Genomic DNA, 56,051 nt, shown 5'->3' with positions numbered 1-56,051 from the left:
TCCGGTGACCTCGTCGGGCACTGCCGTGAAATCGTATTGCTGCACTCCCCAGCGGACGAGCGGTCCGGGAACCGCGTTCAGCGCGAGATCCGAAGCTGCACTGGATGGATGGGACGCACGTGCGCGGCGCTCGTCCATCGACTCCTTGATCCGTTGGGCTCGCTCACGGAGGTCGCCGACATCTGGGAACAGTCCGACACCCGCATTGCGGAAGTGGTTGCGCGCCGTGGGTGTACCAGCTTTGGCGATGGTCACCTCAGCTCCCAATTCGGGCGGCACCGAGCCGTCTCGTTCGGTGAGGAAGTTCGCCATCGCCACCGAGATCGCGGTCATCGCTCCGACTGTGACGGACACCCCGTTGCCGCGGAAATCTGCACTGTCCCGTACCACCATGCGGACCAGTCGGTGAGGTCCGGGAGGGATGTTGGAGCGCACCTTGGGACGGCTTGCCGCTTGCGGCGCAACAACTCCCGATTTGGTATCCGCCTGCAGTTGCAACTGCGCTTTGTGCCCCGCTCGGCCGTCGCGGAACAACGAGACAAGCTGACCTGGCAGGCGCAGGGCGGCGCGGCCCAGAATCTCGGCTGATCCACTGCGTCGCTCGTCCGTCTTCTGCTTTGCGGGCGGTTGCGGCGAGAACAGCTGGCGAGCAATCGCCGACGCCCGTTTGCCGTCGGCCAAGGAATGAGCGACCTGCAGAACTGCGATCAGCGCCGGGCCGCTACAACGCGGCGCGCCGGTGACGCCGTGAAACAGGTGCAGCGTCCACGGCGACTCGCGTGGGTCGACGTGGTTTTCAAGTAGCTTCTCGATGCCGTGAATGCACGAGAGCCACGAGTTTTCGGGCAGCTCATGCACTCTCACCAACGAGGAATCGACCGGCATTGGCTCCCAGAGCGGATAGTCGAGGTGCCACGGTGATTCGCGTATCCGAACATTGAGATCCGGGATGAGCGACGCGCTTTCCACCACCGAGCGTCGTAGCTCGTCCATGGACTGGCTCTGCCCGTCGAAGCAGTAAAGCAGCAGCTGATCGTTGGGGATCTTCTCCGAAATCCAGAAGGTTTGGGCGTCGGTGGGCGTCATCCGTAACACCGGGAGACGGTACCACCGGCTCGTCAGCCCTTTTCTGCAGCAGCTTTCAGCTGGGACAGGCCCTTCTCGAAATCCTTTCCGACAAGCTTGTCCATGCTGAAGATGAAACCGAAGATCTTGAAGAACAGATTCTTCTTTCCGGTCATCTTCCACGTCACCTGAACTTCACCGGAATTCGGCGAGATGAGAAACGTGGTGACGTTCTGCGCCTTGAACGGCTTGAGGAAGGCCAGGTCCAAAACTACTCGTTCATTCGGGACGGATTCGGTGATCACCATCGAACCGGAGCCCGCCTTCTTGTTTCCCGCCCAGGCGTACGAAGCCCCGACGCCCGCGTCAGGACCCGCGTACGTGCGCTGCATCGCCGGGTCGAGACCTTCCCACGGCGACCACTGAGTCCACTGATGGAAATCGTTGATCAATGCAAAGACGACCGATGCTTCTGCCTTGACGATCGTCGTACGTTCTACCAGGAATTCGTCGGAATTCTGCGAAGCCATCGTCGATCTCCAATTCTCGGGCGTGACAAGTGTTCGGAATTATCCACGGTCGACGAGATCGGGGCGAGTCGACACTCAGTCCCGCAGGCACAGGCAGAAATAGTGACCGACCGGGTCGCGGTAGACGCGGAAAGTCTGATGCTCCGGGATGCCGGTCACCCGCTGCGCACCCAGGCCGATCACCCAAGCCTCCGCCGGGTCGAGAGAATCCACGAGCAGATCCAGATGGATCCCGACGCCGGACGTCGGCCAGTTCACCGGAACAAAATCCGGAGCGAGCTGAAACGCGAGTCGCTCCCCGCCGGGCCCTTCGATCACGTGCCAATCATCCTCGTCGCGAACACTTTTCCACTCGAGGACCTGGACGTAGAAGTTGGCCAATGCAGCCGGATCCGGGCAGTCCAGGACTGTGTAGTCCATACCGATGTTCGGGCGCGTCACTGTGCCTTCTTCTCCTGAACTTTCTTACGCACGAACAACAACGGAAGAACCAGCGTCGCAACTGCGGTTACCAGCCACACGACGACGGTTCCCAGAATCCACGTCGAGACACCGGAAATCGACAGATTGGAGAAGAGCGACGCCACCAACAGAGCGACGAATGTCGACACCAATCCGATTCCGCCGAGAAATGCCGGTGCATGTCGCTTTGCCACCGTCGCGATGAACGGTGCCAGGACCGACTGCGCAATCGCAAAGATCACGACGGCAACGATGAATCCGGATGTAGGCGCCGAGAAGCCCGAAAGAATCAACGACGCAACAAGAAGCCCGACAGCGGCAGAACCCAGGAAGATCGCGGCGCGAATCAGGAAGCTGATCATTTGTTGATCCTATATGTCGGATATCGAGGACAACAGATATTCACAATCCCAGAGATTGCTGCACCTCTTGCAAAGTACGGGCAGAGGATCGGAGCCCCGAAGCCTCCTTTTCTGAAAGCGGTACCTCGAGGACTCGACCGGCACCCGCGCGACCGACCATCGTGGGTAGCGACAGGCAAACGTGCTCGAGTCCGTGGACGCCGGTCTGCAAAGTCGATACCGGCAGCACCCGTTGTTCGTCCCGCAACACGACTTCTACGATGAACGCGCTCGACAATCCGATGGCGAGGTTGGTGGCACCCTTACCCTCGATGATCTCGTAAGCACTCTCGACCACCGACTTCGCGACATTCGCCCGTAGGTCCGGGCCGAGTATGCCGCCCGACGGTCCCACGAACGAGGTTGCCGGCACTCCACCGATGGTCGCGCTCGACCAGAGCGGAATCTCGGAGTCCCCGTGCTCGCCGACGATGAAGGCGTGGACGTTCTCGACCGCGACTCCGAGTTCGGTGGCCATCAGGAATCGCAATCGGGCCGTGTCCAGCACCGTTCCCGATCCGAAGATTCGGCCCCCGTACGACGGTCCCGCGGCCTGGATCGCTGCGTAGGTCGCCACGTCGACCGGGTTGGTGACGAAGAGAAGAACCGCGTCCGGCGACACCGCCAACAGTTGTTCGGTCAGTGTCTGCGCGATCTTGACGTTCACCGCGGCAAGTTCGAGACGCGACTGACCGGGATGCTGTTTGGCGCCCGCGGTGACGACGACCAAGTCGGATCCCGCGGTGACCGAGATGTCGTCGCCTCCCTCGACCGTGCACGGCGGTGTGAACTGGGTGCCGTGGTTGAGATCGAGAACTTCGGCCCGGACCTTTGCGCTGTTGGTGTCGTAGAGGGCGAGCGCGTCGGCCGATCCGCGTATCAGGCACGCATACGCAATTGCGGTGCCGACGCTTCCCGCACCGACCACGGACACTTTTCGTCTGGATGAACGATTCGGCGTCGTCATGGGTAAATGGTGCTCGCTCTATAACGATTTCGCAGCACAACGGATTGCCAGTCTCTTCTCAGGGTTTGGATGCAGACCTCTCAGAATCGACGTGGATGATCGCTGACATGGCTGAGGTAACCGTTCTTGCAGTTGGCGGCACCGGCGAATCCCACGTCGGCGACCACGGCGCGCGTGTGCTCGGACTCCTCAGCGCCGTCACCGACAAACTCGACAGTCGATTCGATTCTCGTTGGGTCGCTTATCCTGCGTCGTATGGTCCGGTCGCCGACGGCGGCCTGAGCTTTCGGCACAGCACCGCGATGGGTGTGAAGGCCCTCACCGCCGAAATCGCGCAGACAGACGGCCCCGTGATGCTGATCGGATACTCACAGGGATGCACCGTGATCCGCTCGGCTCTTCCGACGCTGAACGGCGCCAACATCATCGGAGTCGGACTGATCTCCGATCCTCAACAACCGGCCGGCGTGATCGAAGGTTGTGAGGGACACGGAGTTGCCGGCGACGGACCCGAAGTCCAGCCGTGGATTCCGGTCAAGTGGATCGGGCACCCACAGGACATGATCTGTAATGCCAGCGACGACAGCTACATTCGCGACATCGCAGACTTGACGCGCTGGATGTCCTTCTCCCAGGCGCGGGTGTGGGTACGCAAGGTGTGGGAACTCCTTCGTAGCAATGCCTTCCAGAATGCGCAGAAGACTCGTTTCAGCCCCAAGCAGTGGCGTACCGATCTACGACGCATTCGCACCGCGTTCCTCGAAGTGCTCGGCTATCTGCCGACGAAGTTGAACCTGAACCGCTTTCAGCTGAAGAACCCTCGCGGCGGTAGGCACATCAGCTACGCGATCGAACCTCTCGACGCCAGTGGACTGACCGGGTGTGAGCTTCTGGCGTCGTGGATGAAGGTCCAAGCGAGCGGAGTCGAGCAGCGCATTCACGCGGCCTGACCTTTACCGTTAGTTTACCTAACGAACCCCGTTGAGCCATTCGACGCCTCTACGTTCCTTTCATGCAACTGAGCAGAATATTGTCGTGCGCCGCCGTGACCGTCGCACTCCCCCTCGTCGCGCTGGCGACCCCGGCCTCGGCATCGCCAACCGGCAGTCTCGACTGGTCCGGTTCGTTCGGTAGTTCAGCGCCCCAGCCGGTTTCGACGTTCGACGTCCAAGCCCACCGCGGCGGACTCGGCCTGTACACGGAGAGCAGCCTGGCTGCGTTCGCCAATGCCCTCGAAATGGGCGTCAGCACACTGGAACTCGATACCCAGATCACCGAGGACGGAATCGCTGTCGTCACACACGATCGGAAGATCTCGAACAAGAAATGCCTCGACACCGAGCCGGCCACTACCGGCGACCCGGAGTTCCCGTACGTCGGCAAATTCGTCAACACGCTGAGCCTGCAGCAGATCAAGACCATGGACTGCGGCACTCTCCCCCTTGCCGGATACCCTGAGCAGCAGAATGTTCCGGGAGCGAAAATGCAGACGCTCGAAGAAGTGCTCGCCCTGGTGAAGTCGTACAACGCACCCGGAATCAAGCTCAACATCGAGACCAAGGTGGAAGCGGGAGCACCTCACGAGACCGCCCCGCGTGAGCAGTTCGTCTCTGTTGTTCTCGACACGATCCGGGCAGCCGGATTGTTGGACAGCGTCACCATTCAGAGCTTCGACTGGGGCTCACTCATGCTCACCCGTCAACTCGCACCGAATCTCCCCGTTGTTGCGCTCACTAACGGCGACTTTCTCCAGGTAGGCAAGGACGGAGCGTCACCGTGGCTCGGCGGCCTGGACATCGATGATTTCGGTGGCGACGGCATCGCGGCGGTAGCAACCTTCGGTGCCTCCGCCTACTCCCCCGTCCAAGGAACTCCGCAGGGTGGAAAGGTCGGGGATCCCGGTTTCACCCTCTATCCGACAGCCGACATGATCGCGAGCGCACATGCGCGTGGCGTGAAGGTCATCCCGTGGACCGTCGATGATCCCGCCACCATGCACGCCCTCATCGACCTCGGGGTCGACGGAATCATCACCGATTACCCCGACCGTCTCCGCACCGTCCTGACCGAGCGCGGTATGCCGCTACCTGCGCCTGCGGTCAAGAAGTAGCCTCCACCGCGCGCCGAAGCAGGTACCTAAACAGGTACTACGGCCGATGTCCCCGGGGTCCCGTCGGCCGCATCCTGGACAGGTACTTGCTCGGGTGATCGGAGGTGAATTCTGATGATGTCTTTGAAAGATCAGTTGGACAACTGCGAATACCTACTTGCCGACGCGGAAATGGCGGGTGACTGGAATGCTGTTCGGCGATTCAGGGAATACCGACTGAGGCTCGTTCGACAACTCTGCAGGCAAAGGGCTGCCGGTCTCTGCGCCTAGAGGCCCGACCTCAGCCGTATCTGAACTGAGTCCCTCTGGGCGGTTACGATCCGCCGTCGCCCGAGTCACAGTCGGGTGCTCTCACCAATTGAGCTACAGAAGGTATGGACCGCAGCGCTTTTCGACTGCGGTCTTTTGCCTCCCGAACCATACGGACCCGCCAGTCGTCCGCGCTACTGATTTTCGACTCGACGATCTAGGCCGACCACCGCTGCGAGTTCGGTTCCGCGTCCCCGCGGGGACGTCTCCGTAGAGGCCACGCCGAATCACCGCTGACCAGCGGTCGATGGGATGATGACCTGCGTGTCCATGTCCCCACCGCTGCCCGTCAAGAACGGGGTAGGCCCGACGCGCCTACGCATCCCGCCCTCTGGGCCGTGGGCGACAATCGCCGAGTACGTCGTGGCCAAGTTCGACCATCTGGACGCCGAAAACCTGTATCGGCGGTTCGACGACGGCGAGTTCGTGGGAATCGACGGCACCTCGATCCGCCGGAGCACAGAACTCAGCGCGCACCGGTTCGTCTGGTACTACCGCGAGTTACCGGCAGAGGATCCGGTGCCGTTCCACGAGGAGATCCTGCACACCGACGACGACCTCGTCGTCATCGACAAACCACATTTTCTCCCGACCACCCCCAGCGGGCGCTACCTGCGCGAGTCGGCGCTCGTCCGCCTACGGGTCCGCCTCGACAACCCCGATCTGACCCCGATCCATCGGCTCGACCGCGGCACCGCGGGCGTGGTGATGTTCTCGGCTCGCCCCGCGACGCGCGGCGCGTACCAGTCTTTGTTCGAGAAGCGTCAGGTCACGAAGGTCTACGAGGCGGTGTCGGCGCGACCGCCCCGGTGGGGCCAGGATGCATCGGGGTTCGCCGAATCCGACGGTCCCCTCGTCTACCGCAACCACATCGAAGCTCGACGCGGCGAGTTGCGGGTCCTCGTCGACGACAGCCGTGAACCTAACTCCGAGACCATGATCGAGGCGCGAGGGACGGGCGTGAGTGCCTCCGGACGTGCTGTGCTGCACACGGTTCTACGTCCACACTCCGGACGGATGCACCAGTTGCGGGTGCATTTGGCAGCTCTCGGCGCAGGGATCCTGGGCGACCGGCGATACCCCGACCTGCTTCCCGACGCCCCGGACGATCATTCCCTCCCACTCCAATTGCTCGCGAGGGAACTCGAATTCACCGACCCGTTGTCGGGGAGAGCGCGGCGGTTTGTCACACGTCGGACGCTCAGCGAGATGCCAGTGGGGTGAGGACCAGAAGCCGCAGGGCGATTATGCAGCCGCGAGGGTAGTTATCGCTGCGGCTGCACAATCGCCCTGCGGCTGTACGGCGGATTAGACGTTGAAGCGGAACTCCACCACATCGCCGTCGGCCATGACGTATTCCTTGCCCTCCATGCGGACCTTGCCGGCAGCCTTGGCCGCGGCCATGGAACCCGCCTCGATGAGGTCGTCGAAGGACACGATTTCAGCCTTGATGAAGCCACGCTCGAAGTCGGTGTGAATGACGCCCGCAGCCTGGGGCGCGGTGTCACCCTTGTGGATGGTCCAGGCGCGAGCTTCCTTCGGACCAGCCGTCAGGTAGGTCTGCAGCCCGAGGGTGTGGAAGCCGGTGCGCGCGAGGGCGTGCAGGCCGGGCTCGGTCTGACCGATCGAGTCGAGCATTTCCTGGCGATCTTCCTCGTCCAGCTCGAGGAGTTCCTGCTCGACCTTCGCGTCGAGGAACACGGCGTCGGCCGGGGCGACGGAAGCGCGCAATTCCGCAACCTTCGCTGCGTCGGTGAGCACCGACTCGTCGGCGTTGAAGACGTACAGGAAAGGCTTGGTGGTGAGCAGGCTCAGCTCGCGCAGCAACGAGAAGTCGAGCTTGTCCTTGACGCTGAAGAGCGTCGTGCCCTCGTTGAGGAATGCCTGAGCCTTGAGTGCCTCGTCGTGGGCCGGCTTGAGCTCCTTGTTCTTGCGAGCTTCCTTGTCCAGACGCGGGAGAGCCTTCTCGAGAGTCTGCATGTCGGCGATCACGAGCTCGGTCTCGATGACCTCGATGTCCGAGGCCGGGTCGACCTTGCCGTCGACGTGGATGACGTCGTCGTCGGCGAAGACGCGCACTACCTGGCAGATGGCGTCAGCTTCACGGATGTTGGCCAGGAACTTGTTACCCAGGCCTGCGCCCTCGGATGCACCCTTGACGATTCCGGCGATGTCGACGAACGACACGGTCGCGGGGAGGATGCGCTCGGAGCCGAAGATCTCGGCGAGCTTCTGCAGCCGCGGATCGGGCAGCTCGACCAGGCCGACGTTGGGTTCGATGGTCGCGAACGGGTAGTTCGCTGCCAACACGTCGTTGTTGGTCAGTGCATTGAAAAGGGTGGACTTGCCGACGTTGGGCAGTCCGACGATTCCGAGGGTAAGGCTCACGGTCTGTGGATTCTACGGCCTCGCGGCGACGTGACGGGTACTCGCCCCACCGTCACGTCGCGGCAGGTGATCAGTTGTAGGTATACGAATCGACGGACGACACGATCGCAACCAGGAAGATGACGTAGAACGCGATGAACAGCACCCAGCAGATGACGGCTATGAGGAGCGAAATCTGCCCGAGCTTCTTCACCCGCTCGGACGCGTACTGCGCGCCCTGGTGATCGCCCATCGCCCACTTCGGGTAGATGTCGTGCAGGTGGTTGAACGCGGCGAACGCGATAGGCCAGAAGAAGATGATCGACGCGACGGCCCATCCCGCGTTGGACTTCGGCGGACCGTACTGGGGCGCCGCGTACGTGGGAGCGGCGCTGTACTGCTGGGTCGCGCTGTACTGCTGACCGGTCGGATACTGCTGTCCGGCTGAGTACTGCGGGTCGGTCGGGTACTGCTGGCCCGGATACTCCTGGCCTGCTGAATACTCCTGGCCTGCTGAATACTCCTGGCCTGCTGAATATTGCTGCCCGGCTGAATACTGCTGGCCCGACGGATATTGCTGCTCCTTCGGATCCTGCGGGTCGGTCGGATATTGCGGTTCGGTCATCATTCCCCCAAAGAGTCGGATTCGGTTCTCTAACGCAGAACCTAGTGGAGACTTACCGCTGCCGTGTCACAGTGAGCGCCTACGCTCTCGAGGTGACTCGGATGCTGATCGTGCTCTTGATATGGATGGTGGGTCTCGGCTCTGCTGCCCTCGCAATTTTCGTCTCGCCCGGATGGTGGGTGATCGCTGTCGTCACTCTCGCGCTGGCGGCCATGGGCACCTACGACCTCACTCAGAGGTCCCACAGCATCCTCCGTAACTATCCGGTCTTGGGGCACGCGCGATTCCTGCTCGAGAAGATTCGACCGGAGATCCAACAATACTTCGTCGAATCATCCACCGACGGAATGCCATTCGATCGGGAAACGCGAGATCTGGTTTACGAGCGCGCCAAGGGGACACTGGCGGAAGAGCCCTTCGGAACCGAGCGTGACGTCAATGCGATCGGCTATGAGTTCATGACGCATTCGATTCGAGCACGGACTGCCCCCGACACGGTTCCGCGAGTTCGCCTCGGCGGACGCGATTGCACGAAGCCGTACGACATCGCTCTCCTGAACGTCTCCGCGATGAGCTTTGGATCGTTGTCCGCCAACGCAATCGAGGCCCTCAATGCCGGCGCCGCGAAAGGCGGCTTCGCCCACGACACCGGAGAGGGCGCGATCAGTCCGTATCACCGCAAACACGGTGGCGATCTGGTCTGGGAAATCGCCTCGGGATACTTCGGATGCCGAACCGAGGACGGCCGATTCGATCCTGACCGTTTTGCCGAGCGCGCCGGCTCCGATCAAGTGAAAGCAATTTCGGTCAAGCTCTCACAAGGTGCCAAACCCGGCTTGGGTGGCGTGCTTCCCGGAGTCAAGGTCTCCCCCGAAATCGCCGAAACCCGAGGGGTACCCGTCGGCCAGACCGTGATCTCACCACCCTCGCACACCGCGTTCAACTCCCCGGTCGAACTGGTCGATTTCATCGCGACCCTGCGAAAACTGTCGGGAGGCAAGCCGGTCGGGATGAAACTGTGTGTCGGCTCGCGTCGTGAATTCCTCGGCATCTGCAAAGCGATGATCGAGCGCGGCATCACGCCCGACTTCATCATCGTCGACGGTTCCGAAGGCGGCACCGGCGCAGGTCCGGTGGAGTTCGAGGACCACATGGGCATGCCGTTGACCGAGGGCCTGATGCTGGTGCACAACGCCTTGGTGGGAACTGGTCTGCGCCCCCTCGTGAAAGTCGGCGCCTCCGGAAAGGTGGCGAGCGGTTCCGACATCGTCAAACGCATCATCCAGGGCGCAGACTTCACGATGGCGGCTCGCGCAATGATGTTCGCAGTGGGCTGCATTCAGGCCCAGATGTGCCACACCAACCGCTGCCCGGTCGGCGTTGCCACTCAGGATCCGGCACGCACCCGCGCACTCGACATCCCCGACAAGAGCGAGCGCGTCTACCGCTTCCAGAAGGCAACTGTCGCCAGCGCTCAACAGATGATCGCGTCGATGGGCATCGATTCCTTCGACCAACTGCAACCGGGAATGCTCAACCGCCGCGTCGACGGTCTCACCACCCGAACCTATGCCGACCTGTTCGACTGGCTGATGCCGGGAGAACTGCTCGAGTCCCCGCCGCAGAGCTGGCTCACCGATTGGATCGACGCCGACGCTCACCGATTCTGACGCCGGTCGACTCCCGCGCCTCAGATCGCGCGGATTCGCCCTTCTGGTCCTACAGTGACAGATGGTCCGCTGTGACGGCGGCCACACGTGCACTAGTGGACGGAGTTCGACGATGAGCTTGACGACTGCGCCGGAACCAAATGTCGAGTACCTGAAAACCGATCCTGACCTGCCACCTGTCGGTGTCATCGACAAAACACCAATTTCCACGACTGCGCGCGTCGTCTTTCTCGTTCTCGGACTGGTCGGCGCGGGCGCCTGGTACATGATCGCGATTGTCCGCGGTGAACACATCAGTGCCGTGTGGTTCGTGTTGGCCGCAATCTGTACCTATCTGATTGCCTACCGTTTCTATGCCCGGTTGATCGAACGCAAAATCGTCAAACCCCGCGACGACGTCGCCACTCCCGCCGAGATCATGGAGAACGGCGCCGACTACATGCCGACCGATCGTCGGGTGCTGTTCGGTCACCACTTCGCGGCAATCGCCGGTGCCGGTCCACTGGTCGGGCCTGTCTTGGCCGCGCAGATGGGATATCTGCCGGGAACGATCTGGATCATCGTCGGCGTCGTGTTCGCCGGGGCGGTGCAGGACTTCATGGTCCTGTGGATCTCGTCCAAGCGACGCGGGCGCAGCCTCGGTCAGATGGCCCGCGAGGAACTCGGCCTCGTCGGCGGTGTCGCCGCATTGATCGGTGTGTTCGTCATCATGATCATCCTTATCGCGGTGCTGGGCCTCGTCGTCGTCAATGCGCTCGCCGAGTCCCCGTGGGGCGTCTTCTCGATCGCGATGACCATCCCCATCGCCCTGTTCATGGGCGTGTACCTGCGGTATCTACGCCCGGGCAAGGTCTCCGAGGTCTCCCTGATCGGCGTCGTCCTCCTCCTGCTGGCCATCGTCTCCGGTGGTTGGGTTGCCGATACCGGTTGGGGTGCAGACTGGTTCACGCTCTCCAAGGTCACCATCGCGTGGCTGATGATCGCGTACGGATTTGCCGCTTCGGTGCTGCCGGTGTGGCTGCTCCTGGCGCCGCGTGACTATTTGTCGACGTTCATGAAGGTCGGCACCATCGCACTGCTGGCCATCGGAATTCTGGTCGCACGACCCGCGCTGAACATGCCGGCGGTGACGCCGTTCGCCTCCAACGGCGAAGGCCCGGCCTTTGCCGGTTCGCTGTTCCCGTTCCTGTTCATCACCATTGCCTGTGGCGCTCTCTCGGGATTCCACGCGCTGATCGCCTCGGGCACGACACCGAAGCTGCTCGAAAAAGAAAGCCAGACCAAGATGATCGGGTACGGCGGCATGCTGACCGAATCATTTGTCGCGATCATGGCTCTGGTCACCGCCTGCATCCTCGATCAGCACCTGTACTTCGCACTCAACGCTCCCGCGGCGCTGACCGGCGGTACACCCGAAACCGCAGCCGAATACGTCAACAACCTGCCCCTCGGCACCGCACCCATCACACCGGACGTTCTGACCCAGGCAGCCGAGGCCGTCGGCGAAGAATCGATCATCTCGAGAACCGGCGGTGCCCCGACGCTCGCATTCGGCATGTCCGAAGTGCTCAGCGACGTGTTCGGCGGCGACTCGCTGAAATCGTTCTGGTACCACTTCGCGATCATGTTCGAGGCTCTCTTCATCCTCACCACGATCGATGCCGGCACCCGCGTCGCTCGGTTCATGCTCTCCGACTCGCTCGGCAACTTCGGCGGTCCGGCAAAGAAGTTCAAGGACCCGTCGTGGCGCATCGGCGCGTGGCTGTGCTCGCTGATCGTGGTCGCTGCGTGGGGCGCGATTCTGCTCATGGGTGTCACCGATCCGCTCGGCGGCATCAACACCCTCTTCCCGCTCTTCGGCATCGCCAACCAGCTACTCGCCGCGATCGCACTGACGGTGGTCATGACGATCGTCATGAAGAAGGGCCTGTTCAAATGGGCCTGGATTCCCGGCGTGCCGCTGGTCTGGGACCTGGTCGTGACCATGACCGCGTCGTACCAGAAGATCTTCTCCGACAACCCCGCGATCGGTTACTGGGCTCAGCACAACGTGTTCAAGGATGCGAAGGCTGCCGGTGAGACGGCGCACGGTTCCGCGAAGACGCCGGAGGCCATCGATGCCGTCATCCGCAACACCTTCATCCAGGGCACGTTGTCGATCGTCTTCGCGTCACTGGTGATTGTCGTCGTCATCGCCGGGATCATCGTATGCGCCAAGGCAATCCGAGCCGGCGGCTTGCCGACCACCGAGTCCCCGGAAGAACCGTCGAAGATCTTCGGTCCCGCCAGTTTCATTCCGACGCCCGCCGAGAAGGAAATCCAGAAGGAATGGGACGAGCTGATCAAAGCCGGGAAGGTCCGCGCGCCCGGAGCCGCGCACGGAGGTAGGCACTGACCATGACGACGGCGACTATGACGGCAAAACTCACCACAGCGTTCCGCGGAACGCTGTGGTGGGTTCGCTCGGTGATGGGTGATCTCGACTATCAGCGCTACGTCGAGCACACCCGACGCCACCACGCCGACTCACCGGTGATCAGCGAACGAGAGTTCTGGCGACGCCGACACGCAGCAGCCGACGCCAATCCAGGCGCCCGCTGCTGCTGAATCCGGTCAGGGGCAGGTGGCCTTCGCGAGGTCGTAAATGTGGCCAGCCTGCTCGTCGGTGGGCTTGTTGCCGTTGTTCTCGGCCAGGTCGGTGATCGTGGCCTTGACCTTCGCCTCGTCCGTGCCGTTGGCGACCTCGGTGCACGTGGTCGTCAAGATCTCCTCGATGTCTGCGTCGTCGCGGTTCTCCGACAACGGTGCGTACGCCCCACGGAACGTGGCGACGAACAGCGCCGTCTTGCCCTGATCGATGGCGTTGCCGGCTGACTGCTTCGCGGTCTCGAGCGCCTGTTGCCCGCTCGTGACTGCCTCGCTGATCTTGTTCTGTGCGTTGTCCTGATCCTCGGTGCTACACGCGGTGAGCCCGAGAACGACGATTGCTGCTGCCCCGACTGCTGCTGCGATTCTCATGACAGAAATGTTAGTCCGAGCGGCATGCTTCAAAACACAGTATTGCAGCGCAACACACGAGTTATCACAAGCAGTCGTTACGATCAGCTCAGCTAGATCACCGGATTCTCACATCGGCGAGGAGAACCCTGCGCCGACGGAAAGGACGATCAGTGGGCGAGCAAGACAAGGGGACGTCCGCAGGGGTGCGAAAGCGCGACCGCGGCGAGATCATCGGGCAAGGGGGTATGTGGCTCGCGAAGTGGTCGTTGGTGTTGGCGTCGATTTCGCTGGGTGCCTGGATTTTCGGTTGGCTTATCGAAAAGCTGTGGGTCATCGTCCTGCCGGTGGCTCTGGCGATCGTTGTTGCGACAGTCATGTGGCCACCGACGCGCGGCATGATCAAGCGCGGTATGCCACCGGCGGCGGCAGCCGGAATCACCCTGGTGCTCTCGATCGGAATCCTGGCCGGAGTGATCGCAGGCATCGTTCCGTCAGTGGTCAGCCAGGCCCCCGAGCTCGCGAACAAGACCACCGAGGGCATCAACCAGGTTCAGGACTGGCTCCAGGGTCCGCCGTTGAATCTCAAGGACGACCAGATCGACAACGCTGTCCACGCCGTCATCACCAAGGTGCAGGAAAGTGGAACTGCTATCGCTTCAGGCGTTTTCAGCGGTGTGAGCACGGCAAGCTCGTTGTTGGTCACGCTCGGTTTGGTCCTGATTCTCGCGTTCTTCTTCATCAAGGACGGACCGAGGTTCATCCCGTGGCTGCACGCTGTCGGCGGCGGCCGTGCCGGTAGGCACCTCGAAGAGGTCCTCACTCGCATGTGGGACACGCTCGGCGGGTTCATCAGGACTCAAGCGCTGGTGAGCTTGATCGACGCGATCTTCATCGGTGCCGGATTGCTGATCCTCGGCGTCCCGTTGGCACCGGTGCTGGCAATTCTCACGTTCATCGGTGGCTTCATCCCGATCGTCGGTGCGTTTGTCGCCGGCGCCCTGGCCGTCTTGGTTGCCCTGGTGGCCAACGGTCTCACCACCGCCATCATCGTGCTCATCATCATCCTGGCGGTTCAGCAGATCGAAGGAAACGTCCTTCAGCCTGTCCTGCAGAGCAAGTCGATGAAACTCCACGCCGTCATCGTGCTGCTTGCCGTTGCCGCCGGTAGCTCGCTGTACGGCATCGTCGGCGCCTTCCTCGCAGTACCGGTCGCCGCCGTGGCTGCGGTGGTCATCCGGTACATCGGCGAGCAGATCGACGAACGCGCAAGTGACAACGAGCCGATGCCGGCCGGCGACGCCTCGGACGTCCTCGAAGAGCAGGATGACGAAGCCGAGTCAGAGGTAGAGAACGAAAAGGCCTGATCAGCCCGCGATCACCTTCACCGAGGAGCCTGCACGTCCCCGAATGACGTGCAGGCGACTCGGGATTCGCTGCCGCATCTCGTCGACGTGGCTGACGATTCCCACCACGCGTCCACCATCACGGAGCTCGTCCAGCACAGCCATCACCGAGTCCAGGGTGTCCGCGTCGAGCGTTCCGAATCCTTCGTCGATGAACATCGTGTCGAGAACGATTCCACCGGACTCCGCGGCAACTACATCGGCGAGTCCGAGCGCCAAAGACAATGATGCCAAGAACGATTCACCGCCGGAGAGCGTCTTCGCCGAGCGCACGACGCCCGTGAAGTCGTCACGGATGTCGAGTCCCAGACCGCCGCGGCGACCCCGAGTTCCGGCCTCGTCACTGTGGACGAATTCGTATCGTCCCCCGGACATCCGCTGCAGCCGAACCGATGCCGACACGGCAATCTCTTCCAGCCGCGAGGCAAGTACGTAGGCGCGCAGCGACATCTTGCGACTGTTCTGCCCTTTGCCGGCGATCACGTCGGCGAGGGCAGCGAGTTCGTCGTGCAGTTCACGCTCGGGCGCAACCGCCTCGTATGCCTTCTCGAGTTGTCCGCTGAACCGTTCGAGATCCGACACACGGTTCTCGGCCAGGGATGCGGCTGCAACAGCCGAGTTCACAAACTCTGCGCACTGCAGAGCGCGCTGGCGAGGACCGTCGACGTCGACGGTATCGACCTCGCTTACCGCGACGACGTCAGGATCGTCGAGGACGGTCCGAGCGGCCACCTCGAGGTCACGCGCTTTGGCGAGTTCGGTTTCGATCGCCGCGATTCGGGCAGGCGCTCGGACGCCCTCGATCGCAGCGTCAACCGAATCGAATCCGGCAGTGGCCGCCGCATCGGCCAGCTTGGTCGACAATTCTGCCGATCGCACCTGCGCACGGACGGCGTCGTCCCGCGCTTCGGACGCGGACGTGGCAGCGGACGCCAGCCCTTCGAACCGCGAGCGCCGAGCCGCGATGGACGAATCGTCTCCCACCGCAGCAACGATCGCCGCCCGAATCTGCGTGACCGTGGCCGACAGAGCCGAGACGCGCTCGGTCAGTGCCGCCAATTCGGCCGTCAGAGAAGCGGATTCCTGTTGCAGCTCGCCGTCACGCTCGTTGAGTTGCGCGAGCCTTTCGGCCAGCGCTTCTACCTGCCCGGAAGCCCGCGTTGCCTCGTCGACCGAGTTCTGCGCCGCAGCGCGAAGCCTGTCGAGTTCTTCGACATCACCGTCGCCGCCGCGCGCGATCACCCGATCGATGTCACGGTCGACGGTTCCCTGACGGTCGACGACTTTGCTCAGAGCTTTCTCGGCTGCGCGCTCGGCTGCCGACGCGGCCTCGAGATCGGGCTCAGTGACCGTGACGACGTCCGACTGCGCCAACGCCGGGTGTTCACGCGAACCACACACCTGGCATGCATCACCGGGTGCGAGTGAACTCGCCAACTCCGCTGCCATGCCCTCGATACGCTTCTGCACAAGATCGAGCCAGCGCCCACGAGCACCCTGGTGCGCGTCACGTGCATCCAAAACCTGCACACGAATCTTCTCGGCTTGCGCACGCAGAGAAACGATTTCATGTGCCGCTGTCGCAGCATCCGAGGCCTTCGCAAATGCAGCCTCGAGGCCGGGAAGAGTGGCATGCGCGCGTTGCGCTTCGTCCAGTCGTTGGCCGGCCGCGCGCGCCAGCTCTGGCAGTTGATTCCGTTCACGCACAATGGCATCTACGCGCTCGGACAGGGAGTTTCGCCGAACTCCGAGTTTCTCGATCTCGGCTTCTGTCGCATCGGCACTGCGAGCGTCCTCCGCCATCGCGTCCAGCCGAACGATCTCGTCACGCCACGTCCTGATCCGATCTACGACGCGTTGGCGCTCATCGCCGGTGGGCGGCCACACTTCCGGCTCGAAAATGTCCGGCCCGTCGAGTGCGGTGTAGGTCGACATCGCGGTGTTCATCGAATCGAGCGATGCGGCAAGAGCCACGCGGGCAGCTTCTACGTCGCCGGCGATGGTCGCCACCGGCAGTGCGCGCTTGGCAGTCTCGAGTTCGGCGGCGATCGCAGATCGGTGCGCGGCGCCGGTGTTGAATGCCGCGAGTTCAGCGGTCGCACGATTGCGGCGAGCTAGCAGCTCTGCGGTTCGCTGCGCTGCCGTGAGCACCCGATTAGCCTCGGCTGCTGCGTCTTTGGCAGTCACCATCTCGGCGAGACTTGCATCGCGGGTGTCCTGAGCCTCGGCCAGAAGTTTGCGCGACCATTCCAGTGGGTGCGCTTCGGCTCCGACCTCGAGTCCCGCCGCGGTCTCGACCTTGGCAAGCAGCAGCCGCACGGACTGCTCCCTGGCCGCGAGCGCGGTGGCACTCGCCTTCCGTTTGGCGTCGAACCATGCCTCCACGGAAACGAAACGTTTGGTGTCGAACAGGCGCTCGAGCAGCTTGCCTCGCTCGTCACTTTCGGCACGCAGGAATTTGGCGAACTCACCCTGTGGGAGCAGCACAACCTGGAAGAACTGATCAGCGCTCATTCCCATGAGACGGTTGATCTCGTCACCGATGTCAGGGATGCGCGAGAGATTTTCGCCGCGGCCGTCCAACCATGTCAGCGTGGCCTTGGCATTCTCGGTGATCGAACCGGTCCCGCGCTTCTTCGGCCGCGAATACTCCGGACTGCGAACAAGTTTGATTCTGCGACCACTGATGGTCGCCTCCAGTTCCACGCGCGGCACCGAACCGGCGGGCGCGTGATCGGACAGCAATCGCTTGCCCTCGTTGCGCGCACCCGGCACCCGCCCGTACAGGGCAAACGCAACCGCGTCGAGGATCGTGGTCTTACCTGCCCCGGTGTCACCGTGAAGGAGGAACAACCCGTCTGCACCCAAACGGTCGAAGTCGACCTCGACCGTGTCGGCAAATGGCCCGAACGAGCTGACTTCGAGTTTGTGCAGTCTCACGCGGTTTCACCCAGTTCGACCGTGGACTCCTCGGCGCGCGCGGCAGCGCTGAGCGCTTCGGCCATCAACGTGACCTCACGCTCGGACGGGTCACTACGCACTGCAGAGACAAAGCCGCGGGCGATCTCCATGTCGGTTCGACCCCGCACCGCGTCGCGGTACTTGAGATCCGATTGTCCTTCCGGCCTTTGCCATTCGAGATGAACGGCAAAGGGGAAACGGGTCTGGAGCTGCCTCATTGCATCGACGGGACGGACCGGGTCGGTGAGCAATGCGGAGACGTAGCACTGCTCGGAATCGGCATACCTCGACTCGGTGAGAAGCTCCTCGAGCGTTCCAGCCACCTGGCTCAGCCCTCGAATCACCGGGAGATCGAGCCGCTGCACCGATGACAGACCGGTTGCGTCGAGCTCGATCAGGAGCGCAGCCTTGCGGTGGCTGCGTTCACCGAACGAATACGGCAACGGTGAACCCGAGTATCGAACACTCTCCGAGAGCATCTGCGGAGAATGCAGGTGCCCGAGGGCGACGTAGTCGACGCCGTCGAACTCGCCCACTGCGACGGTCTCCACTCCGCCGACCGAAATGGAGCGTTCCGATTCCGAGGCCTCACCGCCCACGACAAAGGCATGAGCGAGCAATACCGATCGAGTCGACGGGTCGACCGCCGTTCGCTCGGCGAGATCTCGCCGAACACGCGACATGGCCGCTCCGAGGATGTCGGAATGAGTACGAGCCCGGGGCACGTCCAACTCGACGCGCGTGATCTCCGGCTCGAGATACGGAATCCCGTAAAACGCGACAGGCCCGAACTGATCGCTCAGCATCACCGGAGTACCGATCTGGCCGACGCGGGTGATCAAGTGCAATCCACCGGCAGCGGCAAAGGATGCCCCGGCCCCGAGCCGCACCGCGGAATCGTGATTACCGGACGTCGCGACGATGACCGCCCCGGCCGCCCGGATTGCCTCGAAGCCTCGATTACACACGGTGACCGCATCAGAACTGGGAATCGAACGGTCGTAGATGTCCCCCGGCACGACCACGACGTCGACGCCGTGTTCGCGGACGGAATCTGCGATGGAACCGAGCACACTCGCCTGATCGGCCAACAGATCGACGCCGTGAAAGGTGCGACCTATGTGCCAATCGGAGGTGTGCAGAATCTTCATGAATCCGACGGTAGAGCAGCCCACCGACACCACCGATCTCCCACGCTGACGGTTTCGACGGTGTGCCCCAACCCACGAGCGTCCGGTGACCCTGCACACAATCCGTCCGGTTCGTTTGACGAAGAACCCGAAACCATCGCGCCATCGCGTCGATAAATGCGCCAGCCACGACCCGCACAAACACGGCCGACAACGCAAGAACCGCTAATGTCGTTATGTGTCTGCAACCCAACGTGCTCGTTCCGGGGTACCGCTGGACAAGCGATCGCTCATCGTGACCGTCCCCGGCCTGCCCTGGTGGGGAGTGATCCTGCTTGCTGCCGGTGTCACCGCCGTCGGCGTACTGATCGATGCCACCGGAGGTGGCGGCGAGCTCACCGCGGTGTTCTCGACGTTCTACTTCCTGGGCTGTCTCTTTGCCGTGGTTGCCGCTTCGAACAAGGCATTGTTCACCGCGATGGCCCAACCGCCCCTGCTGCTCTTCGCCGCGGTGCCGATCGGGCACACGCTCATCGGTAAGGACAACAGCACCGCATTGCGCGACATCGCGATCAACATCGCGTACCCGTTGGTCAACCGCTTTCCGATCATGTTGGCTGCAACCGTGGTCGTGCTGATCATCGGCGGCTTCCGATACTTCCTGCTCAATCAGCGCCCCACCGGGCCCGCGCGCTCGACCCGCTCCCGCCGTTCGGCAACGTCTGCGTCTGCCACTCGTGACGCCTCCTCGGCGTCTGCCACTCGAGACACCTCCTCGGCGTCTGCCACTCGAGACCCCGCGCCCGAGACCGGGCGTCGTCGCCGAGTGACCGACGCACCCGTCTCCGAGCCCCCTCGTCGCCGCGCCCCCGAGGTGGACGAACAGCCCGCTTACCGAAGCACCCCGAGGCGCGAGCCGATCCAGGACGAGCGCCCGCTGCCGCCCCGGAGAAGCCCACTGCCACCCAGGGTCGATCGCACGCATCAACCGCCTACGCGTCGCCCTCAGCCGGACAGCAGACCGACAGCAGACGACGACTACCCGTCGTACGTTCGGCGCCGAGCGCCCGAGCCCACCCCGGCGCCCAGGCGTGAGGAGCGGATGGAGCCCTTCTTCGCTTCGGGTGACGACGTATCGCCGCCGCTGCCCCCTCGCCGCCGCCCGCCGGGAGTCGATCTTCCGGCCTATCCGCCGCCGCGAGTTCGGTACCGCGATCGCGACGAGCCCTGAAATACAGCTGCACCTTGAATCAAAAAATGCGGGGCGCCTTCCATCTGGAAGGTGCCCCGCATTTTTGTCGTTCTACGACGTGCGCGCTGCACGCAATTCACGGGGAAGGGCGAACACCAGAGTCTCGTTGGCTGTGGTGACGGGCTGAACGTCGTTGTAACCGTGCTCGGCAAGAAGTTCGATCACACCGCGCACCAGCACCTCGGGCACCGAAGCACCCGACGTGATGCCGACGGTCTGGACACCCTCGAGCCACGCGAGATCGACCTCACGGGCGTAGTCGACCAGGTACGACGCGGCAGCGCCCGCACCGAGTGCGACCTCGACCAGGCGAACCGAGTTGGACGAGTTCCGCGAACCCACCACGATCACGAGATCGCACTCGGGAGCCATCGCCTTGACCGCGACCTGACGGTTCTGCGTGGCGTAGCAAATGTCGTCGGACGGCGGGTCCTGCAGATTCGGGAAACGCTCACGCAGGCGTGCGACGGTCTGCATCGTCTCGTCGACGCTCAGAGTGGTCTGGGAAAGCCAGATGACCTTCGACTCGTCGCGAACCGTAACCGCGTCGACCGAATCCGGGCCGTCGACGATGGTGACGTGATCGGGAGCCTCACCTGCGGTGCCCTCGACCTCCTCGTGGCCTTCGTGGCCGATGAGCAGGATGTCGTAGTCGTCGCGAGCGAATCGCTTTGCTTCCTGGTGCACCTTCGTGACCAGGGGGCACGTGGCGTCGATCGTGCGCAAGTTCCGCTCGGCGGCCGAGTCGTGGACGGCCGGCGACACACCGTGCGCCGAAAACACGAGCAACGATCCCTCGGGAACCTCGTCGGTTTCGTCGACGAAGATCACGCCCTGATCTTCGAGCGTCTCGACGACGTGGCGATTGTGGACGATCTCCTTGCGCACGTAGATGGGTGCGCCGTGCTTCTCGAGCGCCTTCTCGACGGTCTCGACAGCGCGGTCGACGCCGGCGCAGTAGCCGCGAGGCTCGGCGAGGAGCACGCGCTTGGCGCTGCCCTTGCGGGTGGACGGCGAATCAGCCGAGTGCGCGATACCGAGATTGAGAGGAACAGCCGAAGACATGCGACCAGCCTACTGGCACCTCGAACGTGAGACACTCCGGCAAACATGAACACCTAGTTTCACGCGCCGATCGAGGGGTGCGAAGTGAACGAGTACGGCCGTCACAGGCAAGTCGGCTACCGATTGTCGGTGCTTTGCGGCAAGCTGTGGGAATGATCCGACCACCGTTCGTGGCGCGCGTTGCCGCGGGACTCGCCGTCACCGCGATGGAAGAGGCAAAGAAGTTGCCCACCACCGCCGTCGCCCTGCCGATGACCGCCGTGAGCCAGATGCTGCAGACAAGCATGCGTGTGCAGCAGTCGATCACCTCGTTGGCAATCAAGGGCGATCAGGCATTTGCCCTGATCAACTGGTCTTCCGAAGACGAACAGCCCGAGTGGGCAGTGTTCGACGAGGATTCCGACGCGCCCGCTGACTCGGCGTCTTCCACCGGATCGACCTCGGCTGACACCCCGACCAACGCCGGACGCTTCGCGCTCTACTCGCTCGAGCCGACCGCCCCCATCGAGGAGCCCACGGCCGGCGCCGAGTCCGAATCCACCGCAGTTACGTCGGACAAGCCTGCCGAAGAGCCCGAGATCGTCACCGAACTCGACTACCCCAACCTCACACTCGCACAGCTCCGTGCGCGCATCCGGACGCTCAGCATCGACGAGCTGACCGCTGTCCTGGACTACGAGAATGCGACGCTCGCCCGCGCACCGTTCCAGACCATGCTCGCGAACCGCATCACCACAGCCAAGGCAAAGTGACTTCCGCAACGCCCCCCGCTTCATCGCAGCGTTCGTCCGGCGCCAGTAGCGCTGAGCAGCCGTGGCCGGTCCGCACGGTTTCCGCGAAGGTTGCCGGCTGGATCGATCGGCTCGGCAGTATCTGGGTCGAAGGTCAGATCACCCAGATCAATGCACGCCCCGGCACCCGCACGGCATTTCTCGTACTGCGCGATCCGTCGGCAGACATGTCGCTTTCGATCACGTGCTCACCACAGTTGCTGCACAATTCGCCGGTGCCGTTGACCGAAGGCTCGCGTGTCGTGATGTTCGGCAAGCTCTCGTTCTACACCGGACGAGGAACTGTGTCGTTGCGTGTCACCGAGATTCGCGCCGTGGGGATCGGGGAGCTGCTGGCGCGCATCGAGAGACTGCGCGCTTTGCTCGCCGCCGAGGGCTTGTTCGATCCGAGACTCAAACGGCCGCTTCCGTTTCTGCCCGGCACGATCGGCTTGATCACCGGCCGGGCCAGCGCTGCCGAAAAGGACGTCGTCTCGGTCGCCCATCGTCGTTGGCCCGCAGTGGCCATCGCGGTGCGCAACACTGCCGTGCAGGGCCCGACCGCTGTTCCTCAGATCATCGAAGCGCTCGAGGAACTCGACGCCAATCCGGTAGTCGACGTCATCATCCTCGCTCGCGGCGGCGGTAGCGTCGAAGATCTTCTGCCGTTCTCCGACGAGGCGCTGTGCCGCGCCATCGTGGCCTGTACGACGCCGATCGTCAGTGCCATCGGCCACGAGCCGGACAGTCCGCTCAGTGACCACGTCGCCGACCTGCGCGCAGCCACGCCCACTGACGCGGCCAAACGCGTCGTACCTGACGCGGTTGCGGAAGCTGCCCTGGTTTCGGATCTGCGTGACCGCAGCGCTGCGGCACTGCGCAGCTGGGTCAAGCGTGAGTCTCATCTGATCGAGCAGTTGCGTACTCGACCGGTCATGGCCTCACCGCTGTTGGCGGTGGATCGCCGCGCCGAAGAGGTCGAAAGGCTCCAAGCCGCGGGACGACGCGACGTAACTCGGCTGATCGACTCGGAGTCCCGAACTATCGAGCATCTGCGTGCCCGGCTCACCACTCTGGGCCCTGCCGCGACGTTGGCCCGCGGGTACGCCGTCGTGCAACGTGTTGTCCCCGACGGTGATCCGGAGGTTCTGCGCTCGGTCGAGGATGCACCACCCGGAACCCAGATTCGCGTTCGACTTGCAGACGGCGCCGTTCGCGCCGCAGTGATGGGAAGAGAAAAATGAGCAACGCCACCGACACCGACACCGACATCAACGAACTCGGCTACGAAGCCGCCCGCGACGAACTGGTGAGCGTCGTGAAGATTCTCGAACAGGGTGGCCTGGACCTCGACGCATCTCTCTCGCTGTGGGAGCGCGGCGAGGCGTTGGCCAAGCGCTGTGAGGAGCATTTGGCCGGCGCCAGGGCCCGCGTCGAAAAGGCTCTGGCCGAAGCGGACGAGTAAGGCCCGCTCCGACCGCAAAACCCTAAGGGGTGATCGGCTGCGCCGCGCCGACCTTCTCGGCAAGAGTTCGGAACTCTTCCGGCGTCGCCGCGCCCGTCAGCAACAGGCGAACATCTCCGACGTCCGTGACCCAGATCGACTCGACGCCTTCGCCGCCGAAGACATTCCACGTATCGGCACCGACGGTTTCGACTCCGGTCGCGAATCGCTGTCCACCGGCAACGTGTGACACCAACGGGAATTCCTCGGCGTTGCTCTGCGTCAGCTGAATGTAGCGACCGCTGGTCGTGATGAATCCCACAGTGCTCGAATCACCGCCGCCATCGCCGGAAATGATCTTGCGACTGCCGGAGTTCGGGGTCCACCCGTCCGGAACACCGGGATTACGGATGGGAAATCCGAGTTCCTTCGCGTCGTAGTTCAGAGCTGCGTCCACGTCGACGCTCGGGATCGGCCCCTGCGTCGGGCCTCCAGGACTGAACGTGCACTGGCTGGCGATGCCCGCAATGATGATGCAGAACAGCACCAACGGTACGAGAGACCAGACCATGTCTTTGTTGTCTTCGAGAATGCGGGGTTTCTTCGATGCCACACCCCCAGTATCCAGGTACTCCGCTCTGGATACGATTCCCGGTCCCCCTCCAGCGCGACAAAACGTCCGTGCAGCGACCCGACAGCGCACGTAGCCGCTCCCATCTGGGACAATGACGCCTGAAGAAACCACTGCGTCGACACACCCCGTCGACCGCGACCGCGCCAGGAGGCACCGCACATGACGGCCAGCAGCACTCATCGTGAGACCCCGGACCGTAACCTCGCACTCGAACTGGTCCGAGTCACCGAAGCCGGTGCTATGGCTGCCGGCCGCTGGGTAGGCCGCGGCGACAAGGAAGGCGGCGACGGAGCAGCCGTCGACGCAATGCGTCAGCTCGTCTCCTCCGTCTCGATGCGCGGCATCGTTGTCATCGGCGAAGGCGAGAAGGACGAAGCGCCGATGCTGTTCAACGGCGAAGAGGTCGGAAACGGCGACGGTCCCGACTGTGACTTCGCCGTCGACCCGGTCGACGGCACCACGTTGATGTCCAAGGGCATGCCCAACGCCATCTCCGTTCTGGCTGTTGCCGAGCGCGGCGCGATGTTCGATCCCTCGGCCGTGTTCTACATGGAGAAGATCGCCGTCGGACCGGATGCTGCAGATGTCATCGACATCAGCGCGCCGATCGCCGAGAACATCAAGCGCGTCGCCAAGGTCAAGAAGGCGTCGGTTTCCGACATCACCATTTGCATCCTGGACCGCCCGCGTCACAACCAGCTGATCCAGGACGTGCGCGACACCGGTGCTCGTATCCGGCTGATCTCCGACGGTGACGTTGCCGGCGCTATCGCCGCAGCGCGTCCGGAGTCCGGCACCGACATGCTCGTGGGTATCGGCGGAACGCCCGAGGGCATCATCGCCGCAGCAGCCATGCGCTGCATGGGCGGATCGCTGCAGGGCAAGCTTGCGCCCACCGACGACGAAGAGCGTCAGAAGGCCATCGACGCCGGTCACGATCTCGATCGGATCCTGTCCACCGAAGATCTCGTCTCGGGCGAGAACGTCTTCTTCTGCGCCACCGGTGTCACCGACGGTGACCTCCTGCGCGGCGTCCGCTACTACGGCGGCGGCGCCAGCACGCAGTCCATCGTGATGCGCAGCAAGTCCGGCACCGTTCGCATGATCGACGCGTACCACCGTCTCGAGAAGCTCCGTGAGTACAGCTCGGTCGACTTCGACGGCGAAGAGGGCGCGGTTCCCCCGACGTTCTGATGGCCTCCGCCCCGTGAGTGGTTAAGGAGTCCCTGCACTCCTTAACCACTCACGGGGGACGTAGTCACCTACCCGCTCTCCAAAAGTGGCAATGTGGAGCCATGACGGAGAGCAACGATCAACAGTTCCGAATCGAACACGACACCATGGGCGAAGTTCGGGTGCCCATCGACGCACTGTGGCGAGCACAGACCCAGCGGGCGGTCGAGAACTTCCCGATCAGCGGGCGCCCCCTCGAGCGCACCCAGATCCGCGCAATGGGCTTGCTGAAAGCAGCGTGCGCGCAGGTCAACAAAGACCTCGGACTGCTCGACGCGGACAAGGCCGACGCAATCATCGCCGCCGCGAACGAGATCGCCGAAGGCAAGCACGACGATCAGTTCCCCATCGACGTCTTCCAGACCGGCTCGGGAACCAGTTCGAACATGAACGCCAACGAGGTCATCGCGTCCATCGCGAAAGCCGCCGGCGTGGACGTCCATCCCAACGACCACGTCAACATGTCGCAGTCCTCGAACGACACGTTCCCCACAGCCACGCACGTCGCCGCCACCGAAGCGGCGGTCACCGATCTGGTTCCGGCACTGGAACATCTGCATGCTGCGCTTGCCGCCAAGGCGACCGAGTGGAAGACCGTCGTCAAGTCCGGACGCACCCACCTGATGGACGCTGTGCCGGTCACGCTCGGTCAGGAGTTCGGCGGCTACGCGCGTCAGATCGAGGCCGGCATCGAGCGCGTCAACGCAACACTCCCCCGCCTCGGCGAGCTGCCGATCGGCGGAACGGCAGTCGGTACCGGTCTCAATGCTCCGGACGGATTCGGCCCCAAAGTTGTTGCCGAGCTGGTCAAGTCGACAGGTGTCGACGCGCTGACTCCGGCGAAGAACAGTTTCGAAGCGCAAGCTGCGCGCGACGGACTGGTCGAGGCGTCGGGCGCGCTGCGCACCATCGCCGTCTCGCTGACGAAGATTGCCAACGACATTCGGTGGATGGGATCGGGTCCGCTGACCGGGCTCGGCGAGATCGCACTACCCGACCTGCAGCCGGGTAGCTCGATCATGCCCGGCAAGGTGAACCCTGTCCTGCCGGAGGCAACCACACAGGTTGCGGCTCAGGTGATCGGAAACGACGCCGCCATCGCATGGGGCGGCGCTGCCGGAGCTTTCGAACTCAACGTCTACATCCCGGTCATGGCCCGCAACTTGCTGGAGTCGTTCACCTTGCTGGCCAACGTCTCTCGACTGTTCGCGGACAAGTGCGTGAGCGGATTGGTCGCGCACGAGGATCACCTCAAGACACTCGCCGAATCGTCGCCGTCGATCGTGACGCCGCTCAACTCGGCGATCGGTTACGAGGAAGCCGCAGCAGTGGCGAAGCAGGCACTCAAGGAGAAGAAGACGATCCGGCAGGTCGTCATCGAGCGCGGACTCGTGCCGGACAAGCTGAGCGAGGAAGAACTCGACAAGCGTCTCGACGTTCTGGCGATGGCGAAGGTCAAGGACTGAAAATGGTCCCACGGGTGGCGGTTTCCGAAGTGGAAACCGCCACTCTTTTGCTCTACACCGTGGTGGTTGCCCGCCACTCGTCGGTACGCTCAGGGCTCGCCTCGGCCAACGCCTTCAGCGTCGCTTCACGATCGAAGTCCTTGCCGTACACCGGGGTTCCCGGCTGCTGGCGCCAGGAGTCCTCGATCGTTCCGGCATCGACGGGATCGAAGCCCAACTGATTGATCAGATCGAACACGGCCTGCTTGTTCACGTCGTCGTCGCCGGCGATGGGTAGCGCAATGCGCCCCTCAGCACCTTCGGGAAGTCCCTTCTCGAGGAGATGCTTCCACCAGATTCCGTTGAATGCCTTGAACACCGGCACACCCAGGTGCTCCTGCACCCATGCGCTTTCGGTCTGCCCGCCCTCGATGGCGGAGATCAAGCCGTCACGCTGTTGCGGGTAGTAGTTGTTGGTCTCGATAACCGGGGCACCGGCGACTGCGCCGCTGAGGATCCCCGCCGGTAGATCGACCACGTTTTTCTGAGGAATGCTCACGATGACCAGTTCGGCACCCTCGGCGGCTTCGGTGCTGCGGACCGCCTTCGCGCCCGTCTCGGCTTCCAACTCGGCAAGTGTGTCCGGTGTGCGCGAGTTCGAGACGCGTACGTCGTGTCCGAGCGCAGCGAGCCTGCGTGTGAGCGTGCCACCGATCTGACCGGCTCCGATGATTCCGATACGCATGATCCTGCTCCTTCGTCGTGTGCAGGGGTGATTGCACCACCGCTGCATTCGTCAACGACGACAACGCACCGGGTCATTCCGTACCGACCATTTCAACTCCCGTTGATTCAATCTGTTGACGGGTCGGTCGAGAGCCTGATCCGAACGCTCACCGGATCGGTCTGCAACCCGCGGAATGCAGACGCAGTCAGTGCTGATCTGACCTTCCCCGATGCGAATGTCTTCACCCGCGCCGGCACGTCGTCGTCCGGCATGATCTGAGCCTGACCGTCCACCCACTCGCCGCGACGACGGATCCGAACCTCCGGCGTCGCAGAGATGTTGGCTCCCCACCCCGTGCCGATGCCGTGCTGCGCGATGACCCACGCCTCGTCGCCGTCGTAGGTGATCGCGACGGGTACTCGGCGGGTCAGACCGGTTCGGCGTCCGACCGTCTCGATCTCGGTCATCAACGAAGGCATCAGACCGATCCGGTTCAATCCGGTGACCAGCGGATTGGCGAAGTACTTCCCGACTGCGACTTCGATTCTTCTTTTTCGTGCAACGGACGTCGGAACCGGCATGTCGTTTTCCTCTCCTCCGGAGCTGGCACTCCCTGCAGCAGCTCTATACCGCACGATATAACCACTGATCGCAGAGTTTTGCCAGCAACTATCTCCGTCAATGCACGCTACCTGCATACAACACTTGACTGTGTCTACCGGTTACATCTAGTCTCAGATTCGTTCCTATACCGATCGACATACTGGGAGGCAGAGATGAACGCACCTCGAGACGCCTCGTTGCCATGACCGGCCCGCAGACGCGCTGTCCGATTGCCGCCGCGCGTCGCAAGTGGGGCGTACCGAAGGAATCAGTGACACCGAATCAATCGAGCAGCACCGCGATTGCATACGATGGCGGAATGGCCGACTCCGATTCCCGCACTCTGATGCTGGTCGGCGCCATCAACGCCTTCCGCGAACACGGGATCGCCACAACCTCGCTCACCGAGATCGTCGAACGATCCGGCGCACCCCGCGGGTCGGTGTACCACTACTTCCCCGAAGGCAAAGGGCAGTTGGCCGGCGAAGCCGTCGCGTACTTCGGCCGCGGCGTGAGCGCTGCCATCAGTTCGATGATCGCGCAGTCTTCCCCACCCGAGATCATCGACGCGGTTGTCACCATTTTCCGAAACAGCTTGGTAGAGAGCGATTTCACCTCCTCCTGTCCTGTCGCAGCCGCGGCGGTGGAGGGCGCGTCGACGCCGGCGGCGCTGACGGCTGCGGGCGAATCCTTCACCTCGTGGGAATCGCTTCTCACATCGTTCTTCTGGCAGCAGGGACAGCCGTCCGAGACTGCAGCACAGTGGGCAACCGTCGTCATCGCGTCGATCGAAGGCGCAACCCTGATGGCAAAAGCTCAACACACCACGGCGCCTCTCGATCGCATCGGCGCTCACCTCAAGGCCCTGGTCTCAGCCCCGAGCTGACGAACCCTACTTCCAACCGCTGCTGCCGTTCGCGCAGGAGCAGAGATGGCGTACAAACATGTCTCACACACTTGCACCGGCGCCCTCGGCGCCCATGATGACAAAATCCCGTCGCTTCACTGCGCTGATCTTCATCTGCCTTGCCGAACTCCTTGTCGTGCTGGACAACACGGTGGTCAACGTGGCGCTGCCGACGATGAGCGTCGACCTGTTCGCCAGCGTGAGCGACCTGCAATGGATCGTCGACGCGTATACGTTGACCTTCGCCGGGTTCCTCCTGACATTCGGCCACCTGGGTGACCGCTTCGGACGCCGCCGAGTGATGATCATCGGCCTGATCGGCGTCGGTGCGATGTCGCTCGTCGGCGCTTTGGCTTCCAACCTCGAACAGGTAATCATGGCGCGAGCTGCCATGGGTGTCTTTGCCGCAGCGGTCTTTCCGGCTACTTTGGCCATGATCACGAACATCTTCACCGACGCCAGAGAACGAGCCATCGCCATCGCTGCCTGGACCGCAATGGCCGGCTTTGCGATTGCCATCGGTCCGACGGCAGGCGGTTGGCTGCTCGAGCACTTCTCCTGGCACTCGGTGTTCTGGATGAACGTTCCGGCCGCTTTGTTGGTCATCGTCGGCGTGCTGCTGGTTGTTCCGGAGTCGAAGGCGTTCCACGTCGGCCGATTTGACTTCGTCGGAACAATTCTTTCGCTCCTCGGCATCGTCGTTCTGGTGTGGACCATCATCGACGCACCGCACCGCGGATGGGTGTCGATGTTCAGCATCACGGGATACCTTTCTGCGACAGTGCTGTTGGCCGCATTCGTCTTCTGGGAACTACGCACCGATGCGCCGATCCTGAACATGAATCTCTTCCGGATCCGACGTTTCTCGTTCCCCGCCTTGGCCATTGCGGTCAGCTACTTCAGCATGTTCGGATTCTTGTTCTTGATCACGCAGTACTTCCAGGGTGTTCGGGAGTACTCGCCGCTCGAATTCGGCATCCACTCTTTGCCTTTCGCCGCCGCCGTTGCCGTGGGCGCCCCGGTCGCCACCTTGGCGGCACAGAAACTCGGCACAACCGCAGTGATGGTGTTCGGCCTCCTCGTCCTCAGCGGCGGCATGTTCCTCGCGGGCCAGACGACCGTCAACACCCCCTATCTCGGACCCGTCGTGATCTCGATGGTGCTCATGGGTCTCGGCCTCGCGATTGTCCAGGGCCCGGCGACCGACTCCATCATGTCCTCGGTCCCCCTCGACGAAGCGGGCGCAGGATCGGCAGTCAACGACACGACGCGTGAACTCGGCGGGACACTGGGCGTCGCCGTCATCGGCTCGATCGTCGCGTCGTACTACACATCCAAGGTGGCCCCGATCGTCGACGCCATCCCTGACGCCGTGATGTCCGCCCAGGAAAAGGGCTTCGCTCGCGAGTCGGTGCTCAGCGTCATCGAGATCCGCTCCCGCGACATCAGCCCGCTCTTCGAGCAACAGAAGGAAAGTCTGATCCTCACGATGAAGACCGCGTGCCTGGAAGGCTTCGCCATCGCGTCGTACTTCACGGTCGGAGCAGCACTGATCACCGCTTTGCTGGTCGCGGTGTTGCTCCCCTGGAAACCCGTCACAGAAGGTTCGATCCTCAGCAGCCTGACAACAAAGGCTCCGAAGTAGACATACGGTTTTCCGATTTGTCCCACTATCAGCCGACGATTCCCGATACTGGATTGACCGAGTGGTACCGACGACGCCCCGTTAGGGAGAATCTCGTGTCCATCACCAGTAGAAACAGCTCTCGTCTGTCGGCTGCGACGGTTCCGGTCGTACTGACAATCGCACTGCTCGCCGGGTGCTCGTCCGATTCCGACACGACCTCGGCGCCCGGACCGGTCGTCAGCGACGCCAGCCCTGGCCTCGATGCCGGGGTACCGATCCCGGACGGACAGATTGACGACGCCGTCGGAAAGCTCGACGGCCTCGCGAACGATCTCATGGAGAGTTCCGGTGTTCCCGGTATGGCGGTGGCCGTAGTACATGGCGGCAAGACTGTGTACGCAAAGGGATTCGGGGTTCGTGAGTTGGGGAAGAGCGCCACCGTCGATGCCGACACCGTGTTCCAACTGGCGTCGGTGTCGAAATCGGTGGGGGCCACGGTGGTCGCCCACGAGGTCGGAATCGGGACCGTCGACTGGGACACTCCGGTGATCTCGAAACTGCCGGGCTTCGCGCTTGCCGACCCGTGGGTGACCGACCACCTCACGATCTCCGATCTCTACACACATCGGTCTGGACTACCGGACCACGCCGGCGACGGACTCGAGGACCTGGGCTACGACCGGGCCCAGGTGCTCGAGAAGCTTCGCCAACTACCGCTCAATCCGTTCCGAATCACTTACGAGTACACGAACTTCGGCGTCACTGCCGGCGCGGAGGCCGTTGCTGCTGCGGCAGGCACCGATTGGGAGACGCTGTCACAGAACACGATCTACGGTCCGCTCGGGATGACGTCGACGTCTTCACGGTTCTCCGATTACCAGGCCCGAGAAAATCGAACAGTCGGCCACATCCTCGAGGACGGGAAGTACTCGGTAGGACCGGTCCGGGACGCTGACGCTCAATCCCCCGCCGGCGGTGTCAGCTCCTCGGTGAACGACATGGCCAAGTGGTTGGACATGGTGCTGGCCGGCGGTCGGTATCAGGGGCAGCAGGTCGTTGAGACGGATGCGCTCGTGCCCGCGGTCAACCCGGAGATCGTCTCGCGGCACGCGCAGGAAATCGGTGAGCGCTCCGGCTTCTACGGCTACGGGTTCAACGTTTCCGACAGCGCCGCCGGCCGCGTCACAGCCAGTCACTCCGGAGCCTTCCTGCTCGGGGCCGGGACGAATTTCGTGACGATTCCTTCCGCTGACGTCGGCATCGTCGTTCTCACCAACGGCACTCCCACCGGTGTCGCGGAGACCCTGACCGCCGAGTTCGCCGATCTGGTGCAGTTCGGAAAGATCACTCGTGAGTGGCGCCCACTGTACGAAGCGTCGTTTACCTCGCAGACCGATCCTGAGGGCGAACTCGCGGGGAAGACACCACCGTCCTCCCCTGCTCCAGCCCCGCCGACAAACCAAGTGACCGGCGACTACGGCAACGCGTACTGGGGTCCCGCGCTCGTGACGCAGCAGAACGGTGCGCTGACCTTGACCATGGGACCCGCGGCCGTGACATACCCGCTGACCCACTGGGACGGAAACACCTTCACGTTCCCCCTCAGCGGCGAGAACGCACCGGCCGGGACGGTCTCGAAGGCCATCTTCGACGGAAACTCGCTAACCTTGGAGTACTTCGATCATGATCACCTCGGTACCTTCATCCGGGAAACACCGCCCGAATAAATCAGCCAAGGACACCCCATGAGTAGTTCGACAGCCACGGTGAACGCAATGTTCGCGGCCCTCACCGATTTCGACGTGGACACCGCAGCCGAATTGATGACAGACGACATCGTCTGGCAGAACGTCTCGCTCCCCACACTGCGAGGCAAGAAGACCGTCGTGCGAGCGCTCCGTCTGGTCACCAAGCCTTCACTGAAATTCGAGGCGGAGATGCACCATATCGTCGGCGACGAGTCCACGGTGCTCACCGAACGCACCGACATCCTGACCGTCGGGCCGCTGCGCATCGAATTCTGGGTGTGCGGAACCTTCGAACTGCGCGACGGCAAGATCTCCGTCTGGCGAGACTATTTCAGTCTGCGAGACGTCGCGTGGGGTGTGGTGACCGCGGTCGGCCGCGCAGTAGTCGGGAACGGGTCACGAAGTAGGCTTGCTCCGGCCTAAAAAATCTGCCGAAAGCGAGCGAACCTTCCATGCCCGAGAACACCACGCCTGACTCCTTCGATGCCGGCTTGGCTGTGCGAACCGAAGTCATGGGCGCCGATTTTGTCGACGCTGCCTTCGAGCGCACCCGCGGCACCGACAGCGAAGAACTGCAGAACTTCGTCACAGCCAACGTCTGGGGTTCGGTGTGGACGCGCCCGCGGCTGGACCGTCGCAGTCGCAGTCTGATCAATCTGGGGATGCTGATCGCGCTGCGCGCCGAGAACGAACTCAAAGGCCACGTACGCGGGGCACTACGAAACGGCTTGACGCGCACCGAGATCGTCGAAACCGTGATCCACGCGAGCGCGTACTGCGGCGCACCGGCCGGGCTCGCAGCGATGCGTGTGGTGCAAGAGGTTCTCGACATCGAACTGGGACCGCTGCACGACTGAACGACTACAAACCTGAACTCCCCGTGCAGACCGAAGTCCGCACGGGGAGATTACTTCTCAGGAAGTAGGGCCGAACTCCTCGAGCATCTCGGTCACCAACTCGGCGATCGGCGAACGCTCACTGCGAGTGAGTGTGATGTGCGCAAAAAGCGGGTGCCCCTTGAGCTTTTCGATGACGGCCGCAACTCCGTCGTGCCTGCCTACTCGCAGATTGTCACGCTGCGCGACGTCGTGCGTGAGAACCACTCGCGACCCGGTTCCCAGACGAGAAAGCACTGTCAGCAGAACATTTCGTTCGAGGGACTGCGCTTCGTCGACGATCACGAACGAATCGTGTAGCGACCGACCGCGAATGTGCGTCAGCGGCAACACTTCCAGCATTCCGCGGGCGAGAACCTCCTCGAGGACCTCGGGCGAGGCCAACCCGTCGAGAGTGTCGAAGACGGCCTGAGCCCACGGGCCCATCTTCTCGGCCTCACTACCGGGAAGGTAGCCGAGTTCTTGTCCGCCAACGGCATACAGCGGACGGAAGACGACAACCTTCCGCTGAGTGCGGCGCTCGAGAACGGCTTCCAAACCTGCCGTCAGAGCCAAGGCCGACTTACCGGTGCCTGCCTTACCTCCGAGAGAGATGATGCCGATACTCTCGTCCATGAGGAGATCGAGCGCAATGCGCTGCTCGGCGGAGCGGCCGTGCAATCCGAACGCCTCGCGCTCACCGCGCACCAACTGGATGCGCTTGTCCGGAGTCACCCGTCCGAGCGCGCTCGACGAACCACCCAACAGGCGAAGACCCGTGTGACACGGCAGATCTCGCGCCTCGTCGAGGTCCAGGAACCCCTCGTTGAACAGTTCGTCGATGTCCGTCGAGGCGACGTCCAGTTCGGTCATGCCCGTCCATCCGGAGGGCACGACGTCGTGAGCGTGATACTCGTCGGCGGGTAGCCCCACCGCGCCTGCCTTCACACGAAGCGGGATGTCCTTGCTGACCAGGACTACGTCCTTGCCCTCTGCCGCAAGGTTCAAGGCGCACGCCAGAATCCTCGAATCGTTACTGTCCGTGCGGAATCCGACGGGCAAGACCGCAGGGTCGGTGTGATTGAGTTCGACCTGCAGTGTCCCGTTCTCGGTGCCGATCGGCACCGGACGGTCCAGTCGGCTGTATTCGATCCGGAGATCGTCGAGCATGCGGAGCGATTCTCGGGCGAACCATCCCAGTTCGTGGTGGTGTCGTTTGCCTTCCAGTTCGCTGATCACGACCAGTGGCAGTACCACGTGGTGTTCGGCGAATCGAGTGACAGCCCATGGATCGGACAGTAGTACCGAGGTATCCAAGACGTACGTGCGAAGTGCATCTCCCGAATGATTCCCGGCTGATAGATCAGCCCGGGCCGAGTGGGCAGAGACGGAGCGTGATGCAGTCACGTTGGGCTCCTAGGTCTGCGCGGCACCCGCGCAAACTCAGCTCGCTGGGCCGGACGGCTCTGGTGTCAGGTGACGCAGTGTCAGCTGAAACAAGGGCCGGGCGCCGGCCCTCTCGTACTGAGTGTTTCAGTCACGATCAGAACCTCCCGCACAAGTAACTTCTGGTTACTCGTTACTGCCGACGGTACTGCGGATCGGACACTCGCGCCACGGAACGAGCCGCACATCTGGTGAACGCCAGGTAACAAAATGCCACACGTGTGATTCGGAGTCACTCAGGACTCGATCAGACCCCACTTGGCGGCGCGCACCGCTGCCTGAACCCGCGAATTTGTTCCGGTCTTGACGAAGATGTTCTCGAGATGGGTGGCGACAGTGCGTCGGCTGACGAACAGCTCTTCGGCGATCTCGACATTGCCCGCGCCCTTGGCCACCAATTGCAGAACCTGAATCTCCCGTGGGCTCAGGTGGACGCGATCGAGCGCCACCTGGTCCCCCACTACGCGAGAGCAGGCCGCGCTGGACGCCGCCACCACCTCTCGCACGCGATCGACGACGCCGGAATCCGCGAAGCTCATGTGCAGCAATCCGGTCACCTCACGGCCGGAAAACCCCAACGCGACCGACGCACCCTCGGCGTACCCGGACGGCCGTAGAACATCGGTGACCATCTCGACCTGCTCGAACCGTGGCACGTCCTGCCAGAACACCGGCACACCCGATGCCTCGCGAATGATGCCGAAGAGATTTCGATCGGCCACGAAGTCGTCGAGCAGGAACTCGAGCACCCTGGCGTTGTATCCGGAACTCGCCAGAGCCCGATGCCGCCCGGTCGACGGGTCTCGGTAGGTGACCGCGGCAGCCGAGTACTCGAGTCCACGCACGCGAAGTTCTTCGGCGCACAGACCGAGAATGCCGTACGCCCCCGCCGCCGGCGATCGCGGCGCGAACATGTCAGGTCCAGCGCCGCGATCAGGCAGTACAGACGTCATTGCACCAATCTAGTCAATTGTGTGAGCTAGGCCACCACCAGCGAATCGGCAGGCTTCTTGTCGGCCCACGGACGAGCTGCCTCGAAGTTCGCAGCCGTCCGTAGGACCAGTGCATCCTGACGGTGGCGTGCGGCGATCTGCAGCCCCACCGGTCGGCCGTCGGCGGTGAATCCGGCAGGCACGGTGATCGCCGGGTTGTTGAGCATGTTGTACGGGTAAGTGAAGAGCCAATCGAGCAACTGCTCACGCAGCGACGCACCTTCGAGCCACGACGGTGCGAACTGGCTGAGCGGGAACGTGGCCGACGCCAAGGTCGGCGAGACCAGTACGTCGTAGTCGTTCATGAACGTGGTCCACGTGTCCCACATGACGCCGCGGAATGCATCGGCCCGCCCGACGTCGACACCGGTGAGCCGCTCGGCCTCGTGCATGATCTCGATGAGATTGTCGTCGACCTCACCTCGTAGGTTCTCCCAGTCGAGCAGGTCGTACTCCGAAGCGAAACCGGGAACCCAGATGCCGTTCCACATCGATTCCGACGGATTTCCCCACTCCGGCGTTGCCTCGGTGATCTGGGCACCCAGTTCCTCGAATGCCGACAACGCGTCGTGGCACACGGCCAGTACTTCCGGATCAACATGTCCGAGGCCGAGATTCGTCGACCACGCAACACGAAGTCCCTTCACGTCACCCTTCGCCGCTTCGACGTACGAGGTCTCGGCACGCTCGATCGAGAGCGGATCCGCATTGTGCGGCCCGGCCATGACGTCGAGCATGAGCGCGTTGTCGGCAACCGTCCTGGTGATCGGACCGTGGTACGCCCAGTTGTAGAACCGGCCGGCCAGGATGGTCTGCGGGATGACACCGGTGGTCGGCTTGAGCCCGACAACCCCGCAGAGAGCCGAGGGGATTCGCACCGATCCGGCGCCGTCACTGCCCTCGGCGAGTGGCCCGAGGCCGGCAGCCACAGCAGCCGACGCACCGCCACTGGACCCGCCCGCGCTGTTGCCGAGCTTCCACGGGTTGTGCGTCGGCCCGTACAGGTGGTTGTCCGTGCCACCGTAGTAGCCGCTTTCGGGAGTGTTCGTCTTTCCCAGGAACAGTCCGCCCGCGCCGCGCAGCCTGTCCACGACGACGGCATTTCCCGTCGCGATGTTGTCGGCCATCGGCTTCATCCCGAACGTGGTCGGCAGCCCGTCCACTGCCGTCAGATCCTTGATCGTGAACGGAACACCGTGCAGCGGGCCGAGCTTCTCGCCCGATTCCTGCTGCCGTGAGAGTTCGGCCGCGTCGCGCGTGACCTGCTCGCGATCGAACTGCACTATCGCGTTGATCGACGGGTTGACGGCGTCGACGCGCTGGATCATCGCTTCGGCAATCTCGTTGGGCGAGAGACTGTTCGACGCGACCTCCGCCGCCATCTCGGTAGCGGAGAGCCAATGCAGATTCTGTTCGGTCATGGGATTTCCTTCGCCGGAGGGGTGATGTTCTCAGGCTAGGAAGCGCCGAACCCCGCCACCATCGGTCATGTGACCGATGCCACAAGTCCGTGAACCACGACCCGCAAATACCAGCGGCCCGGCCCCTCGAAAGGGGCCGGGCCGTCGGTGAAGAAATTCCTAGACGTTCTTGCTGAGCAGGCCCCAGTTCTCGAGACCGTCGTACAGCGGAAGGTCGAGGGCGAGCTTGGCGACGCGCGCACGCAGCGCCGGCAGATCCGCGTTGCCGGCCAGTGCGGTACCGATGATGTCGGCGACCTCGGTGAACTCGGCATCGCCGAATCCGCGGGTGGCCAACGCTGCAGTACCGATACGCAGACCGGAGGTGGTCATCGGCGGGCGGGGATCGAACGGAACAGCGTTGCGGTTGACCGTGATGCCGATTTCGTGCAGAAGGTCCTCACCCTGCTGGCCGTCGAGCTGCGAGTTACGCAGGTCCACAAGAACGAGGTGCACGTCGGTGCCACCGGTCAGGACGCTGATGCCCTGATCTGCGACGTCCTTGTTCCCCAGACGCTCGGCAAGGATGCGCGCACCGGAAAGCGTGCGTGCCTGACGATCCTTGAACTCTTCGCCCGCAGCGATCTTGAAGGTGACTGCCTTGGCCGCGATGGCATGCATGAGCGGTCCGCCCTGCTGACCGGGGAAGACAGCGGAGTTGATCTTCTTGGCCCACTCCTTCTTCGCCAGGATCAGACCGGAACGCGGTCCACCGAGGGTCTTGTGGACGGTCGAGGAGACGACGTCCGCGTACGGGACGGGCGACGGGTGCAGGCCTGCCGCAACCAATCCGGCGAAGTGAGCCATGTCGACCCACAGGTATGCCCCGACCTCGTCCGCGATCGCACGGAAGGCCGCGAAGTCCTGCTGACGCGGGTACGCGGACCAGCCGGCGACAATGACCTTCGGCTTCTCGGCGAGGGCGATCGAGCGCACCTCGTCCATGTCGATTCGGTGATCTTCTTTGCTGACGCCGTAGGACGCGACGTCGTACAACTTGCCGGAGAAGTTGAGCTTCATGCCGTGCGTGAGGTGGCCACCGTGTGCAAGGTCGAGGCCGAGCAGCTTCTCACCCGGGTTCATCAGTGCCATCAGGACAGCAGCATTGGCCTGTGCGCCCGAGTGCGGCTGAACGTTCGCGAACTCCGCGCCGAAGAGTTCCTTCGCACGGTTGCGCGCGAGATCCTCGATGACGTCGACGTGCTCGCAACCGCCGTAGTAACGACGTCCCGGGTAGCCCTCGGCGTACTTGTTGGTCAGGACGCTGCCCTGAGCCTGCAGAACCGAGCGGGGAACGAAGTTCTCCGACGCAATCATCTCGAGCGTGTCGCGCTGACGAGCCAATTCACCAGCCATCGCCTCGGCGACTTCGGGGTCGAGTTCGGCGAGTGATGCAGAGTTGACGTCGGAGCCGGGCACAGCGGTCATCGAAGAATCTCCAAGCTGGATGCGGAAACGAATGCGTCCAGTCTACGAAGTTCGCTCCCGCCGTCTCCACCCGGCACTAGGCAGCACGCAGAGAGCTGGGAACCAGCGGCTCGTCGAGCAGCCTGCGGAAGCGTTCGGTGCGCTCTGCGCCTACCGGCACCTCGTCCAGCCAGCCCCCGAGCAACCGGTATCCCTCGACATACGTGCTGGTGTAGGCCCGCCACAGCGGTGAAGACAGGAACTTGAGCGACTGCCGCGCGCGTTCCGGCGTCGACAGCGACCACCGTTCGAGGAAGAGCGCCACGTCGTCGAGGCTGCGGCCCTCGTCGTGCAACATCAGTGCAGCATCCTGACGAACGCTCAGCAGTTGCCCCGACGCGGTGGAGAGCCGTTGCGCCTTCTCCCCGTCGAAAGACAATCCGAGATCGGCGTAGATCTCCTGCGCCCACAAACCCCAGTCCGGGCCGACTATCGCTTCGAGCGCCAGATCCGCGAGTCCTTCGGCCATGATGCACTGCGGCGTGTTGACCAGGAACAGCGTCTGCTCGAGTTGGCCGGTCCCGACCAGGCCGGCTTCCTTGCGGCAATGCTCGGTGTGATGGCCGGGGTAGGACTCGTGCGCGATCAGCCGCGGCAAGTTGGCCATGAACTGCGGCAGGTCCGAGTTGATCGCAACCTTGGAGCGGTAGTCACCGAGGTAGTAGTTGAAGCCGGACCACGGCTTGTCCCCCACCACTTCGTATTCGACGGTTTCCGACGCGGAAAGCCCGAACGTGCCGCGGACCAGATCGCGCAGCGCACTCGACATTGCCTCGACGCACTCGTTCAGTCTTGCTGCGGGGATCTCGTCGGCCTTGCGATGCGCCTGCACCCGCTGCGCCAACGGTCCCGGACCGGGGAGAACGTCACCCATCAACCGGTGAGCGTCGCTGTAGGCGTCCTCGTTTCCCTTGGCGATTCGTACGTCGAAGTACGCCTCCACCTCGTCCACGAAGCCGATGTCCTCACCCGCGAACTTGCGCCCGGAGCATTCGAGGGCGCGCAAGTGAACGTCGATGAAGTGAGCGCGCTCGGCGTTCAGACCACTTCCGGCCAGTTCGCCCCGCAATTGACGTGCCGTGCGGGCAAGTTCGCGCGGATCGGGCTTCGGGGCGCTCTCGACCTGCTTCCGCAACGCCGGGTCACCGGTGAACGCATCGACGAATCCGTCTTCGAGACGGTCGAAACCCAGTCCGAGCAGCAGATATTGGCGAACAAGTGTGTCTGGATCCATAACGACCGAGCCTAGCCGCTCGCTCCGGAATGCCACCCGGCGAAAGTCCCGGACGTGGCACCGAGCACAATCCGACTATGCACTCGGATCGTGCGCACTCGCGCCTGGCTTGCTCGCATAGCTGTTTCGTCCGCCGGGCTCCGGGTTCACTACGCGCCGGTGAGCTGGGCTGATGGCGCGTACCAACGAGTCGAGTCCCTACGTCGAGTTCGACCGCAAGCAGTGGCGGACACTGCGTAAGTCGACGCCGCTGGTGTTGACCGAGGACGAGTTGTACGGCCTGCGCGGTCTCGGCGAGCAGATCGATCTCGAAGAGGTTGCGGAGGTCTATCTCCCCCTCGCACGTCTGATCCACTTGCAGGTGGCGGCGCGCCAACGACTGTTCGCGGCGACCGCCACGTTCCTCGGTGAGAAGCATCCCGATCGTCAGGTGCCCTTCGTCATCGGTGTCGCCGGTTCGGTTGCAGTCGGAAAATCCACGACAGCTCGTGTGCTGCAAGCTCTCCTGGCCCGCTGGGATCACCATCCGCGCGTCGACCTCGTCACCACGGACGGATTCCTGTATCCGACCAAGGAACTCCAGCGTCGAGGCATCATGCACCGCAAGGGATTTCCCGAAAGCTACGATCGTCGCAAGCTGTTGCGCTTCGTCACGGAAGTCAAGTCCGGCGCGGAAGAAGTAGCGGCGCCGGTGTATTCACACACGTCGTACGACATCATCCCGGGCCAGTACCATCTGATCCGCCAGCCGGACATCCTCATCATCGAGGGCCTCAACGTCCTGCAGACCGGCCCACGTCTGATGGTCTCCGATCTGTTCGACTTCTCGATCTACGTCGACGCCCGCATCGAGGACATCGAAGCCTGGTACATCGAGCGGTTCCTCGCACTACGCAAGACGTCGTTCGCCGATCCGAACGCTCACTTTCACCACTACTCCGGCCTCTCCGACCGTGACGCGACCATCGCGGCGAAGGAGATCTGGAACTCGATCAATCACCCGAACCTGGTGGAGAACATTCTCCCCACCCGCCCTCGCGCAACCCTGGTGCTGCGCAAGGACGCCGATCACACGATCAACCGGCTCCGACTGCGCAAGCTCTGAGACGACTCAGGCGCCGAACCGGCGGTGGCGCGCCGCGTAGTCACGCAGGGCCCGCAGAAAGTCGACTCGGCGGAACTCGGGCCAGTACGCCTCGGTGAACCATATCTCCGAATAGGCGCTCTGCCACAACAGGAATCCGGAGAGCCGCTGCTCGCCGGAGGTGCGGATCACCAGATCCGGATCGGGCTGCCCCGACGTGTAGAGGTGGCCGTCGATGCCGTCGACCGTGACGGCCTGGATCAGTTCGTCTCCGCTCAGACCTTCACCGATCTTGTCGCGTAGGAGCGATTGGACGGCGTCGGCGATCTCCTGCCGCCCGCCGTATCCGATCGCGACGTTGACATGCGTTCCGGTTCGGCCACTTGTTCCGGCTGCAGCTTCCCGCAATCGCCTGGACTGCTCGGGGGGCAGAAGATCGAGGGCACCGACGATCTGCACGCTCCAGTTCTTGCCGGGCCCGGAGATCTCTTCGACGACGTCGGTGATGATCTCGAGGAGGGTGTCCAACTCTTCCGGTTCGCGGCGCAGGTTCTCGGTCGAGAGCAGATAGATGGTTGCCATCTCGATTCCGGCGGCGTCGCACCATTCCAGCAATTCGGCGATCTTGAGTGCGCCCATGCGGTGCCCGTGACTGACATCGGTGAAGCCGTTCTCGCGAGCCCATCGCCGGTTTCCGTCACACATAACGGCTACGTGCCGCGGGTGCGCGAGACCGTCGAGATGACTGAGGAGCCGTCGCTCGTAGATGCTGTACAGCAGTCCGCGCAGATTCACCGTGACATCACCATGGTGTCAAAGACTACGCCCGGCAGTGACAGCCACATGCGAGCGCCGTCACGCTTTTTGTACGCGTCGAAAACCCGCAGGTAGGTTATGCTACTGGTGCGTAACCTACGGTACCGTAGGTTACGCGGTTCGCAACAGCACGGAACGAGAGGGGTTGCACATGACGGCATTCGGGCTCGACGAGCTTCCGGTCAAACCACGCATGCGCGGTTGGATCCACCTGTGGGCGCTCGGTGTCTCCGTCGTGGCGGGCATCGTTCTCGTGTCCGTGGCGGGCGCTCAGGTAGGCGCCAAGGCGGCCTGGGCAACCGCGATCTACAGCATCACGATCTGCGGCCTCTTCGGCATCAGCGCGACGTATCACCGCATCCAGTGGCAGACGGTCAAGGGCCGTACGTGGATGAAGCGTGCGGACCATTCGATGATCTTTCTCTTCATCGCCGGCAGCTACACACCGTTCGCCATGCTCGGCCTCCCCACCGACACCGGCAAGATCATTCTTGCGATCGTGTGGGCCGGTGCGCTCGCCGGCGTAGCGCTCAAGATGCTCTGGCCCACCGCCCCGAAATGGGTGGGAGTCCCGCTCTACCTGATCCTCGGCTGGGCGATCGTCCCAGTGGTCGGCGAACTGACACACCAGGTCGGTGTGGCGCCGATGGTGCTACTTCTCGTCGGCGGAATCTTCTACAGCGTCGGCGCAATTCTGTACGCGACCAAATGGCCCAACCCGTGGCCCACGACCTTCGGTCACCACGAGTTCTTCCATGCCGCGACGGTCGTCGCGGCGATCTGCCACTACATCGCGGTATGGCTCGTCGTGTTCAACTGACTCGCCAGTTCCACCGCCGTCGTCACCGGCCGATCGCACACGAATCCCCGGCAGATGTACGCGGCTTCACCACCGTCGACAAGGGGTCGATCGGCAAGCAGCGGTGAAGAATCCGGCGCTCCGCCCACCACCACCGCACCACCGGGGGCAAGCCGGCGGGCGGCGGCCAACAGCGAGCCTTCGCCGACCACGGCCACCTGTATCGGCCCACGCAACGACGCTTCTGCCACCGCGAGCCAGTGTCCCGCCGACCGCGGCGCACGCTCGAGCGGCAGCGTGGCCCTCGCCATCGCGTCCGCCGCGGCCTGGGCGTAACGAGAGGAGCGCTCGGCGCCGGTCAACGCCGCTGCGGTCAACAGAGCCTCGGCGACGCTCGACGCACCGGAAGGCGTCGCGCCGTCCAACGGGTCTCGGGGCCGGGTGACGAGAGACTCCGCGAAATCGGCTGTGTCGAACCAGCTTCCCGGCTCGGCCGGATCGGCGAAATGATCGAGAGTGACGTCGAGCAACTGCTGCGCCGCATCAAGCCATCGCGCAGATCCCGTTGCCTGGTAGAGAGCCAGGAGGCCCGTCGCAAACGCTGCGTAATCCTCGAGCACTGCCGTCGGGGTGCCGACAGTCCCGCCGAGGGAAGCACGGCGCAGATGACCGTCTACCAGGTGAAGGTCGAGAAGAGCGCCAGCGCACTCGGCTGCCGCGTCGATCCAACCGGGCCGGTCCAGGGCAAGGCCCGCTTCCGTCAAAGCCGTGATGGTCAGCCCGTTCCAGGCAGTCACCACTTTGTCGTCGCGGCCCGGCTGTGGACGCTGAGCCCGGACGACACGGAGTGCGTCGGAGACCTTCTGCCAGCGCGACCAGTCGTCGGGGTCATGGAGCAACTGCAATACCGACGCACCCTCTTCGAAGGTTCCGGTATCGGTGACCCGGAACAACTCCGACGCCCACTGCCCGTCGTCCTCGCCGAGAATCTCGACCAGTTGCGCCGGCGTCCATACGTACGTGAGGCCTTCGACGCCGTCGGTGTCGGCATCGAGAGCCGAAGCGAAGCAACCGTTCTCGGCCAGCAAATCGGCGAGCAGGAACCCTGCGGTCTCCGCGGCGACGCGAGTGGCCAGGTCCGATCCGGTTCGCCGCGCCCAATGCGCATAGAACCGCAGGAGCAGCGCATTGTCGTAGAGCATCTTCTCGAAGTGCGGAACCACCCACTCGGCATCGACCGAGTACCGCGAGAAACCGCCACCCAACTGGTCGTAGATGCCGCCACGTGCCATTGCTTCGGCGGTGCGCTCGATGCCTCCGAGAATCTCGTTCGAACCTGTGCGCTCGAACTGTCGGAGCATTCCCTCCAGAAGTGCCGACGGCGGAAACTTCGGTGCCCCGCCGAATCCCCCGCGCGGAATGTCCTCGTCGCCGAGGATCGACAGACCCGCCGCATCCAGCAGCTCCGCATCGACGGGCGCGCCGCCGTACGGGATTCCGCCGGACGCGCGCTGAAGTTCCGTGACGATCGACTGTGCCGCGTTGTCGACCTCGTCGCGCCGATTGGTGAAGGTGTCCGCTATCGCTTCGAGAAGCTGTGTGAACGAGGGCATTCCGCCGCGAGGCGTCGGCGGGTAATACGTACCGCAGTAGAACGGTGAGCCGTCGGGAGTCAGGAAACAGGTCATCGGCCAGCCGCCCTGACCGGTCATCGCGACCGTCGCGTTCATGTAGACGGCGTCGATGTCCGGACGTTCTTCGCGGTCCACCTTCACGCAGACGAAGTTCGCGTTCATGATCGCCGCGATCTCGTCGTTCTCGAACGACTCGTGTGCCATGACGTGGCACCAGTGGCACGCCGAGTACCCGATCGAGAGGAGGATCGGCACGTTGCGCTCGCGCGCCCACTCCATCGCCTCTTCGCCCCACTGTTGCCAGTGGACCGGATTGTCGGCGTGCTGACGCAGGTAAGGGCTCGAGGACCCACCCAGGTTGTTCCGCATCCGTGGGTCCATCGTCGCTACCTCGTCCGTCTCAGGATTCTTGCTTCGGCTTCTTCTCGGTAGAGACGTTCGGTTCCGCCGGGCTCGGAGCTGTGATCGCTCCCCGGTCGGTACCTTCGTCCGCCTGCTGATCGAGTTCGGGATGATCCGGTTCGAAGGTTTCCGGCAGCTTCTTGAGCTGGCGATTCATCGACCGAACCAACAGGATCACACCGATGAGCAGCGCCAGAATGACCAGCAATCCGACCGGAGACGACTTTCCGAACTCCGGGCCGGATGGATTACTCGGGGTCTGAGCAAGAAATTGTGTGGTGCCGAGAACTACCTCGGCGGACAGAGCATTCACTTCTGAGCGTCCTCTTCGAGACCTGCGAACAGGTCGGTTTCCGGAATGGACGTGGTGACCCGCGTCTTGGCGAGCTCGAATTCCTCGGTGGGCCAGATCTTCTGCTGAATGTCGAGCGGCACAGCAAAGAACGAACCGTTGGGATCGATCTGCGTCGCGTGCGCACGCAGAGCGTCGTCACGCTGAGGAAAGTAATCGCCGCACGTGACCTGAGTGGTCACCCGGACCATCATGTCGCCACGTTCGGTCTTCCACTTCTTGAGCCAGTCCGCCATCGGGAACGGCTCACCCCGGCGCTCGTACTCCTCCTGGAAGAGTTCGAGGCGCTTACGGATGAATCCGTGCGAGTAGTAGAGCTTCTTGATCTCCCACGGCTGACCGTCCTCGGGGAAGTACTCGGGATCGGCGGCGGCTTCGTACGCAGCCATCGACACCTCGTGGCACCGGATGTGGTCCGGGTGCGGATACCCGCCGTTCTCGTCGTACGTCGTGACGACATGGGGACGGAATTCGCGAATCACCTTGACCAGAGCGCGCGTGGACTCTTCGAGCGGAACGAGGGCGAAGCACCCTTCGGGCAGCGGCGGAAGAGGGTCGCCCTCGGGGAGCCCGGAATCGACGAAACCGAGCCAGCGCTGCTTCACGCCCAGGATGCGAGCGGCCTCGGCCATCTCCTCCTGGCGGACTTCGCTGATTCGATCGCGGACGCCGGGAACGTCCATGGCCGGGTTGAGAATGTCGCCACGCTCACCCCCGGTGAGTGTCAGGACCATCACTTCGTGGCCTTCGGCTGCATAACGGGCGGTGGTGGCCGCACCCTTGCTCGACTCGTCGTCGGGATGGGCATGGACGGCCATGAGCCGGAATCCGCTCACGTGTTCGTTCACCTCAACTTCACCTGGAGCCGTTGCCGGCAGTTCACCTATTGCCGTCGCCGGCAGTCTTCGACCAACACGCTCTGTACCGCTCGAATTGCTCCGAGCCTTTGCCGTCAAACGTACCGACTGCCGTCAAACCTACCGACGGCGCGACGGGACACGTCCTCTATAGTTCCACCCGAGAGTTCCTGGCGCAGCCGTGACCCCTTCAGTAGTTCGGTGGGGCGCAGTCAGTTGCTGCACGACACGTGAACTCGAGTCTTCGAGAGCAGAGTGATGAGCAAACCGCTTCCCCAAGATCGGTACCCGAGCACTACTCGCACGGGCAGTCCCCGCAAGTGGATGGTGTGGGCTCTGACCGCTCTCGTCATCGTCGTCGGCGGCGGAATCGCGTACTACGCGTACGGAAAATTCGCAGTCAAGGAAATCGAGACCGAGACCATCTCGTTCGACATCGCCAACGACGCCACGGTGAAGATCCGCTTCACCGTCACGCGTGACGATTCGTCACGTGAAGCGATGTGCATCGTGCGCGCCCGCTCGAAGGACGGCTCCGAAACCGGTCGGCGTGAGGTCTACGTCCCGCCTTCGGAACATCAGACACTCGAGTTCAACACCGAGGTCAAGACGTCCCAGCCGCCAGGCATGGCCGACGTCTACGGCTGCAGCTTCGACGTTCCGGAGTACCTGACCAAGAGCTGACCTCGGACGCACCCACCCTGCCGGACGTTTGGCGCCGGACAGGGCGGGTAGTCATGCGTGATAGAATTGCCCGATACACGGTTCCGGGTGGAACCGTGTATTGCTGCATTGACGCAAGGTTTGACGGCAAGGCTGCACCCCTGGTGGTGCTTCTGCGTCGTTGTTCGCTGCTGTTGCAGCGATCGTCGAGGGAGCCCCCGGCTCCGACTACTAGGGAGTGATCGAGATGACCGAGACCCAGGTGACCTGGCTTACCCAGGAATCACATGACAGGCTCAAGAACGAACTCGACCAGCTCATCGCCAATCGCCCTGTCATCGCCGCCGAGATCAACGAGCGTCGCGAAGAGGGCGACCTGAAAGAGAACGGCGGCTACCACGCTGCCCGCGAAGAGCAGGGTCAGCAGGAAGCCCGCATTCGCCAGCTCCAGGAGCTGCTGAACAGCGCCAAGGTCGGCGAAGCCCCCACGCAGTCCGGTGTTGCACTGCCCGGATCCGTAGTCAAGGTCTACTACGACGGCGACGAGAGTGACACCGAGACGTTCCTCATCGCTACCCGCGAAGAAGGCGCACGTGACGCCAAGCTCGAGGTTTACTCCCCGAACTCACCGCTGGGCGGCGCATTGCTCGAAGCCAAGGTCGGCGACACGCGTGAGTACAACCTGCCCAACGGCAGCACCATGAAGGTCACGCTGCTGAGCGCGGAGCCTTACCACAGCTGATCGGCTGTACCAGCTCTGAAGAAGTACCAGCTCTGAAAAGAAGCGCCACCCGACTCGGTCGGGTGGCGCTTCTTGCTCTATCGGCGTTGCAGCTCCGGCGCACTCACACCACGCGGCGAGCCTTCATACCGGCGAAGATCGGGCCGACCTTCACGACGTCGCCGAACGTGGGTGCGTGAAGCATTTGGCCGTTGCCGACGTAGATCGCCACGTGGCCGGGTCCGCCTGCCTGCCAGTTACCGAACAACAGGTCACCGGGCTGCGCCTGGTCGAGCGGGATCTCGACGCCGACGCCCCACTGCGTCTCGGAGGTCCGTGGCAGAGTCACGCCAGTTGCCGCGTGGATCGCGTACGACGTCAAGCCCGAGCAGTCGAACCCACCCATCGACGGCCCGTTGACGTTTCCGCCGCCCCACACGTAGGGCAATCCGAGAAACTTCAGACCGGCCTCGACGACGCCGCCCACCGCAGCGGCGAGGTTGTTGTAGTCGAAGGGTGCGAGCATCAGGGCGAACGAGTCCTGCAAGGATTTGATCTGGGCGACAAACGGAGCGGCGGCCGCCTGCTCGGCGGGAACGTCGCCTGACTTGTCCGCCGGAACGCCGCCCGCTTCACGAACGGCATCGGGTCCGACGTCGTATGCCGCGAGGGCGAGGTCGACGGTATCGCCCTCGACTTCACCGGACTTCTGCCAGGACTGCGCTTGCTTCACGAGATCGCACAACCGGTAGCCGGTTGTCATCACCGGATCGGCGACGCCCAGGATGTCCATCTTCCCGTCGCCATCACCGTCTTTGCCATAGGCAGTCCACGCCGCGGTGGTGAAACGGCCAGGCCCGCGTCCACCCTCAGGTGAGATGTCGGTGTCGGGTCCGTACTTGAATCCGTTCTCGACCGAGTACAGCGAGGCGATCACCGCGGGCGTGATCTCCGAGCAGAGAGCACCGGCCTTCTTGATCCACGGTGCGAACACTGCCACCGCTCCCACGGGCGCCAACGTCGCTCCCGGAAAGTTGGAAGGTACGGAAGGCACGATTCCCTCAGGTGTGTCCTGTGTTCGCGCCGGCCCGTTCCAGGCTGCAAGTGAGACTGCAGCATTCGAAGACTCGTTCTTCTCGACTTGAGCGGGCGCGCCGAGAGTTCCACTCATCACGCCCAGTGCGGTGCCGATCGACACAGCGATCGCCAGGACACCGACTGCCATCCGAACCTCCGATAAACCTCTGAAAACCCATGTACGTGGTCGTACCCGAAACTTGTCGGTGCGAACATCTACTCTTTCGAACATGCATTCGACACGGCTAAGTCTCGCGACTCCTGTAACCAATGTCTCATTTATCTCGGTGGGCGTTACGCAAATGACTACAGACGCCAAGGCTTTTCTCAGGTTCGGCGTGCAAGCTGAGTGCATGAGCGACGATCGGCCACGACCCGCCCGGGGACGCACTACGGTGTATCGACCCGTTCGCCTCGCCCTCGCAGCCACGGCTGTGGCGGGAGCACTCGCAAGCGGCGGACTTTCTCTCGTTTCCTCTCCTACGGCCACGGCGCTCGCGCCGGACACCTCGGCTTCTCACACCAAGAATCCCGTAGCGAAGCGGCCCGTCGTGGTCGCCGGATTCGGAACCCCGGACGCCGTCTCCAACGGTTCGTGAGCACTCCGCGCTCGGCCTCCGAGTGGCTCACCTGGGGCGTGCAGGCTCGGGTCGTCGTCACTGACCCTGAAGTCCTGCCCTCCGCGGCCAGCCTGGTTCGCGGGTACCTCACCGCTGCCGACGCCGCCACCAATCGAGATCGTGCCGACTCCGAGATTCGGACCTACGTCAGCGCCGCAAGCAACGTCGAGGGCGTCGGGGTGACGCCCATGTTCGCACACTTTCTCGAGGACGCGTTGGCTGTCGCACGCTTGACCGACGGCAAACTCACCCCTACAGCCGGCTCGCCAGACCCTCACTCCTGGTGGAAGATTCGCGTCGAGAACAACCGTGTGTACAGCCCGGACGACGTCGTTCTCGATCTCTCCGCGACGGCCCGCGCCAGTTCAGCGGACCACTGCGCGGCCTCCACTGCCACGCTTCTCGGGTGCGGAGTGTTGGTCGGCCTCGGCGGCGACATCGCCGTTGCCGGCCCGGCGCCGGAAGACGGCTGGCAGATTCAGGTTCAAGACCTACCCGGGGATCCGACGTGCCAGGTAGCTCTCCCGTCCGACTGCGGCATCGCCACGGCCAGCACCGTCAAACCATTGCATCGCGAATCGACGGCGACGCCGATGTGGCGGACGGTGTCGGTGATTGCATCGTCGTGCGCCCAGGCCGCCGCACTGAGTCGTGTTGCGGTCGGCATGGGCGGATCGGCCATCGACTGGCTACATCAACTCGACGTACCCGCCAGGCTGGTCGACCAGGAGTTCCGCGTGACGGTTCTGGGCGGCTGGCCTGACGAGTAACGCGCGTCAGTTCTGCAGGCGTACTGCGTAGCCGGCACGGTCGAAGGCCGTCAGAAGTTCCGCCTTGTTGTCCGGACCACGCGTCTCGACGGTGAGGAAGACTTCCACTTCGTCGAGTGCAAGTTCGCCACCGGTACGGGAGTGGATGACGTCGACCACGCTGGCACCATTTGCCCGAACCACTTCGAGCAGTGAGACCAGCGCACCCGGCCGATCGTCGATGGTGATGTGAACGCCGAGGAACCGTCCGGCTGCCCGCAGTCCGTGTGAGATGACGTGCGTGAGCAGCAGTGGATCGATGTTGCCGCCGGACAGCACAGCGCATACCGGCCCGGTCAGTCCCAATTCCTCCGGCGAGCAGGTCATCAAGGCCGCAACGGCCGCGACGCCTGCCGGTTCGACGATCAGCTTGGCGCGTTCGAGGCATAGCAGCAGCGCTTTGGACAGCGCTTCCTCGCTGACCGTGACCACCGCGTCAACGTGTGCGGCGACCTCGGCGAACGGAACCTCGCCAGGGCAGCCCACGGCGATACCGTCCGCCATCGTCGACATCGATGCCAAGGCCGTCGGCTTCCCGGCCGCCAACGACGCCGGCCAGGCGGCCGCAGTTTCGGCCTGCACTCCGACGATGCGCACCTGCGGGCGTACAGCTTTGACTGCTGCGGCCACTCCGGCGATCAATCCACCGCCGCCTGTGGGAACGAGGATCGTGCCTACCTCGGGGAGTTGCTCGAGGATTTCCAGGCCCACCGTGCCCTGTCCCGCCACGACGTCTTCGTGGTCGAACGGGTGGACCAGGACCGCTCCGGTTCTATCCGCGAATTCGCGAGCGGCGACGAGCGCTTCGTCGACAGTCGAACCGTGCAGGTAGACCTGGGCCCCATATGCCTTGGTGGCCACCAACTTCGGCAGCGGCGCACCGGTCGGCATGAAGACCGTCGACTTGATTCCCAATTCTGTTGCAGACCACGCAACTCCCTGCGCGTGGTTGCCGGCGCTCGCCGCCACCACGCCTACGGCTCGTTCCTCGGGGGATAGATTTGCGATGCGATTGTAGGCACCGCGAGGCTTGAAAGAACCGGTGCGTTGCAGGTTTTCACATTTCAAACTCACGGCGAAGCCGGTGGTTTCAGACAACACTCGTGAGGCCACCACCGGGGTGCGGCGCATGACCGGGGCGAGAAGTTGCTGTGCAGCCTTTATCTGTTCGAGATTCACGCATGCCTCCAGAAAGTGCGCCTCCACACCCTCGTGAGGTGTGAAGGCGCACTGCAGGTTCGAATTCGAATTACCGTAGAGCGAAGATCAGGACAGTGCTTGCTCGATGTCGCCGACCAGATCGGAGGCGTCTTCGATGCCGACCGACAGGCGAACCAGATCGTCGGGAACCTCGAGCGCGGAACCGGCCGTCGAGGCGTGAGTCATCGCACCGGGGAACTCGATGAGGGATTCGACTCCGCCGAGAGATTCTGCCAGCGTGAAGATCTCGGTGCGTGAGCACAGGTCGAGAGCCGCCGCCTTGCCACCCTTGAGACGCACGGAGATCATGCCGCCGAAGCGTCGCATCTGCTTGGCCGCGACCTTGTGCGACGGGTGCGAAGCCAGGCCGGGGTAGATGACGCTGGCAACAGCGGGGTGACCGTCGAGCAATTCGACGACCTTCTCCGCATTGTCGCTGTGACGCTCCATGCGCAGCGCCAGAGTCTTGATTCCGCGCAACGTCAAGAACGCGTCGAACGGGCCGGGAACGCCGCCCGATCCGTTCTGCAGGAACGCGAAGGCCGTGTCCAGTTCCTCGTCGTTGCAGACGAGAGCGCCACCGACCACGTCGGAGTGTCCACCGATGTACTTGGTCGTGGAGTGCAGCGCGATGTCGGCACCGAGCTGCAACGGCTGCTGCAGGTACGGCGACGCGAAGGTGTTGTCCACCACGATCTTTGCGTTGCCTTCGTGGGCGACCTCGGTGAGGAGCTCGATGTCACCGATGTTGAGCAGCGGGTTCGTGGGGGTCTCGACCCAGACCAGCTTGGTGTTGGACTTCATCGCCGCGCGCACCGCATCGACGTCGGACACCGGAGCCGGGGTGTACTCGATCCCCCACTGCGTGAAGACCTTGTCGATGAGACGGAAGGTTCCGCCGTACGCGTCGTCGGGGATGACCAGGTGATCGCCGGGTCGAAGTACCGAACGGAGCAGGCAGTCGGTGGCCGCCATTCCCGAACTGAACGCTCGACCGTAGGTTCCCGATTCGAGCGCGGCGAGGTTCGCCTCGAGTGGGCGACGGGTGGGGTTACCCGTTCGCGCGTACTCGAAGCCACTGCGCATTCCACCGACGCCGTCTTGGGCGAAGGTGGAACTCGCGTAGATCGGCACGTTGACCGCACCGGTCAGCGGATCGGGTTCGTAACCCGCATGCACCGCTTTCGTGGAGAAACCCTGCCAGCTGATGTTGTCGGCCTTGCTGCGTTGCTCACTCATGGTCCCCAGCCTAATGGCGCCGGTGCCGGCGCAGGAATCCGAACTCAGGAATCCGAACTCAGGAAACCCAGGAGATCGTGGCGCGTGATGACACCGACCGGCTTGCCGTCGTCGACCACCATGAGTGCATCGGTGTCACCGAGCGCCTTCGTGGCCGCCGAGACCGGCTCGCCGGAACCGATGAGCGGGAACGGCTTGCTCATGTGCTTCTCGACGGAATCCGCAAGGTGCGCACGGCCTTCGAATACCGCGCTCAGAAGATCTCGCTCGGACACACTTCCGGCGACCTCGCCTGCCATGACCGGCGGTTCCGCACCGACGACGGGCATCTGGGACACGCCGTACTCGCGCAGGATCTCGATCGCGTCGCGCAGGGTCTCCGACGGGTGAGTGTGAACGAGGTCCGGCAGCTCGCCCGACTTGCCGCGCAGCACGTCGCCGACGGTGGGAACGTTCGTCTTGCCGTCCAGTGGGGTGCGCAGGAATCCGTACGACGCCATCCACTGATCGTTGAAGATCTTGGACAGGTAGCCGCGGCCACCGTCCGGGAGGAGGACGACGATCAGGGCGTCTGGGCCCTCGCGCTTGGCTACTTCGAGGGCGGCGACGACGGCCATACCGCAGGAACCGCCGACCAGCAGTCCCTCTTCGCGGGCGAGGCGACGCGTCATCTCGAAGGAATCGGCGTCCGAGACAGCGATGATCTCGTCCGGGATGGACGGGTCGTATGCGGTCGGCCAGAAGTCTTCGCCGACGCCTTCGACGAGGTACGGGCGACCGGTGCCGCCGGAGTAGACGGAGCCTTCGGGGTCTGCGCCGATGACCTTGACCTTGCCGCCCGAAACTTCCTTTAGGTAGCGGCCGGTGCCGGTGATGGTTCCGCCGGTGCCGACGCCCGCGACGAAGTGCGTGATCTTGCCGTCGGTGTCGGCCCAGATCTCGGGACCGGTGGTCTCGTAGTGGCTCTCCGGTCCGCCCGGGTTGGAGTACTGGTTGGGCTTCCAGGCACCGGGGATCTCACGGGTGAGGCGGTCGGAGACGCTGTAGTAGCTGTTCGGGTTGTCCGGCGCGACGGCCGTGGGGCACACGACCACCTCGGCGCCGTAGGCACGCAGGACGTTGCGCTTGTCTTCGCTGACCTTGTCGGGGCAGACGAAAACGCACTTGTATCCACGCTTTTGCGCCACGAGCGCCAAGCCGATTCCGGTGTTGCCCGAAGTCGGTTCGACGATGGTGCCGCCCGGCTTCAGTTCACCCGAAGCCTCGGCTGCGTCGATCATCTTGACGGCGATGCGGTCCTTGGAGCTACCGCCCGGGTTGAGGTACTCGACCTTGGCTGCCACCGTGCCGAAGTTTTCGCCCGTGACGGACGTGAGCTTGACGAGTGGGGTGTTGCCGATGAGGTCGACGACGTGTTCCGCGATGCGCATTCGTCCATGTTCCCAGATAGAAGAAAACGGTGCGCGCGGACGTCGGGCGAAGGCGGTGCAATCCGGCTAGATTGGCAAGTGTGAGTCGAACCGGACTGAAAGCGTCGGTGGCCACGGTGGTGGCCGGATCGAGTGCAGGCACGCTCTCCTGGTTGGGCTACAACTATCTGATGTCGCAGGCAGGTGCAGCGCGTGGGGTGATCGGTCGCAATATCGCCAAGCCACCCGAGGCGGACGGCGTCTACGCGCCCGGCGCCGACAACCCGGAACTCTGGTGGCGGGCCGTGCCCTTCGATCTCCACTTGATGATCTTCGGCGATTCGTCTGCGGCCGGCGTCGGCGCGCTGACGGCGTCGGAAGTTCCGGGTGTGCAGGTCGCGAAGCAGCTCGCGAGTGAAACCGGGAAACGAATCCGCTTGAGCACCAAGGCTATCGGCGGCGCCACCTCACGCGGATTGAGCGGGCAGGTCGACGCCATGTTCGTCGCCGGCCCTCCCCCGGACGCTGCGGTGATCCTGATCGGCGCCAACGACGTCACCGCCAAGAACGCAATTCACGCTTCGGCAAAACGCCTCGGTGACGCGGTAGGACGCTTACGCGAGAGCGGCGCCGTCGTTGTGGTCGGCACCTGCCCGGACCTGGGAGTGGTCACGGCAATCCCGCAACCTCTGCGCTCCGTGGTGCGTGAATGGGGCCATCGCCTCGCACTCGCCCAGGCCGCCGCGACCAGAAACGCCGGAGGTCATCCCGTTCCTCTAGCTGACCTGCTGGCCAAGGAATTCCTGGCCTCGCCCGACACGATGTTCTCCGCGGACCGCTTCCACCCGTCCGCGGCCGGATACGAACTCGCGGCGAAGCAGATCGTCCCGGTTCTCGCGTCGGCTCTGGGGGAGTGGCAGGGTGGCCCACTACCCGAACTCCCCCACGTCTCGGAGGCAGCGCAAGCTCGCACCGTCGCGGCCCGACTGACGGCGGCGGCAACCCAATGGAAAGCCTTCGCGCGACGCACCAAACCTGCAGGTCAGCGCCACGACGTCAACTGAGTGAGACTGCGTGACCACCATCTGGGAGTGGCAACGTAAATTGTAAGTCGAAGCTGCATTCAACTTGCCCTGCTCGACGGCGTTCAAGCCGCCCGCGAGCAGTACACAAAAGGAGTTTTCATGCCCGAGGCAGTAATCGTCTCAGCAGTACGGTCGCCCATCGGCCGCGCAATGAAGGGTTCGCTCAAGGACATCCGCCCGGATGACCTCGCAACTCAGATGGTTGCCGCCGCGTTGGCAAAGATCCCCGAGCTCGACCCCACCGAGATCGACGACCTCATGCTCGGTTGCGGCCAGCCCGCCGGTCAGTCGGGCTTCAACATCGCCCGCGTCGTCGCCGTCCAGCTCGGCTACGACTTCCTTCCCGGTGTCACGGTCAACCGTTACTGTTCCTCCTCGCTGCAGACCACCCGTATGGCTCTGCACGCCATCCGCGCAGGCGAGGGCGACGTCTTCATCTCCGCCGGCGTCGAGTCCGTCTCGAGCTTCATCACGGGCAACGCCGACGGCCTGCCCAACACGAAGAACCCGCTCTTCGACGCAGCGCAGGCTCGTAGCGCCAAGCTCGCCGAAGGCGGAGTCGCCTGGACCGATCCTCGCGAAGAGGGCCTGATCCCCGACGTGTACCTGGGCATGGGCCAGACCGCGGAGAACGTCGCTTCCGCCACCGGCATCACCCGCGAAGACCAGGACCGCTGGGCCGTTCGCAGCCAGAACCGCGCCGAGGAAGCCATCGCTCGCGGCTTCTTCGAGCGTGAGATCACCCCCGTCACCCTCGCCGACGGCACCGTCGTCTCCAAGGACGACGGCCCCCGCGCCGGCACCACCTACGAGGGCATCAGCGGCCTCAAGCCCGTCTTCCGTCCCGACGGCACCGTCACCGCGGGCAACGCCTGCCCGCTCAACGACGGCGCAGCCGCACTGGTGATCATGTCCGACACCAAGGCGAAGGCACTCGGCCTGACCCCGCTCGCCCGCATCGTCTCCACCGGCGTTTCGGGCCTGTCCCCCGAGATCATGGGCCTCGGCCCGATCCAGGCCGTCAAGAACGCCCTGAAGATCGCCGGCAAGTCGATCTCCGACATCGACCTGTTCGAGATCAACGAGGCATTCGCCGTGCAGGTCCTCGGATCCGCTCGCGAACTCGGCATCGAAGAAGACAAGCTCAACATCTCCGGTGGCGCGATCGCACTGGGCCACCCCTTCGGTATGACCGGTGCCCGCATCACCAACACCCTGATCAACAACCTGCAGGAGCAGGACAAGACCTTCGGCGTCGAGACCATGTGTGTCGGCGGCGGACAGGGCATGGCAATGGTGATCGAGCGCCTCAGCTGATCCCCTGAGCACGTCGAAAGCGGCCGCCCGGCTTCTGC

At 63.5% G+C, this 56,051-nt stretch carries 53 protein-coding genes and 1 tRNA gene (1 of these 54 running past the window's edge); 26 read left to right on the top strand and 28 right to left on the bottom strand.

The features are described from left to right. From ACWF6P_RS27915 to ACWF6P_RS27895, 5 genes are all read right to left on the bottom strand, one after another. Positions 1 to 1,086 carry the 5' portion of a WS/DGAT domain-containing protein gene (locus ACWF6P_RS27915; protein WP_452623214.1) on the bottom strand. Its footprint begins 243 nt before the window's first position, so the window shows 1,086 of its 1,329 coding nt (coding positions 1-1,086); it begins with the start codon at positions 1,084 to 1,086; the stop codon falls past the left edge of the window. A 32-nt stretch (positions 1,087 to 1,118) separates the two neighbouring features. Next, positions 1,119 to 1,595 (bottom strand): SRPBCC family protein, encoded by a 477-nt coding sequence (locus ACWF6P_RS27910; protein ID WP_452623213.1) that lies wholly within the window; start codon positions 1,593 to 1,595, stop codon positions 1,119 to 1,121. Positions 1,596 to 1,670: 75 nt separating this feature from the next. Continuing rightward, a complete protein-coding gene (locus ACWF6P_RS27905; RefSeq protein WP_452623212.1) occupies positions 1,671 to 2,036 on the bottom strand; it encodes a VOC family protein in 366 nt (121 codons plus the stop codon). Then, on the bottom strand, positions 2,033 to 2,419 hold the full coding sequence (locus tag ACWF6P_RS27900) for a phage holin family protein (protein ID WP_003945275.1): 387 nt from the start codon (positions 2,417 to 2,419) through the stop codon (positions 2,033 to 2,035). Before ACWF6P_RS27900 ends, ACWF6P_RS27905 begins: the two co-directional genes overlap by 4 nt. A 40-nt stretch (positions 2,420 to 2,459) precedes the next feature. Then, on the bottom strand, positions 2,460 to 3,425 hold the full coding sequence (locus ACWF6P_RS27895) for an L-lactate dehydrogenase (protein ID WP_452623211.1): 966 nt from the start codon (positions 3,423 to 3,425) through the stop codon (positions 2,460 to 2,462). A 107-nt stretch (positions 3,426 to 3,532) separates the two neighbouring features. Here ACWF6P_RS27895 and ACWF6P_RS27890 point away from each other — a divergent pair, with 107 nt between their 5' ends. Next, positions 3,533 to 4,375: a PE-PPE domain-containing protein gene (locus ACWF6P_RS27890; protein ID WP_452623210.1), complete on the top strand. Its 843-nt coding sequence runs from the start codon at positions 3,533 to 3,535 to the stop codon at positions 4,373 to 4,375. A 62-nt stretch (positions 4,376 to 4,437) separates the two neighbouring features. Beyond that, entirely contained in the window at positions 4,438 to 5,535 is a 1,098-nt protein-coding gene (locus tag ACWF6P_RS27885; protein WP_452623209.1) for a glycerophosphodiester phosphodiesterase family protein, read from the top strand. A gap of 300 nt (positions 5,536 to 5,835) precedes the next feature. Here the strand turns inward: ACWF6P_RS27885 and ACWF6P_RS27880 are convergent. After that, positions 5,836 to 5,908, bottom strand: a tRNA-His gene (locus tag ACWF6P_RS27880). Positions 5,909 to 6,096: 188 nt separating this feature from the next. Between ACWF6P_RS27880 and ACWF6P_RS27875 the strand changes: the two genes are divergently transcribed. Further along, the gene (locus ACWF6P_RS27875; protein WP_452623208.1) at positions 6,097 to 7,068 is read left to right on the top strand and encodes a pseudouridine synthase; all 972 of its coding nucleotides are present in this window, start codon (positions 6,097 to 6,099) and stop codon (positions 7,066 to 7,068) included. Between the two features lie 84 nt (positions 7,069 to 7,152). Here ACWF6P_RS27875 and ychF read toward each other — a convergent pair whose 3' ends face one another. Together ychF and ACWF6P_RS27865 are read right to left on the bottom strand one after the other, a co-directional pair. Beyond that, positions 7,153 to 8,232, bottom strand: coding sequence for a redox-regulated ATPase YchF (gene ychF / locus ACWF6P_RS27870; protein WP_452623207.1), 1,080 nt, complete (start codon positions 8,230 to 8,232; stop codon positions 7,153 to 7,155). A gap of 70 nt (positions 8,233 to 8,302) precedes the next feature. Next, entirely contained in the window at positions 8,303 to 8,836 is a 534-nt protein-coding gene (locus ACWF6P_RS27865) for a CD225/dispanin family protein (protein WP_452623206.1), read from the bottom strand. Positions 8,837 to 8,928: 92 nt separating this feature from the next. Between ACWF6P_RS27865 and ACWF6P_RS27860 the strand changes: the two genes are divergently transcribed. The 3 genes from ACWF6P_RS27860 (at position 8,929) to ACWF6P_RS27850 (ending at position 13,113) form a co-directional block, all read left to right on the top strand. Next, complete coding sequence (locus ACWF6P_RS27860; protein WP_452623247.1) at positions 8,929 to 10,506, top strand: FMN-binding glutamate synthase family protein; 1,578 nt, start codon at positions 8,929 to 8,931, stop codon at positions 10,504 to 10,506. 112 nt (positions 10,507 to 10,618) lie between these two features. Beyond that, positions 10,619 to 12,901 carry a carbon starvation CstA family protein gene (locus tag ACWF6P_RS27855; RefSeq protein ID WP_452623205.1) on the top strand — a complete coding sequence of 761 codons (2,283 nt, stop codon included), beginning with the start codon at positions 10,619 to 10,621 and terminating at the stop codon, positions 12,899 to 12,901. A 2-nt stretch (positions 12,902 to 12,903) separates the two neighbouring features. Then, positions 12,904 to 13,113 carry a YbdD/YjiX family protein gene (locus tag ACWF6P_RS27850; RefSeq protein ID WP_003945213.1) on the top strand — a complete coding sequence of 70 codons (210 nt, stop codon included), beginning with the start codon at positions 12,904 to 12,906 and terminating at the stop codon, positions 13,111 to 13,113. 6 nt (positions 13,114 to 13,119) lie between these two features. On the opposite strand, the gene ACWF6P_RS27845 is transcribed toward ACWF6P_RS27850, so the two are convergent. Further along, positions 13,120 to 13,524 (bottom strand): hypothetical protein, encoded by a 405-nt coding sequence (locus tag ACWF6P_RS27845; RefSeq protein WP_452623204.1) that lies wholly within the window; start codon positions 13,522 to 13,524, stop codon positions 13,120 to 13,122. A 152-nt stretch (positions 13,525 to 13,676) separates the two neighbouring features. Between ACWF6P_RS27845 and ACWF6P_RS27840 the strand changes: the two genes are divergently transcribed. Next, complete coding sequence (locus ACWF6P_RS27840; protein WP_452623203.1) at positions 13,677 to 14,870, top strand: AI-2E family transporter; 1,194 nt, start codon at positions 13,677 to 13,679, stop codon at positions 14,868 to 14,870. Here the strand turns inward: ACWF6P_RS27840 and ACWF6P_RS27835 are convergent, their stop codons facing one another. Together ACWF6P_RS27835 and ACWF6P_RS27830 are read right to left on the bottom strand one after the other, a co-directional pair. After that, complete coding sequence (locus ACWF6P_RS27835; protein WP_452623202.1) at positions 14,871 to 17,849, bottom strand: AAA family ATPase; 2,979 nt, start codon at positions 17,847 to 17,849, stop codon at positions 14,871 to 14,873. Continuing rightward, complete coding sequence (locus ACWF6P_RS27830; protein WP_452623201.1) at positions 17,846 to 19,021, bottom strand: exonuclease SbcCD subunit D; 1,176 nt, start codon at positions 19,019 to 19,021, stop codon at positions 17,846 to 17,848. Before ACWF6P_RS27830 ends, ACWF6P_RS27835 begins: the two co-directional genes overlap by 4 nt. 217 nt (positions 19,022 to 19,238) lie before the next feature. On the opposite strand from ACWF6P_RS27830, the gene ACWF6P_RS27825 reads away from it, so the two are divergent. After that, complete coding sequence (locus tag ACWF6P_RS27825; RefSeq protein WP_452623200.1) at positions 19,239 to 20,231, top strand: DUF6542 domain-containing protein; 993 nt, start codon at positions 19,239 to 19,241, stop codon at positions 20,229 to 20,231. Positions 20,232 to 20,303: 72 nt separating this feature from the next. On the opposite strand, the gene ACWF6P_RS27820 is transcribed toward ACWF6P_RS27825, so the two are convergent. Continuing rightward, positions 20,304 to 21,317: a 4-hydroxy-3-methylbut-2-enyl diphosphate reductase gene (locus ACWF6P_RS27820; RefSeq protein WP_003945273.1), complete on the bottom strand. Its 1,014-nt coding sequence runs from the start codon at positions 21,315 to 21,317 to the stop codon at positions 20,304 to 20,306. Between the two features lie 152 nt (positions 21,318 to 21,469). Here ACWF6P_RS27820 and ACWF6P_RS27815 point away from each other — a divergent pair, with 152 nt between their 5' ends. From ACWF6P_RS27815 to ACWF6P_RS27805, 3 genes are read left to right on the top strand one after another with little or no spacing between them, the layout of a single operon-like run. Continuing rightward, positions 21,470 to 22,069, top strand: a complete 600-nt coding sequence (locus ACWF6P_RS27815) for a lipid droplet-associated protein (protein ID WP_452623199.1) — start codon at positions 21,470 to 21,472, stop codon at positions 22,067 to 22,069. Next, complete coding sequence (gene xseA / locus ACWF6P_RS27810; RefSeq protein WP_378450039.1) at positions 22,066 to 23,331, top strand: exodeoxyribonuclease VII large subunit; 1,266 nt, start codon at positions 22,066 to 22,068, stop codon at positions 23,329 to 23,331. Before ACWF6P_RS27815 ends, xseA begins: the two co-directional genes overlap by 4 nt. Then, positions 23,328 to 23,552 carry an exodeoxyribonuclease VII small subunit gene (locus ACWF6P_RS27805; RefSeq protein WP_019744579.1) on the top strand — a complete coding sequence of 75 codons (225 nt, stop codon included), beginning with the start codon at positions 23,328 to 23,330 and terminating at the stop codon, positions 23,550 to 23,552. The genes xseA and ACWF6P_RS27805 overlap by 4 nt, the downstream gene beginning before the upstream one ends. 22 nt (positions 23,553 to 23,574) lie before the next feature. Here the strand turns inward: ACWF6P_RS27805 and ACWF6P_RS27800 are convergent, their stop codons facing one another. After that, positions 23,575 to 24,144, bottom strand: coding sequence for a DUF4245 domain-containing protein (locus tag ACWF6P_RS27800; RefSeq protein WP_378549679.1), 570 nt, complete (start codon positions 24,142 to 24,144; stop codon positions 23,575 to 23,577). A gap of 180 nt (positions 24,145 to 24,324) precedes the next feature. On the opposite strand from ACWF6P_RS27800, the gene glpX reads away from it, so the two are divergent. Further along, on the top strand, positions 24,325 to 25,359 hold the full coding sequence (glpX, locus tag ACWF6P_RS27795) for a class II fructose-bisphosphatase (protein ID WP_003945202.1): 1,035 nt from the start codon (positions 24,325 to 24,327) through the stop codon (positions 25,357 to 25,359). A gap of 101 nt (positions 25,360 to 25,460) precedes the next feature. Further along, complete coding sequence (locus ACWF6P_RS27790) at positions 25,461 to 26,864, top strand: class II fumarate hydratase (protein WP_452623198.1); 1,404 nt, start codon at positions 25,461 to 25,463, stop codon at positions 26,862 to 26,864. Positions 26,865 to 26,916: 52 nt separating this feature from the next. Here the strand turns inward: ACWF6P_RS27790 and ACWF6P_RS27785 are convergent, their stop codons facing one another. Both ACWF6P_RS27785 and ACWF6P_RS27780 read right to left on the bottom strand, forming a co-directional pair. After that, positions 26,917 to 27,636, bottom strand: coding sequence for an NADPH-dependent F420 reductase (locus ACWF6P_RS27785; protein ID WP_452623197.1), 720 nt, complete (start codon positions 27,634 to 27,636; stop codon positions 26,917 to 26,919). 59 nt (positions 27,637 to 27,695) lie between these two features. Next, positions 27,696 to 28,151, bottom strand: coding sequence for a nitroreductase family deazaflavin-dependent oxidoreductase (locus tag ACWF6P_RS27780; protein ID WP_452623196.1), 456 nt, complete (start codon positions 28,149 to 28,151; stop codon positions 27,696 to 27,698). A gap of 341 nt (positions 28,152 to 28,492) precedes the next feature. Between ACWF6P_RS27780 and ACWF6P_RS27775 the strand changes: the two genes are divergently transcribed. The 5 genes from ACWF6P_RS27775 (at position 28,493) to ACWF6P_RS27755 (ending at position 33,312) form a co-directional block, all read left to right on the top strand. Continuing rightward, positions 28,493 to 29,059 carry a TetR/AcrR family transcriptional regulator gene (locus ACWF6P_RS27775; RefSeq protein WP_003945239.1) on the top strand — a complete coding sequence of 189 codons (567 nt, stop codon included), beginning with the start codon at positions 28,493 to 28,495 and terminating at the stop codon, positions 29,057 to 29,059. Positions 29,060 to 29,153: 94 nt separating this feature from the next. After that, positions 29,154 to 30,725 (top strand): MFS transporter, encoded by a 1,572-nt coding sequence (locus ACWF6P_RS27770; protein WP_378450042.1) that lies wholly within the window; start codon positions 29,154 to 29,156, stop codon positions 30,723 to 30,725. Between the two features lie 95 nt (positions 30,726 to 30,820). Next, positions 30,821 to 32,434 (top strand): serine hydrolase domain-containing protein, encoded by a 1,614-nt coding sequence (locus ACWF6P_RS27765; protein ID WP_452623195.1) that lies wholly within the window; start codon positions 30,821 to 30,823, stop codon positions 32,432 to 32,434. An 18-nt stretch (positions 32,435 to 32,452) separates the two neighbouring features. Next, entirely contained in the window at positions 32,453 to 32,878 is a 426-nt protein-coding gene (locus ACWF6P_RS27760) for a limonene-1,2-epoxide hydrolase family protein (RefSeq protein WP_378549664.1), read from the top strand. Positions 32,879 to 32,907: 29 nt separating this feature from the next. Then, complete coding sequence (locus ACWF6P_RS27755) at positions 32,908 to 33,312, top strand: carboxymuconolactone decarboxylase family protein (protein ID WP_452623194.1); 405 nt, start codon at positions 32,908 to 32,910, stop codon at positions 33,310 to 33,312. A 57-nt stretch (positions 33,313 to 33,369) separates the two neighbouring features. On the opposite strand, the gene ACWF6P_RS27750 is transcribed toward ACWF6P_RS27755, so the two are convergent. From ACWF6P_RS27750 to ACWF6P_RS27730, 5 genes are all read right to left on the bottom strand, one after another. Further along, a complete protein-coding gene (locus tag ACWF6P_RS27750) occupies positions 33,370 to 34,737 on the bottom strand; it encodes a PhoH family protein (RefSeq protein WP_452623193.1) in 1,368 nt (455 codons plus the stop codon). A 275-nt stretch (positions 34,738 to 35,012) separates the two neighbouring features. Continuing rightward, entirely contained in the window at positions 35,013 to 35,729 is a 717-nt protein-coding gene (locus tag ACWF6P_RS27745) for a helix-turn-helix transcriptional regulator (RefSeq protein WP_378450030.1), read from the bottom strand. A gap of 26 nt (positions 35,730 to 35,755) precedes the next feature. Beyond that, on the bottom strand, positions 35,756 to 37,189 hold the full coding sequence (locus tag ACWF6P_RS27740) for an amidase (protein ID WP_452623192.1): 1,434 nt from the start codon (positions 37,187 to 37,189) through the stop codon (positions 35,756 to 35,758). Between the two features lie 159 nt (positions 37,190 to 37,348). Continuing rightward, on the bottom strand, positions 37,349 to 38,656 hold the full coding sequence (glyA, locus tag ACWF6P_RS27735; protein WP_452623191.1) for a serine hydroxymethyltransferase: 1,308 nt from the start codon (positions 38,654 to 38,656) through the stop codon (positions 37,349 to 37,351). A gap of 76 nt (positions 38,657 to 38,732) precedes the next feature. Further along, complete coding sequence (locus ACWF6P_RS27730; RefSeq protein WP_452623190.1) at positions 38,733 to 39,929, bottom strand: DUF885 domain-containing protein; 1,197 nt, start codon at positions 39,927 to 39,929, stop codon at positions 38,733 to 38,735. A 172-nt stretch (positions 39,930 to 40,101) separates the two neighbouring features. Between ACWF6P_RS27730 and coaA the strand changes: the two genes are divergently transcribed. After that, positions 40,102 to 41,034 (top strand): type I pantothenate kinase, encoded by a 933-nt coding sequence (coaA, locus tag ACWF6P_RS27725; protein ID WP_378539526.1) that lies wholly within the window; start codon positions 40,102 to 40,104, stop codon positions 41,032 to 41,034. A 6-nt stretch (positions 41,035 to 41,040) separates the two neighbouring features. Here coaA and ACWF6P_RS27720 read toward each other — a convergent pair whose 3' ends face one another. Continuing rightward, entirely contained in the window at positions 41,041 to 41,808 is a 768-nt protein-coding gene (locus tag ACWF6P_RS27720; RefSeq protein ID WP_214885238.1) for an isoprenyl transferase, read from the bottom strand. Positions 41,809 to 41,980: 172 nt separating this feature from the next. Between ACWF6P_RS27720 and trhA the strand changes: the two genes are divergently transcribed. After that, positions 41,981 to 42,649: a PAQR family membrane homeostasis protein TrhA gene (gene trhA / locus ACWF6P_RS27715; RefSeq protein ID WP_452623189.1), complete on the top strand. Its 669-nt coding sequence runs from the start codon at positions 41,981 to 41,983 to the stop codon at positions 42,647 to 42,649. On the opposite strand, the gene ACWF6P_RS27710 is transcribed toward trhA, so the two are convergent. The 3 genes from ACWF6P_RS27710 to mca are packed head-to-tail and all read right to left on the bottom strand — an operon-like array spanning position 42,616 to position 45,852. Continuing rightward, the gene (locus tag ACWF6P_RS27710; RefSeq protein ID WP_452623188.1) at positions 42,616 to 44,643 is read right to left on the bottom strand and encodes a thioredoxin domain-containing protein; all 2,028 of its coding nucleotides are present in this window, start codon (positions 44,641 to 44,643) and stop codon (positions 42,616 to 42,618) included. The two genes, trhA and ACWF6P_RS27710, sit on opposite strands and share 34 nt — an antisense overlap. Positions 44,644 to 44,662: 19 nt before the next feature. Next, complete coding sequence (locus tag ACWF6P_RS27705) at positions 44,663 to 44,977, bottom strand: hypothetical protein (RefSeq protein ID WP_007726381.1); 315 nt, start codon at positions 44,975 to 44,977, stop codon at positions 44,663 to 44,665. Next, positions 44,974 to 45,852 carry a mycothiol conjugate amidase Mca gene (gene mca, locus ACWF6P_RS27700; RefSeq protein ID WP_378450041.1) on the bottom strand — a complete coding sequence of 293 codons (879 nt, stop codon included), beginning with the start codon at positions 45,850 to 45,852 and terminating at the stop codon, positions 44,974 to 44,976. The genes ACWF6P_RS27705 and mca overlap by 4 nt, the downstream gene beginning before the upstream one ends. Positions 45,853 to 46,131: 279 nt before the next feature. Between mca and ACWF6P_RS27695 the strand changes: the two genes are divergently transcribed. Continuing rightward, entirely contained in the window at positions 46,132 to 46,557 is a 426-nt protein-coding gene (locus ACWF6P_RS27695) for a DUF4307 domain-containing protein (RefSeq protein ID WP_230814194.1), read from the top strand. 226 nt (positions 46,558 to 46,783) lie between these two features. Further along, entirely contained in the window at positions 46,784 to 47,278 is a 495-nt protein-coding gene (greA, locus tag ACWF6P_RS27690; protein WP_007726385.1) for a transcription elongation factor GreA, read from the top strand. Positions 47,279 to 47,381: 103 nt separating this feature from the next. Here greA and ACWF6P_RS27685 read toward each other — a convergent pair whose 3' ends face one another. Then, positions 47,382 to 48,482 (bottom strand): C40 family peptidase, encoded by a 1,101-nt coding sequence (locus ACWF6P_RS27685; protein ID WP_378450024.1) that lies wholly within the window; start codon positions 48,480 to 48,482, stop codon positions 47,382 to 47,384. Positions 48,483 to 48,687: 205 nt separating this feature from the next. On the opposite strand from ACWF6P_RS27685, the gene ACWF6P_RS27680 reads away from it, so the two are divergent. Continuing rightward, complete coding sequence (locus ACWF6P_RS27680; RefSeq protein ID WP_153211881.1) at positions 48,688 to 48,933, top strand: hypothetical protein; 246 nt, start codon at positions 48,688 to 48,690, stop codon at positions 48,931 to 48,933. Continuing rightward, entirely contained in the window at positions 48,930 to 49,724 is a 795-nt protein-coding gene (locus ACWF6P_RS27675) for an FAD:protein FMN transferase (protein ID WP_452623187.1), read from the top strand. Before ACWF6P_RS27680 ends, ACWF6P_RS27675 begins: the two co-directional genes overlap by 4 nt. A gap of 6 nt (positions 49,725 to 49,730) precedes the next feature. Here the strand turns inward: ACWF6P_RS27675 and ilvA are convergent, their stop codons facing one another. From ilvA to ACWF6P_RS27660, 3 genes are all read right to left on the bottom strand, one after another. Continuing rightward, positions 49,731 to 50,894 (bottom strand): threonine ammonia-lyase, encoded by a 1,164-nt coding sequence (gene ilvA / locus ACWF6P_RS27670; protein WP_452623246.1) that lies wholly within the window; start codon positions 50,892 to 50,894, stop codon positions 49,731 to 49,733. 135 nt (positions 50,895 to 51,029) lie between these two features. After that, complete coding sequence (locus ACWF6P_RS27665; protein ID WP_230814198.1) at positions 51,030 to 52,202, bottom strand: cystathionine gamma-synthase; 1,173 nt, start codon at positions 52,200 to 52,202, stop codon at positions 51,030 to 51,032. Positions 52,203 to 52,246: 44 nt separating this feature from the next. Then, a complete protein-coding gene (locus ACWF6P_RS27660; protein ID WP_230814199.1) occupies positions 52,247 to 53,632 on the bottom strand; it encodes a cystathionine beta-synthase in 1,386 nt (461 codons plus the stop codon). An 80-nt stretch (positions 53,633 to 53,712) separates the two neighbouring features. Between ACWF6P_RS27660 and ACWF6P_RS27655 the strand changes: the two genes are divergently transcribed. Both ACWF6P_RS27655 and ACWF6P_RS27650 read left to right on the top strand, forming a co-directional pair. Further along, on the top strand, positions 53,713 to 54,675 hold the full coding sequence (locus ACWF6P_RS27655) for an SGNH/GDSL hydrolase family protein (protein ID WP_452623186.1): 963 nt from the start codon (positions 53,713 to 53,715) through the stop codon (positions 54,673 to 54,675). A 120-nt stretch (positions 54,676 to 54,795) separates the two neighbouring features. Further along, complete coding sequence (locus tag ACWF6P_RS27650) at positions 54,796 to 56,013, top strand: acetyl-CoA C-acetyltransferase (protein ID WP_019744600.1); 1,218 nt, start codon at positions 54,796 to 54,798, stop codon at positions 56,011 to 56,013. The last annotated feature ends 38 nt before the right edge of the window (positions 56,014 to 56,051 follow it).

It is taken from the genome of Rhodococcus sp. NPDC055024 (genome assembly GCF_053608585.1).
This window is presented reverse-complemented; position numbering and strand designations above follow the sequence as displayed.

What these genes read in the sequence shown, in the direction of transcription:
- ACWF6P_RS27910 (WP_452623213.1), bottom strand. Translation starts at nt 1,595, where the DNA reads ATGGCTTCGCAGAATTCCGACGAATTCCTGGTAGAACGTACGACGATC.
- ACWF6P_RS27900 (WP_003945275.1), bottom strand. Translation starts at nt 2,419, where the DNA reads ATGATCAGCTTCCTGATTCGCGCCGCGATCTTCCTGGGTTCTGCCGCT.
- ACWF6P_RS27895 (WP_452623211.1), bottom strand. Translation starts at nt 3,425, where the DNA reads ATGACGACGCCGAATCGTTCATCCAGACGAAAAGTGTCCGTGGTCGGT.
- ACWF6P_RS27890 (WP_452623210.1), top strand. Translation starts at nt 3,533, where the DNA reads ATGGCTGAGGTAACCGTTCTTGCAGTTGGCGGCACCGGCGAATCCCAC.
- ACWF6P_RS27885 (WP_452623209.1), top strand. Translation starts at nt 4,438, where the DNA reads ATGCAACTGAGCAGAATATTGTCGTGCGCCGCCGTGACCGTCGCACTC.
- ACWF6P_RS27875 (WP_452623208.1), top strand. Translation starts at nt 6,097, where the DNA reads ATGATGACCTGCGTGTCCATGTCCCCACCGCTGCCCGTCAAGAACGGG.
- ACWF6P_RS27865 (WP_452623206.1), bottom strand. Translation starts at nt 8,836, where the DNA reads ATGACCGAACCGCAATATCCGACCGACCCGCAGGATCCGAAGGAGCAG.
- ACWF6P_RS27855 (WP_452623205.1), top strand. Translation starts at nt 10,619, where the DNA reads ATGAGCTTGACGACTGCGCCGGAACCAAATGTCGAGTACCTGAAAACC.
- ACWF6P_RS27850 (WP_003945213.1), top strand. Translation starts at nt 12,904, where the DNA reads ATGACGACGGCGACTATGACGGCAAAACTCACCACAGCGTTCCGCGGA.
- ACWF6P_RS27845 (WP_452623204.1), bottom strand. Translation starts at nt 13,524, where the DNA reads ATGAGAATCGCAGCAGCAGTCGGGGCAGCAGCAATCGTCGTTCTCGGG.
- ACWF6P_RS27830 (WP_452623201.1), bottom strand. Translation starts at nt 19,021, where the DNA reads ATGAAGATTCTGCACACCTCCGATTGGCACATAGGTCGCACCTTTCAC.
- ACWF6P_RS27820 (WP_003945273.1), bottom strand. Translation starts at nt 21,317, where the DNA reads ATGTCTTCGGCTGTTCCTCTCAATCTCGGTATCGCGCACTCGGCTGAT.
- ACWF6P_RS27815 (WP_452623199.1), top strand. Translation starts at nt 21,470, where the DNA reads ATGATCCGACCACCGTTCGTGGCGCGCGTTGCCGCGGGACTCGCCGTC.
- ACWF6P_RS27805 (WP_019744579.1), top strand. Translation starts at nt 23,328, where the DNA reads ATGAGCAACGCCACCGACACCGACACCGACATCAACGAACTCGGCTAC.
- glpX (WP_003945202.1), top strand. Translation starts at nt 24,325, where the DNA reads ATGACGGCCAGCAGCACTCATCGTGAGACCCCGGACCGTAACCTCGCA.
- ACWF6P_RS27790 (WP_452623198.1), top strand. Translation starts at nt 25,461, where the DNA reads ATGACGGAGAGCAACGATCAACAGTTCCGAATCGAACACGACACCATG.
- ACWF6P_RS27785 (WP_452623197.1), bottom strand. Translation starts at nt 27,636, where the DNA reads ATGCAGCGGTGGTGCAATCACCCCTGCACACGACGAAGGAGCAGGATC.
- ACWF6P_RS27780 (WP_452623196.1), bottom strand. Translation starts at nt 28,151, where the DNA reads ATGCCGGTTCCGACGTCCGTTGCACGAAAAAGAAGAATCGAAGTCGCA.
- ACWF6P_RS27775 (WP_003945239.1), top strand. Translation starts at nt 28,493, where the DNA reads ATGGCCGACTCCGATTCCCGCACTCTGATGCTGGTCGGCGCCATCAAC.
- ACWF6P_RS27770 (WP_378450042.1), top strand. Translation starts at nt 29,154, where the DNA reads ATGATGACAAAATCCCGTCGCTTCACTGCGCTGATCTTCATCTGCCTT.
- ACWF6P_RS27760 (WP_378549664.1), top strand. Translation starts at nt 32,453, where the DNA reads ATGAGTAGTTCGACAGCCACGGTGAACGCAATGTTCGCGGCCCTCACC.
- ACWF6P_RS27755 (WP_452623194.1), top strand. Translation starts at nt 32,908, where the DNA reads ATGCCCGAGAACACCACGCCTGACTCCTTCGATGCCGGCTTGGCTGTG.
- ACWF6P_RS27745 (WP_378450030.1), bottom strand. Translation starts at nt 35,729, where the DNA reads ATGACGTCTGTACTGCCTGATCGCGGCGCTGGACCTGACATGTTCGCG.
- ACWF6P_RS27740 (WP_452623192.1), bottom strand. Translation starts at nt 37,189, where the DNA reads ATGACCGAACAGAATCTGCATTGGCTCTCCGCTACCGAGATGGCGGCG.
- glyA (WP_452623191.1), bottom strand. Translation starts at nt 38,656, where the DNA reads ATGACCGCTGTGCCCGGCTCCGACGTCAACTCTGCATCACTCGCCGAA.
- ACWF6P_RS27730 (WP_452623190.1), bottom strand. Translation starts at nt 39,929, where the DNA reads ATGGATCCAGACACACTTGTTCGCCAATATCTGCTGCTCGGACTGGGT.
- coaA (WP_378539526.1), top strand. Translation starts at nt 40,102, where the DNA reads ATGGCGCGTACCAACGAGTCGAGTCCCTACGTCGAGTTCGACCGCAAG.
- trhA (WP_452623189.1), top strand. Translation starts at nt 41,981, where the DNA reads ATGACGGCATTCGGGCTCGACGAGCTTCCGGTCAAACCACGCATGCGC.
- ACWF6P_RS27710 (WP_452623188.1), bottom strand. Translation starts at nt 44,643, where the DNA reads ATGGACCCACGGATGCGGAACAACCTGGGTGGGTCCTCGAGCCCTTAC.
- ACWF6P_RS27695 (WP_230814194.1), top strand. Translation starts at nt 46,132, where the DNA reads ATGAGCAAACCGCTTCCCCAAGATCGGTACCCGAGCACTACTCGCACG.
- greA (WP_007726385.1), top strand. Translation starts at nt 46,784, where the DNA reads ATGACCGAGACCCAGGTGACCTGGCTTACCCAGGAATCACATGACAGG.
- ACWF6P_RS27685 (WP_378450024.1), bottom strand. Translation starts at nt 48,482, where the DNA reads ATGGCAGTCGGTGTCCTGGCGATCGCTGTGTCGATCGGCACCGCACTG.
- ACWF6P_RS27680 (WP_153211881.1), top strand. Translation starts at nt 48,688, where the DNA reads ATGAGCGACGATCGGCCACGACCCGCCCGGGGACGCACTACGGTGTAT.
- ilvA (WP_452623246.1), bottom strand. Translation starts at nt 50,894, where the DNA reads ATGCGCCGCACCCCGGTGGTGGCCTCACGAGTGTTGTCTGAAACCACC.
- ACWF6P_RS27665 (WP_230814198.1), bottom strand. Translation starts at nt 52,202, where the DNA reads ATGAGTGAGCAACGCAGCAAGGCCGACAACATCAGCTGGCAGGGTTTC.
- ACWF6P_RS27660 (WP_230814199.1), bottom strand. Translation starts at nt 53,632, where the DNA reads ATGCGCATCGCGGAACACGTCGTCGACCTCATCGGCAACACCCCACTC.
- ACWF6P_RS27650 (WP_019744600.1), top strand. Translation starts at nt 54,796, where the DNA reads ATGCCCGAGGCAGTAATCGTCTCAGCAGTACGGTCGCCCATCGGCCGC.